At 72.3% G+C, this 55,305-nt stretch carries 53 protein-coding genes, 3 pseudogenes and 1 riboswitch (2 of these 57 only partly in view); of the genes and pseudogenes, 24 read left to right on the top strand and 32 right to left on the bottom strand.

Going from position 1 to position 55,305, the window contains the following annotated elements:
- Positions 1-84, bottom strand: partial view of a TIGR03618 family F420-dependent PPOX class oxidoreductase gene (locus tag AB0G79_RS11420; protein WP_360803856.1) — the 5' portion only. It extends 333 nt beyond the left edge of the window; the window shows 84 of its 417 coding nt (coding positions 1-84); its start codon is at positions 82-84; its stop codon lies beyond the left edge, outside the window.
- A 179-nt stretch (positions 85-263) separates the two neighbouring features.
- Positions 264-590, bottom strand: coding sequence for a DUF6087 family protein (locus AB0G79_RS11415; RefSeq protein WP_360803853.1), 327 nt, complete (start codon positions 588-590; stop codon positions 264-266).
- Positions 591-734: 144 nt separating this feature from the next.
- Between AB0G79_RS11415 and AB0G79_RS11410 the strand changes: the two genes are divergently transcribed.
- Positions 735-1,205: a hypothetical protein gene (locus AB0G79_RS11410; protein ID WP_360803850.1), complete on the top strand. Its 471-nt coding sequence runs from the start codon at positions 735-737 to the stop codon at positions 1,203-1,205.
- Positions 1,206-1,325: 120 nt separating this feature from the next.
- Here AB0G79_RS11410 and AB0G79_RS11405 read toward each other — a convergent pair.
- The 3 genes and pseudogenes from AB0G79_RS11405 to AB0G79_RS11395 form a co-directional block, all read right to left on the bottom strand.
- Positions 1,326-1,484: pseudogene (locus tag AB0G79_RS11405) on the bottom strand (dTDP-4-dehydrorhamnose reductase); the annotation flags it as partial.
- Positions 1,485-1,711: 227 nt separating this feature from the next.
- Positions 1,712-2,500, bottom strand: coding sequence for a serine protease (locus AB0G79_RS11400; protein ID WP_360803847.1), 789 nt, complete (start codon positions 2,498-2,500; stop codon positions 1,712-1,714).
- 318 nt (positions 2,501-2,818) lie between these two features.
- Positions 2,819-3,193: a tail fiber domain-containing protein gene (locus tag AB0G79_RS11395; protein ID WP_360803844.1), complete on the bottom strand. Its 375-nt coding sequence runs from the start codon at positions 3,191-3,193 to the stop codon at positions 2,819-2,821.
- 443 nt (positions 3,194-3,636) lie between these two features.
- Here AB0G79_RS11395 and AB0G79_RS11390 point away from each other — a divergent pair, with 443 nt between their 5' ends.
- Positions 3,637-4,467, top strand: coding sequence for a type II CAAX endopeptidase family protein (locus AB0G79_RS11390; protein ID WP_360803841.1), 831 nt, complete (start codon positions 3,637-3,639; stop codon positions 4,465-4,467).
- 259 nt (positions 4,468-4,726) lie between these two features.
- On the opposite strand, the gene AB0G79_RS11385 is transcribed toward AB0G79_RS11390, so the two are convergent.
- From AB0G79_RS11385 to AB0G79_RS11340, 10 genes and pseudogenes are all read right to left on the bottom strand, one after another.
- Positions 4,727-5,557 (bottom strand): IS5 family transposase, encoded by an 831-nt coding sequence (locus AB0G79_RS11385; RefSeq protein ID WP_360804296.1) that lies wholly within the window; start codon positions 5,555-5,557, stop codon positions 4,727-4,729.
- A 44-nt stretch (positions 5,558-5,601) separates the two neighbouring features.
- Positions 5,602-6,309: a sugar nucleotide-binding protein gene (locus tag AB0G79_RS11380; protein WP_360803838.1), complete on the bottom strand. Its 708-nt coding sequence runs from the start codon at positions 6,307-6,309 to the stop codon at positions 5,602-5,604.
- Between the two features lie 844 nt (positions 6,310-7,153).
- Positions 7,154-8,449 (bottom strand): DUF317 domain-containing protein, encoded by a 1,296-nt coding sequence (locus AB0G79_RS11375; protein WP_360803835.1) that lies wholly within the window; start codon positions 8,447-8,449, stop codon positions 7,154-7,156.
- A 15-nt stretch (positions 8,450-8,464) separates the two neighbouring features.
- Positions 8,465-9,589 (bottom strand): DnaB-like helicase N-terminal domain-containing protein, encoded by a 1,125-nt coding sequence (locus AB0G79_RS11370; RefSeq protein ID WP_360803832.1) that lies wholly within the window; start codon positions 9,587-9,589, stop codon positions 8,465-8,467.
- Positions 9,589-10,647: a DNA cytosine methyltransferase gene (locus tag AB0G79_RS11365; RefSeq protein ID WP_360803829.1), complete on the bottom strand. Its 1,059-nt coding sequence runs from the start codon at positions 10,645-10,647 to the stop codon at positions 9,589-9,591. Before AB0G79_RS11365 ends, AB0G79_RS11370 begins: the two co-directional genes overlap by 1 nt.
- A 28-nt stretch (positions 10,648-10,675) precedes the next feature.
- Positions 10,676-13,129 carry a tyrosine-type recombinase/integrase gene (locus tag AB0G79_RS11360; RefSeq protein WP_360803826.1) on the bottom strand — a complete coding sequence of 818 codons (2,454 nt, stop codon included), beginning with the start codon at positions 13,127-13,129 and terminating at the stop codon, positions 10,676-10,678.
- Positions 13,122-14,321: a site-specific integrase gene (locus AB0G79_RS11355; protein WP_360803823.1), complete on the bottom strand. Its 1,200-nt coding sequence runs from the start codon at positions 14,319-14,321 to the stop codon at positions 13,122-13,124. The genes AB0G79_RS11360 and AB0G79_RS11355 overlap by 8 nt, the downstream gene beginning before the upstream one ends.
- 56 nt (positions 14,322-14,377) lie before the next feature.
- A pseudogene (locus AB0G79_RS11350) lies at positions 14,378-14,479 on the bottom strand (DUF5999 family protein); the annotation flags it as partial.
- Positions 14,480-14,633: 154 nt separating this feature from the next.
- Positions 14,634-15,179 (bottom strand): hypothetical protein, encoded by a 546-nt coding sequence (locus AB0G79_RS11345; RefSeq protein ID WP_360803820.1) that lies wholly within the window; start codon positions 15,177-15,179, stop codon positions 14,634-14,636.
- Positions 15,180-15,205: 26 nt separating this feature from the next.
- Entirely contained in the window at positions 15,206-16,486 is a 1,281-nt protein-coding gene (locus tag AB0G79_RS11340) for a GAF domain-containing protein (RefSeq protein ID WP_360804293.1), read from the bottom strand.
- 170 nt (positions 16,487-16,656) lie between these two features.
- Positions 16,657-16,765, top strand: a riboswitch (ZMP/ZTP riboswitch).
- Positions 16,766-16,793: 28 nt separating this feature from the next.
- Between AB0G79_RS11340 and AB0G79_RS11335 the strand changes: the two genes are divergently transcribed.
- Both AB0G79_RS11335 and AB0G79_RS11330 read left to right on the top strand, forming a co-directional pair.
- The gene (locus AB0G79_RS11335) at positions 16,794-17,648 is read left to right on the top strand and encodes a bifunctional 5,10-methylenetetrahydrofolate dehydrogenase/5,10-methenyltetrahydrofolate cyclohydrolase (protein WP_360803817.1); all 855 of its coding nucleotides are present in this window, start codon (positions 16,794-16,796) and stop codon (positions 17,646-17,648) included.
- Positions 17,649-17,851: 203 nt separating this feature from the next.
- Positions 17,852-18,781 (top strand): hypothetical protein, encoded by a 930-nt coding sequence (locus AB0G79_RS11330; RefSeq protein WP_360803814.1) that lies wholly within the window; start codon positions 17,852-17,854, stop codon positions 18,779-18,781.
- Here AB0G79_RS11330 and AB0G79_RS11325 read toward each other — a convergent pair.
- The 3 genes from AB0G79_RS11325 to AB0G79_RS11315 form a co-directional block, all read right to left on the bottom strand.
- Complete coding sequence (locus AB0G79_RS11325) at positions 18,762-20,270, bottom strand: SWF or SNF family helicase (protein ID WP_360803811.1); 1,509 nt, start codon at positions 20,268-20,270, stop codon at positions 18,762-18,764. The two genes, AB0G79_RS11330 and AB0G79_RS11325, sit on opposite strands and share 20 nt — an antisense overlap.
- A complete protein-coding gene (locus AB0G79_RS11320) occupies positions 20,267-23,197 on the bottom strand; it encodes a DEAD/DEAH box helicase (protein ID WP_360804290.1) in 2,931 nt (976 codons plus the stop codon). Before AB0G79_RS11320 ends, AB0G79_RS11325 begins: the two co-directional genes overlap by 4 nt.
- 122 nt (positions 23,198-23,319) lie before the next feature.
- Positions 23,320-23,838, bottom strand: coding sequence for a hypothetical protein (locus AB0G79_RS11315; RefSeq protein WP_360803808.1), 519 nt, complete (start codon positions 23,836-23,838; stop codon positions 23,320-23,322).
- A gap of 216 nt (positions 23,839-24,054) precedes the next feature.
- Between AB0G79_RS11315 and AB0G79_RS11310 the strand changes: the two genes are divergently transcribed.
- Complete coding sequence (locus tag AB0G79_RS11310; RefSeq protein WP_360803805.1) at positions 24,055-25,224, top strand: acyl-CoA desaturase; 1,170 nt, start codon at positions 24,055-24,057, stop codon at positions 25,222-25,224.
- Between the two features lie 44 nt (positions 25,225-25,268).
- Positions 25,269-25,832: an MOSC domain-containing protein gene (locus tag AB0G79_RS11305; RefSeq protein ID WP_360803802.1), complete on the top strand. Its 564-nt coding sequence runs from the start codon at positions 25,269-25,271 to the stop codon at positions 25,830-25,832.
- A gap of 24 nt (positions 25,833-25,856) precedes the next feature.
- Here AB0G79_RS11305 and AB0G79_RS11300 read toward each other — a convergent pair whose 3' ends face one another.
- The 5 genes from AB0G79_RS11300 to AB0G79_RS11280 form a co-directional block, all read right to left on the bottom strand.
- A complete protein-coding gene (locus AB0G79_RS11300; RefSeq protein ID WP_360803799.1) occupies positions 25,857-27,242 on the bottom strand; it encodes a tannase/feruloyl esterase family alpha/beta hydrolase in 1,386 nt (461 codons plus the stop codon).
- Between the two features lie 180 nt (positions 27,243-27,422).
- Positions 27,423-28,265, bottom strand: coding sequence for a hypothetical protein (locus tag AB0G79_RS11295; protein WP_360803796.1), 843 nt, complete (start codon positions 28,263-28,265; stop codon positions 27,423-27,425).
- A 71-nt stretch (positions 28,266-28,336) separates the two neighbouring features.
- Positions 28,337-28,675, bottom strand: coding sequence for a hypothetical protein (locus AB0G79_RS11290; RefSeq protein WP_360803793.1), 339 nt, complete (start codon positions 28,673-28,675; stop codon positions 28,337-28,339).
- Between the two features lie 109 nt (positions 28,676-28,784).
- On the bottom strand, positions 28,785-31,076 hold the full coding sequence (locus AB0G79_RS11285; RefSeq protein ID WP_360803790.1) for a M12 family metallo-peptidase: 2,292 nt from the start codon (positions 31,074-31,076) through the stop codon (positions 28,785-28,787).
- 186 nt (positions 31,077-31,262) lie between these two features.
- Positions 31,263-31,868: a methyltransferase domain-containing protein gene (locus AB0G79_RS11280; RefSeq protein ID WP_360803787.1), complete on the bottom strand. Its 606-nt coding sequence runs from the start codon at positions 31,866-31,868 to the stop codon at positions 31,263-31,265.
- A 151-nt stretch (positions 31,869-32,019) separates the two neighbouring features.
- On the opposite strand from AB0G79_RS11280, the gene AB0G79_RS11275 reads away from it, so the two are divergent.
- The 9 genes from AB0G79_RS11275 (at position 32,020) to AB0G79_RS11235 (ending at position 41,390) form a co-directional block, all read left to right on the top strand.
- Entirely contained in the window at positions 32,020-32,847 is an 828-nt protein-coding gene (locus AB0G79_RS11275; protein ID WP_360803784.1) for an MHYT domain-containing protein, read from the top strand.
- 182 nt (positions 32,848-33,029) lie between these two features.
- Positions 33,030-36,224: a nitrate- and nitrite sensing domain-containing protein gene (locus AB0G79_RS11270; protein WP_360803781.1), complete on the top strand. Its 3,195-nt coding sequence runs from the start codon at positions 33,030-33,032 to the stop codon at positions 36,222-36,224.
- Complete coding sequence (locus AB0G79_RS11265; protein ID WP_360803778.1) at positions 36,221-36,655, top strand: roadblock/LC7 domain-containing protein; 435 nt, start codon at positions 36,221-36,223, stop codon at positions 36,653-36,655. The genes AB0G79_RS11270 and AB0G79_RS11265 overlap by 4 nt, the downstream gene beginning before the upstream one ends.
- 13 nt (positions 36,656-36,668) lie before the next feature.
- Positions 36,669-37,085 (top strand): DUF742 domain-containing protein, encoded by a 417-nt coding sequence (locus AB0G79_RS11260; RefSeq protein WP_360803775.1) that lies wholly within the window; start codon positions 36,669-36,671, stop codon positions 37,083-37,085.
- Positions 37,066-37,683 (top strand): ATP/GTP-binding protein, encoded by a 618-nt coding sequence (locus AB0G79_RS11255; protein ID WP_360803772.1) that lies wholly within the window; start codon positions 37,066-37,068, stop codon positions 37,681-37,683. The genes AB0G79_RS11260 and AB0G79_RS11255 overlap by 20 nt, the downstream gene beginning before the upstream one ends.
- Before the next feature lie 133 nt (positions 37,684-37,816).
- Positions 37,817-38,230: a roadblock/LC7 domain-containing protein gene (locus AB0G79_RS11250; RefSeq protein WP_360803769.1), complete on the top strand. Its 414-nt coding sequence runs from the start codon at positions 37,817-37,819 to the stop codon at positions 38,228-38,230.
- Positions 38,231-38,379: 149 nt separating this feature from the next.
- Positions 38,380-39,327: a DUF6397 family protein gene (locus AB0G79_RS11245; protein WP_360803766.1), complete on the top strand. Its 948-nt coding sequence runs from the start codon at positions 38,380-38,382 to the stop codon at positions 39,325-39,327.
- 66 nt (positions 39,328-39,393) lie between these two features.
- Complete coding sequence (locus AB0G79_RS11240; protein WP_360803763.1) at positions 39,394-40,944, top strand: ATP-dependent DNA ligase; 1,551 nt, start codon at positions 39,394-39,396, stop codon at positions 40,942-40,944.
- A gap of 122 nt (positions 40,945-41,066) precedes the next feature.
- Positions 41,067-41,390 carry a hypothetical protein gene (locus AB0G79_RS11235; RefSeq protein WP_360803760.1) on the top strand — a complete coding sequence of 108 codons (324 nt, stop codon included), beginning with the start codon at positions 41,067-41,069 and terminating at the stop codon, positions 41,388-41,390.
- Here AB0G79_RS11235 and AB0G79_RS11230 read toward each other — a convergent pair.
- Positions 41,382-41,984 (bottom strand): annotated as a pseudogene (locus AB0G79_RS11230) (transposase); the annotation flags it as partial. The gene AB0G79_RS11235 and the pseudogene AB0G79_RS11230 sit on opposite strands and share 9 nt — an antisense overlap.
- Before the next feature lie 212 nt (positions 41,985-42,196).
- Between AB0G79_RS11230 and AB0G79_RS11225 the strand changes: the two are divergent.
- From AB0G79_RS11225 to AB0G79_RS11210, 4 genes are all read left to right on the top strand, one after another.
- On the top strand, positions 42,197-42,601 hold the full coding sequence (locus AB0G79_RS11225) for a hypothetical protein (RefSeq protein ID WP_360803757.1): 405 nt from the start codon (positions 42,197-42,199) through the stop codon (positions 42,599-42,601).
- Between the two features lie 376 nt (positions 42,602-42,977).
- Positions 42,978-43,763 (top strand): polysaccharide deacetylase family protein, encoded by a 786-nt coding sequence (locus tag AB0G79_RS11220; protein ID WP_360803754.1) that lies wholly within the window; start codon positions 42,978-42,980, stop codon positions 43,761-43,763.
- A 399-nt stretch (positions 43,764-44,162) separates the two neighbouring features.
- A complete protein-coding gene (locus tag AB0G79_RS11215; protein WP_360803751.1) occupies positions 44,163-44,876 on the top strand; it encodes a hypothetical protein in 714 nt (237 codons plus the stop codon).
- Positions 44,873-45,244: a peptidase inhibitor family I36 protein gene (locus tag AB0G79_RS11210; protein ID WP_360803748.1), complete on the top strand. Its 372-nt coding sequence runs from the start codon at positions 44,873-44,875 to the stop codon at positions 45,242-45,244. Before AB0G79_RS11215 ends, AB0G79_RS11210 begins: the two co-directional genes overlap by 4 nt.
- 40 nt (positions 45,245-45,284) lie before the next feature.
- Here the strand turns inward: AB0G79_RS11210 and AB0G79_RS11205 are convergent, their stop codons facing one another.
- The 3 genes from AB0G79_RS11205 to AB0G79_RS11195 all read right to left on the bottom strand — a co-directional run bounded on the left by AB0G79_RS11205 (position 45,285) and on the right by AB0G79_RS11195 (position 47,501).
- The gene (locus AB0G79_RS11205) at positions 45,285-46,475 is read right to left on the bottom strand and encodes a globin domain-containing protein (protein WP_360803745.1); all 1,191 of its coding nucleotides are present in this window, start codon (positions 46,473-46,475) and stop codon (positions 45,285-45,287) included.
- Between the two features lie 90 nt (positions 46,476-46,565).
- A complete protein-coding gene (locus AB0G79_RS11200) occupies positions 46,566-47,009 on the bottom strand; it encodes an Rrf2 family transcriptional regulator (protein WP_360803742.1) in 444 nt (147 codons plus the stop codon).
- Between the two features lie 93 nt (positions 47,010-47,102).
- Entirely contained in the window at positions 47,103-47,501 is a 399-nt protein-coding gene (locus tag AB0G79_RS11195) for an SHOCT domain-containing protein (RefSeq protein WP_360803739.1), read from the bottom strand.
- A 215-nt stretch (positions 47,502-47,716) separates the two neighbouring features.
- Between AB0G79_RS11195 and AB0G79_RS11190 the strand changes: the two genes are divergently transcribed.
- Positions 47,717-48,151, top strand: a complete 435-nt coding sequence (locus tag AB0G79_RS11190; protein ID WP_360803736.1) for a DUF6325 family protein — start codon at positions 47,717-47,719, stop codon at positions 48,149-48,151.
- A 9-nt stretch (positions 48,152-48,160) separates the two neighbouring features.
- Positions 48,161-48,526, top strand: coding sequence for an SHOCT domain-containing protein (locus tag AB0G79_RS11185; RefSeq protein ID WP_360803733.1), 366 nt, complete (start codon positions 48,161-48,163; stop codon positions 48,524-48,526).
- Positions 48,527-48,589: 63 nt separating this feature from the next.
- Here AB0G79_RS11185 and AB0G79_RS11180 read toward each other — a convergent pair whose 3' ends face one another.
- Positions 48,590-49,039, bottom strand: coding sequence for a peroxiredoxin (locus AB0G79_RS11180; RefSeq protein ID WP_360803730.1), 450 nt, complete (start codon positions 49,037-49,039; stop codon positions 48,590-48,592).
- 62 nt (positions 49,040-49,101) lie between these two features.
- Positions 49,102-49,701, bottom strand: coding sequence for a PadR family transcriptional regulator (locus AB0G79_RS11175; protein ID WP_360803727.1), 600 nt, complete (start codon positions 49,699-49,701; stop codon positions 49,102-49,104).
- A 203-nt stretch (positions 49,702-49,904) separates the two neighbouring features.
- Between AB0G79_RS11175 and AB0G79_RS11170 the strand changes: the two genes are divergently transcribed.
- The 3 genes from AB0G79_RS11170 to AB0G79_RS11160 all read left to right on the top strand — a co-directional run bounded on the left by AB0G79_RS11170 (position 49,905) and on the right by AB0G79_RS11160 (position 52,352).
- Positions 49,905-50,390 (top strand): SRPBCC family protein, encoded by a 486-nt coding sequence (locus AB0G79_RS11170; protein WP_360803724.1) that lies wholly within the window; start codon positions 49,905-49,907, stop codon positions 50,388-50,390.
- A gap of 167 nt (positions 50,391-50,557) precedes the next feature.
- Positions 50,558-51,931: an Ig-like domain-containing protein gene (locus AB0G79_RS11165; RefSeq protein ID WP_360803721.1), complete on the top strand. Its 1,374-nt coding sequence runs from the start codon at positions 50,558-50,560 to the stop codon at positions 51,929-51,931.
- A 109-nt stretch (positions 51,932-52,040) separates the two neighbouring features.
- Positions 52,041-52,352, top strand: a complete 312-nt coding sequence (locus AB0G79_RS11160; RefSeq protein ID WP_360803718.1) for a CU044_2847 family protein — start codon at positions 52,041-52,043, stop codon at positions 52,350-52,352.
- Positions 52,353-52,500: 148 nt separating this feature from the next.
- Here AB0G79_RS11160 and AB0G79_RS11155 read toward each other — a convergent pair whose 3' ends face one another.
- The 3 genes in view from AB0G79_RS11155 to AB0G79_RS11145 are tightly spaced (at most 40 nt apart) and all read right to left on the bottom strand, a layout consistent with a single transcriptional unit that may run on beyond the window.
- Positions 52,501-53,901 (bottom strand): threonine/serine exporter family protein, encoded by a 1,401-nt coding sequence (locus tag AB0G79_RS11155; RefSeq protein WP_360803715.1) that lies wholly within the window; start codon positions 53,899-53,901, stop codon positions 52,501-52,503.
- A 29-nt stretch (positions 53,902-53,930) separates the two neighbouring features.
- Positions 53,931-54,746, bottom strand: coding sequence for an ABC transporter permease (locus AB0G79_RS11150; protein WP_360803712.1), 816 nt, complete (start codon positions 54,744-54,746; stop codon positions 53,931-53,933).
- Positions 54,747-54,786: 40 nt separating this feature from the next.
- On the bottom strand, positions 54,787-55,305 hold the 3' portion of the coding sequence (locus AB0G79_RS11145) for an ABC transporter permease (RefSeq protein ID WP_360803709.1). The gene runs 351 nt beyond the window's last position; 519 of the gene's 870 nt are visible here — the last part of the coding sequence; its start codon lies off the right edge, out of view — the gene reads right to left on this strand; the stop codon is at positions 54,787-54,789.

Genomic DNA, 55,305 nt, shown 5'->3' with positions numbered 1-55,305 from the left:
GTCGGGCCGGAGGGTGGTCAGGAAGCAGGTCCGGCGTTCCTGCCAGAACAGGTCCCCGTCGGTGGGCAGGGGGTCGGTGTCCAACAGTCGGTCTCCTCGGTGCGATGGCTCGGACGCCGGGACGGCGCCGTGCAGGTCGCTTCGACCGTAACGCGGAGCTATCCGCGTCAGAGGGGCAGGTGCTGCGGCCGAGCGAGGTCAGGGGAGGAATCGAAGGCAGCTTCGAGATGAGCGAGGGGCGCGAGGCCGGGACACACCTCGGCCTACTGGTCCCGATCCTCAGCCGAGGACGGCTTCCGGTGCCGGCCGCGTCCCTTGCCCATGGCAGGCCGGTCCCACTCGGCGGGCTTCTCCTGCACGGGCGGCGGCGGATACAACAGGGCTTTCGCTGCGGCCAAGTCCTCGACGACCCCGACGACCATCCACTCGGTGCCGGTCCACTCCTCGATCGCTCTCGGGGCGTCGGGGGCCACGTGGGCCCCACGATGAGGGCCGTCACCGAGCGGCACCGCGCGCCGCCTGCCCTTCGAGGCGGCCTGGCGTGCATCGCGCCGGCGAGCCCACTCCTCCAGCGGTTCGTCATCCTGCATCAGGGCATCGTGGCCGAGTCGCGGTCCGGGCCGCCACCCGTTCACCCGAGTGGATGAATGAACGGAGACCCCCAGGGCGGGTAGCAGCACACGGGCTGCTGTGACGCAGTCTTGGGGAATATCAGGGACCTCTAGGCTGTGGTCATGAGCAGCCGTATCCCGCGAGGGCGCGCGGGCAGGAAGGGCCAGCAGCACCGGGCGACTCCCGGTGACCTGCGGTCGTATGACGTGACCCCAGCCTCCGAGGTGACCGTGACCCGTGCGGACGGCACGGTCGAGGTCCAGCCTGCAAAGCCGGCGAAGAAGGAGACCCCGCAGCAGCGCCGGCGCGGTCCGGCAGTGTGCGCGATGTGCGGCGGCAAGATCACCGGCAAGGTATGGGTCAGCCGGGAGCAGGGGCCAAGCCGCGGGAAGCCGGTCCATGAGGAGTGCGAGAAGAAGGCGGCGGCCTTCACGACGAAGCGCCGGGCCGCGAAGCAGCAGACCACACAGCAGAAGCAGGACGGCGCGCTGTCCCTGAAAGAGGAGAACCGGCGGCTGCTCGCCGCGCAGGATCGAATCCGTGAACTGCGGCGTGCCCGCAGCCAGCCGAAAGCGGAGCCCGACGGGACGTGACGCCCGGTTCAGGGAGACCTCTCCGTCGCAGTGGAGCGGCTTCCACCCGGCCAGCATCGGGTGGAGCGCCCAAGCCCACAGCAGGGGGCCATGAAGCCGGTCGGATAAGACCGTCCCTCGTCAGCCGTTCCCTAGGAACTCTCGTACTCCGTGGAGCCGGGTGCTCAGCTGTCGCTGAGTGGCACGGCTGTCGAGGCGTACGTCGAGGGCGCCGGGCAGGTTGCTGTCCGCTCGGCGGCCGGTGGGGAGAAGGGCGGGGTCTAGAGCGTGTCTCCTTGAAGTTTCCCGTTTGGCGCTGCGTGCGGTGTCTGTGGACCCGTATGTTGCTTGATCGGCGGGCGGACTGCACGCAGTTCGAGCCCGAGCGTTGCGTTTGGTGACGCAGGTGCCTCGGGCACGTCCGGCTGCCGGACCGCCTCCCGCCCGGCGTAGGCCGGGCGGGCCCCGACGGCTACGACGGTCCACCGGGCACTGGTCACGCGCCTTGGGCGGCGGTCCGGTGGCGGTCAGATGCCGGTTTTGGTGGTGATCCAGGTCCGGTAGGCGCCGGTGTTGGTGTACACCGACGGCAGATTTCCGCTGCAGGTGACGCCGCCCCAGCTGACGACGCCGATGAGGCGGCCGTTCTGGGCGAGCGGGCCGCCGCTGTCGCCCGCGCAGGCGGAGATGCCGGAGCCCTTGTCGTAGGTGCAGACGTGGGTGAGGTTGATGTTCTGGCCGGGCCAGCGCAGTTGGCACTCGCCCACGGTCAGGACGGTGACGGTGGCCTGCTGGAGGGTGTTGGACGCGGTGCCGCCGCCGGTGGTGTGCCCCCAGCCGGTCACCGTGGCGGTGCCGCCGAGCAGGTCGGGGAGCAGCGGCAGGGCGATCGGCTGGATCTGCGGGGTGTAGGTGATGGGGGTGGCGAGCTGGAGTACGGCGATGTCGTTGGGGGCGCCGTTGGCGTTGCCGTTGTAGTTCTCGTGCCGGATCGCGGTCAGCACCTGGTGGGTGGTGCCGGCAGGGTTGAGGGTGTTCGCCCCGGCGACGACCCGCATAGGCTCCCCGGTGAGGCAGTGGGCGGCGGTCAGCACCCACTGCTGGCCGATGATCGACCCGCCGCAGCCCGGATACCAGCCGTTCCTGCTCTGCATCTGCAGCGACACCACGTACGGGTAGGCGCCGGCCGGGGCGTCCGTCCCGCCGACCACCGCGGCCGCCGGCGCCGCTGTGGTGCCGAGCAGCCCCGCTGCCGTCAGCGCCGCCCCGAGCATCGACCCCAGGACCCGCCGCAGCCTGTCCCGCCCTCGCACCATCTCCCCGCCCTTTCCCGTGCGGCCCCCCGTGCGGGGTGCGACCGTCCAGGAGCCTTCCGGCCGCAGGCCCGGACCCGCAAGCAGCGAACCGGCCGTTCCCGATCAACGGGGGGATCGGCCGGTTCGCCGTCTGATGGCCCATCGGGTCAGGAGCCGATGACGATGCTCAGGCGGAAGATCTCCAGGACGGAGGTCCCGAAGGTCAGCAGGGCGACCGATCCGAGCAGGGTGCGCGTCCTCATCACAACGGGGTGATGACGGGCCCGAGGGCGTTGATCAGGTCGATGATCATCTGTGTCAGGCTCACGGAGCCCTCCTTCATGGTGCGGATGTGGGTGCAGGTGTGGGCGGGTGCGCGCAGGAGCAGGGTGGTTGCGCGGCCTGTTGCTGTTCTTCGAGGTGGCGCAGGCGGCGGGAGAGTTCCTGGACGGCGGCGATCAGGACGCCGTTGGCGTCGACGACGTCGATGGTGGTCTCGCGCCGGCCGTAGCCGAAGGCGGCCCGCCAGTCCTGGGCCATGGGGCCGATGTGGAGGGTGTCGGGGTCCCAGTCGTAGCGCCATTCGCTGATGGGCAGTTCGTCCAGGAGGGCGAGGATCTGGGTGCGGGTGAGGGGCTGATCCCGTTCGGTCCGAGGTGGCCGGGGCCGCAGGAACGTCGAGGTCATCCCCTGGATCAGGGCGGCGAGGCGCACGGCTCTTCCGGTCCGTCGGGGTGGCGGGGTCAGGAGATCGGCTTGATGTCGTGCTTCACGTCACGGTTGCTGGTGAGCAGCGGCACGACGATCGGCTCCAGGGTGGTGACGACCTTCAGGATGTCGTTCAGCCAGTTCACGGGGACTCCACGGTGCGGGAAGGGCCTTGGTCGCCGGTCATTCCACCAGCTCGGCCCGCCGAGCCGCAGGCGAAGATCGAAAATGACCGCAGCCCGCCGCGCTTGATCATGACCGCGAGGGCGAGCGGCCCCGCCCGCTGTCGGCCCGCAGCCCTCCCCGGGCGGAGCAGGGCCGGGGTTCCTTCACCGACCCGTGTCCGTTTAAGAAGCTTTCCGTGCCCTTTAAGGATTTGTCTTATCTATGGGATCATTTGTTCGCCCGGCTGCTCGGGCCCCTTGTCCCTACCCCCGAGGAGTCGTCCCGTGTCCGCACAACCGTCCCCCGTCCCGGCCGGGCGCCGGCTGACCTGGCCGTGGTTCCTGGCCGTGGTGGTCGTCTACCTGGCGATCATCCAGGGGCTCGGCACTCTCATCGGCGTCGATCGGGCCGACGGCGACAGCCAGTTCCCCACCACCGAATCGATCGTCCGCAACGGCGTGATCCCCATCGGCCTGTCGGTGCTGTTCGGCGCGGCAGTGGTGACCTGGCTCGGCTGGTGGGGCAGCGTCCTCCACTACCGCGTGCCGGTGCGCCGCTGGGTGCGGTTCGTCCCGATCTCGATGCTGGTGGTCGCGGTCTTGGCGGTGAACTACCCCAACCTCGCCGACCAGCCGCTCTCCCTGGTGCTCGCCCTGATCGCCATGACCGCGCTGGTCGGCATTGGCGAGGAGCTGATGTTCCGCGGCATCGGTGTCCAGGTCTTCAAGCGCGCCGGCCTCAGCGAGGGCAAGGTCGCCCTGTGGTCCTCGGTGGTGTTCGGCCTCGTCCACGTCAGCAACGCGTTCGGCGAAGGCGGCGCGGCCGTCTTCCAGGCCGTGATCGTCTCCACGTCCGGCTACTTCTTCTACCTCTGCCTGCGCGTCGGTGGAGTGCTCCTGCTGCCGATGCTCGTGCACGGCCTGTGGGACTTCAGCCTGGTCTCCAACGGGGTCGGCGCCGACCCCAAGGCGTACCCCGGCATGATCCTGCCGATCATCCTCCAGGTCGTCCTGATCGTCGTCCTGATCGTCAAGCGCCGCACCGTCGAACCCCCCGCCCACGCCGAAGCCGGCACCCAGCCCGCCCCCGCCGACCACCGCGCCTCCGGCCGCTGACAGCGACCGCCCCCATGCGCCGGCGGCCGGAAACGGTCCATCCCGTTCCCGCCCGCCGGCATGCCGGTCCTGCCTGCGCCGGCTCGCCCACCCGGCCCGGCGCGACGGGTGACACCAGCCGGACCGGTGGATCAGGCCCAGTAGAAGTGGAAGGTGTCGCTTCGCACCCCACAGCCGGGCGCGTTGCACTTGCTGGAGACCATGGGGCACTCCACTTTCGTCTTCCGGCTCCGCACATGATCGCCCGGACGCGCTCCCGTCACCGACGGGTCCAGATCAGGACTGCCGCCACGTGGAGTGCGGCCCGGTAGGCGAGGGCGAGCTTGTCGGTGCGCAGGGCCAGGCCGCGCCACTGCTTGAGGCGGGCGATGCACCGTTCGACCGTGTTGCGGTCCTTGTACGCCTCCGGGTCGAAGCCGGGCGGCCTGCCGCCGTGCGACCCGCGTCCCAGCCGGTGACGGATCTGGTCCGCAGGCTGCGGGATGACGGCCCGGATCCGACGGGCGCTCAGGTGTGAGCGGATCGCGCGGGAGGAGTAAGCGCGGTCGGCGAGCACCACGTCCGGGCGGGTCCGCGGCCGCCCAGGCCCGGTGCGCGGAACGCGGATCGCGGCCATCACGGCGGTGAACGCCGGCGCGTCGCCGGCCTGCCCCGCCGTGACGACAACGGCGAGGGGGCGGGCACTGCCGTCGGCGGCCAGGTGGACCTTCGTGCTCAGGCCGCCACGCGATCGCCCCAAGGCATGGTCGTCGGGCTCCGGCCTCCCGGGAACCAGTGCCTTCCTGGCACCGGCGGCGTGCTGGTGGGCCCGGCAGACGGTGGAGTCCACCGACACCGCCCAACCCACCTCACCACCGGCATCGGCCGCCGCCAGCACAGTGGCGAGGATCCGCTCCCACGTCCCGTCCACCGCCCACCGCAGCAGGCGCTTGTGTGCGGTCCGGAACGACCCCAACTCCACCGGAAGGTCCCGCCACGGCGCCCCTGTCCGGTACTTCCACGCGATGGCCTCCAGCGTCCGACGGTGATCAGCCCACCGACGCCCACGCACCGGATCGGCCGGCATCAACGGACCTATCCGTGCCCACATCGCATCACTGATCACCAACCGGGCCGACACATCCGATCAACAGCTCAACCCACCAAGGAGACACGCTCTAGGCCGTCTCGGCGGGCGACGAGGACGCCGAGGGTGAAGCGGCTGACGGCGTCGGGGCCGGCCAGGTGGAAGACGCCGGTCGCGTCGCTCAGCGCAAGCTCCCACAAGGCCGCCGCCAGATCGGCGACATGGACAGGGCAGCGGATGTCGTCCGTGAACAGGACGCCTTCCCGCGTGCCGGCGGTGAGTTCGTGGACGATGCGTTCGTGTGCGGATCCGCCGTCGCCGATGATCAGCGAAGTGCGGGCGACGGCCGCGTCGGGGTGGAAGAGACGTACGGCCGTCTCGGCGGCGGCCTTTGCGGCCCCGTATGGGGTGACGGGGTCGGGGAGGGCGGTCTCGGCGTAGTGGATGTCAGCACCGGAGAAGATCGCGTCGCTGGACACGTGCACCAGGCGGATTCCCCTGCTCGCCGTCGCCATGGTGAGGCGGAGCGAGCCGTCGGCGGTGACCGCCCAGTCGGCGTCGCCGCTGGATGCGTTGATCACCGCGGTAGGGGTCACGGCGTCGAGGACTTCGTCGAGGCGACGCGCATCGCGCAGGTCTAGCTGGTGCCAGGCGGCGCTGGCCGGGTCACCGGGGTGGGAGTTGAACGTCGCGGCTGTGGCCTGGCCCGCAGCGTGGGCCTGTCGCACCAGCTCGGTTCCGAGGAACCCGCTGGCGCCGATGATCAGCACCGTCATGCCGCCACACCGTACTGCAGGACGCCCCCTGGGCACCTGCCGGTCACAGTCCCTATTGAAATCCCAATAGGCAACGCGAGCGGAAGTCGGCTGCGTTCTGGCACGTGCATACGCGTCGAGTGCACGCGCCAGGAATTTCTTTTCCAGGCGTATCCAGAAGGTCGCATGGAGGGTTCGAGAACGGCTATTGTAGGGGCCCTGTCGCCCCGCTCCTCGTGGGGGGGCTGGTTCGTGCTCCGCACGGGTGGCTCGGTATGCCGAGCCACCTGCCCGGGGCACGCAATCGGCGTGCCTCTCGCAGGAAGGTGGACCCATGTGTGGTTCAGCAGGGCGAGAGCCTGAACGCCCATCAGGAGGTAGCCCCCTGAAGGGGCTTCAGAGGGTAGAAGTCATCTGCGCCATCATGGCGTCGGTGATGTCTGCTGTGGCCAGCGCCGTGACGCTGCTGGCCTTCCTCAGGGCCTGACGCCGCCCGGGACCGGGTGGAGACCGGTCCCGGACGGCCGTCCGGGAGGGGTCGGCGTGGATGTTCTCGTCCGCGTCGGCCCCAAACTTTTGCGGCTGCGAGATTACTAATCTGCGCTGCGGGCAACATTGCTAATCTCCCGCCGCGTAAAGTTGACTTCGTAGTCTGCGCCTTTAATTTAGCGCCGACAGTGTGACCCTAATAACTTGACGCGTAATTAGTGGGTGCGTCAAGTCATAATCACCCTCCCAATCTAGCTAGCACGCTCCCTGAAAGCTAGTTCGCCGGACAGGGCCCGCCGGGTTGGAACCGCATCTGTGCAGGTCAGAGTCGGTTGGCAAGCGCTGAGCGTCGGCGGCGGTCGGGCCGGGGACTGGATTACCGGCCGCGGGCGCGCTGGGCGGGCACGGCTGCGGGAAGCCTGCGGGCGGGAGCCGGGAGCGGCCTCGGGGTCGGCCGTGTGGGTGACGGAAACAGGTCGGCGGCGGTCTGAGCCAGCTCGGCCAGGAGGGTGTGGGGAACGCCGGCGGAGAGGCGGATGGTCCACGCCGCCCGGTCGAGGTCCTCTCCGCCGTACATCGTCCATCGGTCCGCCGTGGCGTGCGGGGTGGACTCGAAGACGATGGTCCGGTCCGGCGCCGTCCAAGTGGTGCGGGCGGGGTGGCTCGCTGGCCGCCAGGCGGCGCCATGGAGGACGTCGTCCGGGTGGTCCGCAGTGCTGAGCGGCGGGGCGTCGAGGTACTGGAGGATCGTGTGGATGACGGGGACGGGGGTGCCGGCGGTGACGGTGGCGTGCCAGAGGCGCTCGCCGACGGGGCCGTCGTACTCTGCGATGGTCCAGGCGACGTCAGTGCGGTGGCGTGCTTCGTGGTCGAACTCCACTCGTACGGTGAGGGATTCGTGGGAGGCGATGGTCGTCTCGTCGAAGGGGCGGTACTTCTCCCACTGCCGGTCCTCGTCGAAGAGGGCGGCGAGGAACGCTTCGTGCTCGCCGGGCTCAGCGACCGGCGGTTCGACTGCGGGCGCGGGCGTCTCCTCGGCGGCGGACGAAGGATGGCCCGCGAGGAACTGGCGGACGGCCTGCTCCCGGCTGGTGAGCGGGGCAGGGCCGGGGCGGACTGCGACGGAGTAGAGGCGGTGGAACTCGGCCACGGCCTCCGCTTCGGTGCCGAAGGCGATGTCGGTCTCCTGGCGGAGGTGGTCCTCGCCGTGGAGGTGCACGTGCCGCCGGACGCCTTCTTTGTAGGAGCCGACGGCCACGATGGTATGCCCGTCGTGAGCGTGCAGGTGGATGACCAGGCGGCCTTCGGCGATGTCGTCGTGGATGCGCTGGGCCGCGGCGCCGACCTCGCGGATCTCCTCGCGGGTGCACCAGGGCATGGGGTAGTTCGCCCAGGTCCACTCGGTGTCGATCTCCTCCTGGAGGGCGAGGTCGATCTCGGTGGTGAAGCCGTACCGCCGGAGCTGCTCGGCGGCCTGGGCGGTGTAGTGGGGCTCTTCGCAGTCGATGCGGGCCAGCACCATCGTGGCCGGGCTGGTGCTGCGCCATCCGAGGTCGTGCAGGTGGGAGCGGGCGGCGTCGGCCGTGGGGCCCGTCGTGGTGGCGATGACGGCGGGATGGTGATCGGGGTGCAGGGCGAAGTGGACGTGGGCGTTGGCGGGGGCGTACGGCATCGGGGCCTTTCGGGGTCAGGGGGTCCGGCCGGCGGCGACGGGACGTGCCGGCGGCGAGACGGCGGGGGCGCGGCGGGCCGCGGGGCCGGCGCGTGCGGCTCGCGCCGGCGGGGGGAGGGAGCGCCCGGTGGCGTGCTGCCAGCGGGTGCGGATGGCGCCGATGTCGGCGAGGGCCCGGCGAGCACCGGCGACGAGCTGGAAAGGTGTGGTCATCGGGTCGTCGGAGTACGCCTGGATGCGCCGGCCGGCCTGGTCGGCGGCGGCCAGGAGCGAGCGCGTGAGGGCACGCTGGCCCCAGTGCCCGACGGACCCGGCGGGCTCGGCGAGGAGACGGAGTACGCCGCTCGGCTCACCTCCGTCGTGCAGCAGGCCGCGCTGCTGGGCCTCCCACAGGACGGTGACGGGGTCGACGGGCTCGTGCCGCCGGGCGAGGGCGGTGAGGCACTGCCACAGGCCGGCGTGCAGGGGGTGGGTGAAGTCCTCGGCGAGGAGCCACCGGACGGACTCGATGTCGGCGGGGCGGGCGGTGGCGGTGGCGAGCAGGAGCTGCTCCTCCTCCACCGCTTCGGTGGGGTCGGCCGCGGCGTCCGGTGGGGGTACCGGGGTGCGGGGCAGGATGCCGGCGCGGGGCGGGAAGCGTGTAGCGATGTCGTCCACGACGGCGGCGAGCGCGTCGGCCTCGGCGAGCACTGCCTGGACGGGCTCCGGCAGGGAAGCGTCGTGGACCGTTTGGACGAGGAGGCCGGTGGCGTCCCGGAGGCGGCGGCGGGCGTGCTCAGCCTCGACCATCCGCGCGTAGGCCGCCGCGTGCCGGGGCCAGGGACAGACCTGGATGAGGGTGTGCAGGTAGGAGGCGCTCAGACCGCGTGCCTCCTCCCGGGCCGCGGCGAGCACCTGGGTGAGCCACGCGGTGGTCTTCCTGTGTTCGTTGGGATCGGGCGGCGGCAGGGTGCTGATCGCGGCGAACAAACTGGCGTGCGCGGCGGTGCTCCAGGAGTCGGCGGAGATGCCGGTCACGTCGCCGACGAGGCGTGGGTCGAAGAGGAGCGCGCCGAGGAGGGCTTGCTCGGCGTGGAACACCGGGTGCGACGTCGGGATCGTGCCGAGGTCGTCCTCGTCGGGACCGGGGAGGTGGGACATCAGGCGGCCAGGGTGAAGTCGTCGGTGGTGAGGGTGCGGTCGAGGTGCGGGGCGAGGATGTGCGCCGCCAGTCTCGGGGGGACGGCGTTGCCGATCTGGGAGAACTGCTGGCCTTTGTTCCCGGCCCACGGATAGTCGGCGGGGAAGGTCTGCAGCAGGCCCGCCTCGGCGGCGGTGATCCTGATCGGCGCCGGAGTCGGCGCGTCATCGTTCCCGGCGGGGGTGGCGATCCAGGTGCACTCGTTGGCGCGGTGCCCGAAGAACAGCGTCCCGGCCGGCTCGGAGACCGTCCGGATCGTGGCGTTGGTCTGGTTGTTGCTGCGCAGGGACCACGTCCAGTGGCTGGCCCTGCCGGTGCAGGTGGGGGCCGGTCCGGTGGCGGGGTTGTCGACGCGGGCATCGTGGCGGGCGATCCGCCCCGCTTCGCGGGTCTGGGGCTTGAGGGCGACGTCCTCGACGGCCGGGGGAGCCGTCCAGGTTCCGCGCGCCCGGGCATCGGACAGCGTCTTGCGGGCTCCGGAAGGGAAGGGCTCGGGGCCGCCGCCGGGCCCGCCGCCGGCGCAGACGGTCGGGACGGGCCGGTCGGTCGCCCCCCAGCCCAGCGCCTCGGCCATCGACACCCAGCGGGTGCGGCCCAGTCCGAAGAGGCCCTCCGGCTCGGCGACCTGGGCGTGGGTCGGCGTCGGGGGTTCGGCGGTACGGACACGGGAGGCGACGAGGATCGCCCGCCGCCGGGTCTGCGGGACCCCGTAGTCCGCGGAGTTGAGGATGCCGCACCACACGGAGAAGCCCCAGGACCTCAGGATCTGCGCGTACTGCTTCCACAGCGGCAGCACGTCGGGCACCTCCTCCATCGCCACCCACTCCGGCTCGCCCACGGCGGTCAGGGCGTAGAGGTAGCGCATCGGCTCGGCCGCGAGCAGGGAGCGTTCGTCCCGGCAGGCGGCCAGGAGCTTGGAGCGGGTGTCGCGTCCAGCGGCGAGGTCGGCGACCGCCTGGTGCACGACGTCCTGGTCGAGCAGCCCGAGTCGCTTGCCCGCCCTGGACCTTCTCTGCACTTCACTCGATCGTGGTTCGTCAGGGGCGCTAGATCTCTCGGGGACGGGGGCGAGGGATGCCAAGATCGGTGGTGGTTCTCTTGGTGAGGCGGGCAACTTCGGCCTTCTTGGAGCGAAGGAAGACCAGGGTCGAGTCGATACCTTCGATCTCGCCGAGCCAGTGCTCTTCCTGTGCCCGTTTGCGGCGAAGGAGCAGGTCTTTTTCAATCTCTGAGAGGCGGGACAACATCTTGGGATTTACCTGAAGCATCGGGCAACGGATGCACGCGTGCTCGTGGTTACAAGGTGTTCCGTAGGGGCGGGCGCAATTTCCGAGTTCGACCTTGCGCTTGTCGAAGTGCTCCTCGAAGTCGGCCCATTCCTCGGGCGTTACCTCGGTGTATTCGATATCGGGGCGGAGCGAGCGGCGGTGGGTAAGGAAACGCTGGTAGTTGGCGACGACATCTTCGGCAAATACCGCGACATATCCTTGGAGGGTGCGCAGATCCAAATGCCCAAGCAGAGCGGCACCGATATGGACAGGAAGACCGCCGTTGACGAGTTCGGTCGCGAACAGCCTACGGAAGTCGTGCGGTGTGAACGTTGTGTCTGCGAACACGCGATTAGTCTCGGCCAGCTCCTTGCAACTGCGAGCGAACATATGCAGGAAGGTGGTGGAAGCGATCACCATTCTTTGAGTTCCGGCCTGCCGCTGCATGAGGTATGGCATGGGTTCTGACCAGGTCTTCTCATGGTGATCGTAGCGGTTGAGCAGTCGGACGGGCCGGCCGGCCGGGGTGAGACGACGGATGACTTGCGCGATGGCGTGGAAGAGGTCTGCAGACATCGGGATTACCCGTTCGCGTTCGCTCTTTGACGGCGCGATGACGAGAAGAGCAATGACCTCTCCATTAGGTCGCTGATATTGGCGAATACTCAGGTGGGTAAGTTCACAGAGTTCCTCGATGCGGATACCGCTGTGCCGCAAGATCTCCAGCCCGGCCCACTCCCAGAAAGCAGTTTCCTCGGTCGATGTGATGTTGTGGATCACTCCGTCCTCATCGATGACTCGGACGGGGGGTTCCTCGCCGTTCTTGGCCCAGATCTGGTCCTGGGAACTGTTAGTGCGCCGGTAGTGGTGTCCCTTGTGAACGAACGCCTCACCGAGCTGGACCGCTTGAGCGGATTGGAGCAGGGCTGAGAGGTGATCATGTCGGCCTTCGACGTGGGCGACAAGAAGAGGCAAGAGCGGCTGACGCGCCCTGACACGGTTGGCCATGCGCTGATTGATCTCACGCTTTCGTTTGGCGAACCCCTTGAGATCCCTGGTGCTGATCGGACAGGGTGCAACCCACTGCGCCCAGCGTTCGGGCTCGTTGATGGCCCAGCTGTGCAGGTCGAGATAGAGGGCTCGGACAGCCAGCAGGATTGGTGAGTCGTCGATGCGTTTGCGATTCTGGTCTCGGTCCCACACCTTGATTGCTTCACGCCACTGGTCGTAGACCTGTGGGCTCAGAACCAGATCTTGCTGACCGGGGTTGATCTTCTCGATTTTTGCCCAGAAAGTAAAGACCAGGTGCCGGGAGAGCGCGGAGATGGTCGTGTAGTCGGTTGAGGCCCTGCGGCGTGTGAGGTATTCGATCAGCAATTTGCGGACCCCCTGGTGCTCGATGGGATAGCGGTCCACTAGTTGCTCGATAGTGAGCTGTCCGCGGTAGACGTAGGTACGCAGAGTGGGCGGGGTGCCCGGCGGAAAATGTCCCATCTGGTGCAGCACCTGCCAGGCCCCATGTGCTGCGAAGCGTGTGTTTTTGAGCTTGTTTCCGTAGGTAAGACCCAGTCGTTTGGCCTCCATCGCGTAGTGCAGCAGTGCGGGCGGTGTGAGGTCCTTCAAGGCGATGCCTTGCGTGGTCAGTGCTACCGCGACGTCGAACTTCGCCCGATATCGATGGTTGTGGCTGAAGTCTCGGCGGTCGACAGCAGAGAAGAACTCATCGAGGTAGGGATCGGCCTGGAACTCACGGAAGCGGTCTGCGTAGTTGACGATCCTGTTCGCGCGAAATCCTGACAGTGAAGGGCGAATGATCCGTAGGATGAATGCCATCTTCAGACCCGCCGTCAAGTCGGCGCTTTCGTTGCGATTTCCCTCGCGGGCAAGCAAGCGGACCGGTTCGGCTCCCTCGCGGTCGAAACTGGAGTTCGTCCATTTTTCCTGCCACGTGGTTCCTGCCATCTGCTCCAGGGACGCGAAGATCAGCTCAACCGAACGGCGCCGGCGGGCGGCGTTGGGCTGGCCCTTTGTTTCCCGGTCAATGATCCTTACGATCTCGCTCACTGGCGCTCTGGACAGGTCACCGAAAGGCCCGGGCGGGATACTCGGAATCGGTGCGGGAGCAGCTTTCAGTTCTGCGTTGGCGAAACGGGTAATCGGGCTCTGGACGAATCCTTCGTCGTGATGCTCGATGCGACGGTTGCGCGCAGTGAAGGTCTGTGTGTCAGCCACCGAACACCGCCTTGAAGTCAGCCGGGTCGTAGCCGGGTGCGATGCTGAGAGGCGTTCGAGGGCGTTCATAGTGGGCCTGGAGCGCGTTGAAGAGATGCTCGACGTGGGCGTGCAAATAGCGGCTGGTAGTTGCGAGGTCAGCATGGCGGAGAATGGTACGGACCTCGACCAGTGTGAGATTAGGGTCGTTCGCCATTCTTTCCGCTGCCGTATGCCGTAGATCGTGCAGGCTCCAGTTCGTCTTCAATTGCTCATTAGCGCGCTGGATGACACGCCGCATGGCCCAGTAGGTGAGTGGCTTGTCAGGGCCCCGGCGGGTGCGGAAAACCGGTTCGTGGGGTGCTGGCATATCCATCGCGTCGAGATAGGCAGCAAGGATCGTCAAGGCCTGGGGGCTGGCAGGGATGGGCTCACGCAGCCTGCTTCCCTTAGACGTGACGTGGATGAGCATGTCCGACCAGTTGATGTCGGCTGGAGTCAAGCCGAGCAATTCTGAGGCGCGGGCACCACTGGTGACGTAGAGCAGCACTGCTGCCCGGTCACGGTTGTGATTCAGTGTGTTGAAGAACTCGTCCCACATGGCGTCCGGGATCGCCCGCGGTTGTGTGGACGGGACACGCTGGCGCAGCCGGGACCGTCGGAATACCGGCATTTCCTCTCTCGGATTCCGATGAGCCAGAGCCTGGCGGCGTGCCTCTGAGAAGGGCACCGGGTTCACCAGCGGGCCGTGCCCCAGGTCGCGCTGGAGGTCGTAGAAACCGGAGACGACGGTCAGGGCGTGATTGATCGTGGAAGGCGCGTAGCCGGCCTTGAGATACCTCTTCCCGGTGCGGGGATTGACCGACCCGGGCTCAGGCGAATCCGCTCGTGTGCGGCGACGCTGCGGATTGGGTGCCGAGCGCAGCCATCCCACCATCACCGCCACCTCTCCTTCCGTAGCCTTTTCCCAGGCCACATCCAGCAGCCACAGAAACCGGAACCATCGCAGCAGGTCGTTGGCGTAACTGCGACTAGTACTAGGGCTGTTGTCGCTCAGCGCCAGATCTCTTAGGTACATCGTCACGGGCTCCATCGGTGCACCTTCCGGACCCATGACCGTGTAGGGCGGATGTTGGGTCCTCAGCTCGACGACGGAACCGACACGGGGCAGAGCGGCTCGCCCTTCCATCAGTTCGTTACGTAGATACGACATTTCACAACGCTCCTCGGGTGGTCGGACATCGCAGTGCCCAACGACTTCGAGAAGGTGCAGTTAACACACCACCCCTGCTCGGGATGGGAGGCCATGGAACGGGCCGCCTCACGGTCGGCGGAGTCGGCGGTGGGGCAGACGGGCTGGTGCTGGCACATGTGAAGTCCTGGTTCGACAGGAGGGACAGAAAGGGTGAGAGAGCCGGGCTCGCAGGCGGGCCGACGGCGGAAAGGGGCGGTTGTCTCGTCCGGGCGGGAACGCGCTGTCTCCGGTCCGGCGGGAGCGCCGTGGGCGGCGAGGCACGTAGCGCGTTCACGCGGCACCCGCCCCGGCCCCGCCCGCGGTGACGGACTGCCGGCCGTACGCGCCCGTGCGGTGCTCGGAGTCCGGGGCCGTGCTGGTGACGACCGCCCAGCCGGCGGCGGTGACTTCCACCAGGCCGCGCGCCGCCAGGTCCGCGAGCGCCAGGTCGACGTGCTCATTTGGAACCCGAAGCCGCGTCGCCATGGAGAGCCGGCCGACCCGGACGCTCTGAGGCAGGTCGCCGCTGCGGATCCGTCGCTCGATCTCGGCGGCCACCGACCCGACCGAGGGACACTGCGGCAAGGTCTGCCGGAGTGCCAGCAGCATGTCCCGGGCGTTGCCGACCAGGACGCACAGGTCCGTGTAGTTCTTGGTGCCGGACCGCTCGGGCGGCGTCAGCACAGAGATCCAGGCGTCCCAGCGCGCTCGGTCCGCGGGGGAGTCGGTGCGGTCGCGCCGGGACCGCGCCAGTCCCAGCCACGGCCCGGTCGCCGCCCAGACGCGATGGTGCGCCCCCGCGATGGCCTCCGCGGTCCAGACGCGGCGGGCGGTCACCCGACGCAGGGAGGAGAGGTCTTTCTTCAGAATGGTCGCCGTCTGTACGACGCCGGGGTCCGCCGGCCGGCGGAGCGGGAGAAGGGACACGGTTGCCGATGAGAATGTGCAGCGCGCGCTCGACGGCGTCGGGGTATTCCGCCCACGTCCACCCGCCCCGGCGCCTCGCCAACGGGGGCGGCGAGCTCGGGGGAGGTGTTGGTCACGGCTCTGCCCGCGCTCGTCCGGCGGTACGCCCAGTCCGCGAGCAGCCCCGGGTCCCGCCGCTCCACCAGCGCCGCCCGCAGCCGGTCCGCCAGCCGGTCCCGCAACCGTACGACCCCGGGGGCGAGCGACCCCGGAAGCAGCGGACCGGTGTACTCCCGTGCCGCGGCCGACACCGCACCCGACGCCAACCGCCGGTCCACCACGGCGAAGTCCGCCTCCACCGCTCCCGCGAGCCGGTACGGACGCGAGCGCAGCACATCCGGCCCGAGCAGCGACCGCAGCCGGGACAGCTCGGCCCGCAACGTCACCGGCGCCGCCGCCTCGTCCTCGTATAGCAACGTCAGGAGCTCGTCGCCGCCCACCCCCTCCGGGCGGTGCGCCAGAACCACCAGGACCTCGCTGTGCCGACGGCTCAGCCGCGTCCGCCGCCCGTCCACGGACAGCACCGCCTCGTCCCGGCCGAGCGCCGCGAGCCGCAGCCCGGACGGGCGCGGCGCGGGTCCGAGCAGCGCGAGCTGCGACTCCGCCGCCCGCGCCACCGCCTGCACGAAACCCAGGCTGTGCGGATGCGCCAGCGGCTCACCGCCCGTGATGTCGACCGCCCCGAGCACCCGCCCGCTGTGCGGGTCGTGCACCGGCGCCGCCGCGCACGTCCACGCCCGCACCGGCCGCCGGAAGTGCTCGGCCGCCACCACCTGCACCGGCCGGTCCACGGCGAGCGCCGTCCCCGGCGCGTTCGTCCCCGCCGCCGACTCCGACCAGCGGGCCCCGGCCACGAAGTTCACCCGGCTCGCCTTCCGCAGCGTCCCCGCGTGCCCCTCCACCCACAGCATCCGCCCGGCGGCGTCGCACACCGCGAGGAGGTGCTCCCCGTCCGTCGCGTACGCCCCCATCAGCTCGCGGATCACCGGCATCGCCGCCGCCAGCGGATGACCGTCCCGGTGCCGCGCGAGCTCCTCGTCGTCCAGCTCGACCGGCGGAGCGCCCTCCCGGCTCACCCTCGCCCGTACGGAACGCCGCCACGAGGCCGCGACGAGCGGCCGCAGCGGAGGCGGGTCGTTCCTGGTGTCCGCCGTCGTCCCGCCCCGCGCGCCCGCCACCCACGCCTCGCTCAACCCGGCCTCCCCATCGAGGTGCGCCCGCACCGCGGGCCCGTCGTCCGGCACATCGTCGTGCGTGGGCCGACCCCCGACAAGCGCCCGGTCGACCCGGCATATGCGCCGTGTCCGGGACCGGCCCCCTCCGCCCTCCGGCCGCTCACGTAGAGTGGAGCCCGGGCCGTGACTGGCGCTTGAGGTGGATCACCACCGGGGAGCGGCCCGGACGGACCGCACCCGACCGGCGCGGCCGTGCCGCTGCCGTGCGCCTGGGCGAACCACCTGTCACCGACGACGCCCAGGAGACGCCATGTCCACCAGCACCGCCACCCTCATGGACGGCACCGCCCTCGCCCGCCGCACGGGCGAGGAGACCGCCGAGCGCGCCGCCGAGATCACCCGCCGCACCGGCGTCACCCCCTGTCTCGCGACCGTCCTGGTCGGCGAGGACCCGGCCTCCGTGACGTACGTGAAGATGAAGCAGAATCGCTGCGCGAAGGCCGGAATCCGCTCCAAGCACGTCGAGCTCCCCGCCTCCACCACGACCGAGGAGCTCGTCGCCGCGATCTCCGCGCTCTCCGAGGACCCCGAGGTCCACGGCATCCTGCTCCAGCACCCCGTCGGCCCCCACATCGACGAGCGCGCCGCCTTCGAGGCCATCGCGCCGGAGAAGGACGTCGACGGCGTCACCATGGCCTCCTTCGCCGCCATGGGCTTCGGCCTCCCCGGCTTCGTCTCCTGCACGCCCGGCGGCATCATGCGCCTCCTCGACGCGTACGACGTCGAGCTCAGCGGCAAGCGGGCCGTCGTCGTCGGCCGCAGCGCGATCCTCGGCAAGCCGGCCGGCCTGCTCCTCCTCGGCCGCGACGCCACCGTCACCTACTGCCACTCGCGCACCAAGGACCTCTCCTCCGTCGTCCGCGAGGCCGACATCCTCGTGGCGGCCGTCGGCAAGCCCGAGTTCATCAAGGGCGAGGACATCAAGCCCGGCGCCGTCGTCATCGACGCCGGCTACAACCCGGGCAACGTCGGCGACGTCGACTTCGCCTCCGCCGCCGAGCGCGCCTCCCTCATCACCCCCGTCCCCGGCGGCGTCGGCCCGATGACGATCGCCGTCCTCCTCGCCCAGACCGTCGAGGCCGCCGAGCGCCAGCTCGGCCTGTAGGACGCGTCGCCCCGCAGGGCCCGGCCGGGCTCGTCCCGGCCGGCCCCGCGTGCGAGCACCACGGGGAGGGGCTTCGACGCGGAGGGATCTTTTCCGGCCATGACGGACATCACCGACGCTTCATGGTCACGATTCCGTACAGGCCGCGCCCACAGCCCCCTGATCGCTCGCCTCACGGCCTCGGACAAGCAACCCTGGTGATCGTGCCGTATCAGCCGTCCGACTTTCCGCAGCAGGACCGCCGGTCGGGCGCGCCCTCTGCCGGAGGTTTTGCGCCAAAACCGACCGCGCCACAACCGGCCGAGCAGCCCGCCGCGACGGCCTGGTCACGTGTCGTACGGGTCGGGGCGCCGCGCCCGGGACCCGCGGCGCTGCGCGCGCGATGGCTCGGCGTCCCGCTCGTCCCCCTGCTCGTCGCCGCCCTCGTCGTGGGCGGTGTCACGGCCATCGGCGGAGGCGAGAACTCCGACGCGCTCGCCACCGGGCGGCCGGGAGACGAGTCGCTGACGGGACCGTCGCCGGTCGTCACGGACCACCAGCACCTCCCGGTACCGCGCGAACCGGGGGCCGCCGCGCCCGCGGAGTCCGCCGCGCCCACGGGCTCCGCCACGATCCCGACGGCCGACACGCCCACGGAGCCCGCCGCGCCGACGGACGCCCCCGAGACCGACACGCCGACGGACGCCCGTACCGCGCCGTCCAGGCCCCCCGCCCCGCCCGCCACGGCGACGACCCGAACGCCCCGTCCCACCCGAACCCCCGCTCCGGGCCTCGCCGGAGAGCGGCCCGTCTCCTTCGAGGCGCTGAGGGTCGGCCAGTGCTTCGACATCGACCGCGCCGCGCCGGGTACGGCACTCCGGCGCGCCTGCGACACGCCGCACCAGGCCGAGATGGTCGCCCGGCCGCGCCTGACGGGCGAGTACCCCGACGACCGGACGATCCAGGCGGCGGCCACGGCGCTCTGCCGCGTGCCGCTCCGGGAGAAGGCCGCCCAGCAGCCCGCCGGCACCCACTGGACGACCTTCGTGCAGTTCCCCTACCGCACCAGCTATCTCCTCGGAGCGGACACCGTGGCCTGCAGCCTGGTCGCCCCCGCCGCCGAAGGCGGCACACTCACCGGCCGCCTCCGCTAGGGACGTCGGCACTCGCCGTACGGTCCGCGTCTGCCGTACGGTCCGCGTCTGCCGTACGGGTCGCGCCCGCCGTACCGTAGGCACGTGCCCCGCTACCCGCCTCCGCCGGCCCGGCCGCCGGCGCCAGGGCCACAGCCAGGGCCGCCGCCGGATCGCGGTCCGCCGGACCCGCGGGCGACCAGCGGGCACCCGCCTTGCGGTACGGCCACCAGCGGCCGTCCGCGCCGAGCCGCAGCTGCGCCTCCGCGCCCACCACCGTCCACCGGGCCCCGGCGCCGCGCCGCAGCACCGGCCGTTCGCCGTCCTCCCAGGCCTCCGCGAGCCGCGCCGCCGCACGGGCGAGCGCCTCGGCGTCCGGCGTCCACTCCTCCTCCAGTACGGCGAGGGCCTCGGCGCCACCCACGCGCCACGCGCGCGTGGCGAGGTCCAGCTCCGCCCGAGACCTGCCCGACCCGGTCGCGAGCCGCGTCGCGATCCAGGACTCGGGGAAGCCCGCCGCGAGCCGCACCGCGTCCTGAGCGCGCGTCAGCGGGCCCACCCCCAGGACGGCACGCGCGTCTCCGCCCGCCGCCGCGCCGCCCGCCGCCGCGCCGAGCATCCGCCGCGCCCGTACCGCCGCGTCCCGCGCCAGGAACTCCAGCGCCGTCGGATCGACCCCCGGTTCCGGATCCGTCTCCGTGTCCAGGGACGGCGGCTCGCCCGGCACGGCCGGAGCCACCGGGGGAGCGGGCAGCGGCGGCAGGATGTCCCGCGCCGCGTACGCCTCCGCCGCCGACACGCCCGGGAACCCGTCGGCGCCCACCGCGTCGGCCGCCTCCGGCACGCCGCCCTGCGACGGCGCGGACGCCCGGCGCGCGCTGCGCGCCTGGAGCTCGTCGAGCACGGCCCGCTCGCCCCGCCCCCGCATCAGGAGCAGCACGAACGGGTCCTCGTCGAGGAGCCGCGCCACCTGGTAGCAGAGCGCCGAGGTGTGCGGGCAGTGGTCCCACGCCTCGCACGTGCACTCCGGCTCCAGGTCGCCGATCCCCGGCAGCAGGTCGAGCCCCGCCTCCGCCGCGTCCTCCACCAGGTGCGGCGGCATCTCCCGGTCCAGGAGCGCCGCGATGTGCCCCGCGCTGTCGACGGCCAGGTCGAGCAGCCGCTCCCACTCCTCCTCCGCGAACTCCCGCACCAGCACGTCCGCGCGGTACGCCGTCCCGTCCCGGTCCTTGACGAGCGCCGTGATCCGGCCCGGGCGCACCGACACGGCTCCCACGGCCCCCGCGCGCGCGTGCCGCCGACCGGCCTTCAGCTGCTGGCCGTCGAGCGCCGAGTCCTCGAGGGCCTTGAGCCAGGCCCGGCCCCACCAGGTCCTGGCGAAGGCCGAGCCCTGCGTCGGCGGCAGCGCCGCGAACGTCCGCTCCTCGCTCCCGTACGCGCCCGCCTCAGCGCCTCCGTACCCGTCCACGGCCTCGCCCCCGCCCTCGTATGCCTCGTCGTCGCCGCTCATCGTCCGTCCCCTCGCAGCCGTACGAGCTCCGCCAGCTCGGCGTCCGTCAGTTCGGTCAGCTCCGGCGGGGTGTCCCCGCCCGTCCCGAGCACCGCGTCGGCCAGCTCCCGCTTGCGGTCGAGCATGGCCGCGATCCGGTCCTCGATCGTGCCCTCCGCGATCAGCCGGTGCACCTGGACCGGCCGGTCCTGCCCGATCCGGTACGCCCGGTCGGTGGCCTGTGCCTCCACGGCCGGGTTCCACCACCGGTCGTAGTGCACGACGTGCTCGGCGCGGGTGAGGTTGAGCCCCGTCCCCGCCGCCTTCAGCGACAGCAGGAAGACGGGCACCTCGCCGTCCTGGAAACGCGCCACCATCGCCTCGCGTTCGGCGACGGGCGTGCCGCCGTGCAGGAACTGCGCCCGGATGCCGCGCGCCGCGAGATGCGTCTCCAGGAGCCGCGCCATGCCCACGTACTGGGTGAAGACCAGGGTGCTCGCGCCCTCGGCGAGGATCGTGTCGAGGAGCTCGTCGAGCAGCTCCAGCTTGCCCGAGCGACCCTCGATCCTCGGACGGTCCTCCTTGAGGTACTGGGCGGGATGGTTGCAGATCTGCTTGAGCGCGGTGAGGAGCTTGACGACGAGCCCGCGCCGCTCCATGCCGTCGGCGTCGGCGATCGCCTCCATGATCTCTCGCACCACGGCCTCGTAGAGCCCGGCCTGTTCCGGCGTCAGCGAGACCGTCCGGTCGGTCTCGGTCTTGGGCGGCAGCTCGGGCGCGATGCCCGGGTCCGACTTGCGCCGCCGCAGCAGGAACGGGCGGACCAGCGCCCCGAGCCGCTCGGCCGCGGCCGGGTCCGTCCGGCCCTCGGCGGCGGAGGCGTACCGCCTGCGGAAGGCGCCGAGGGTGCCGAGCAGACCCGGCGTCGTCCAGTCCAGGATCGCCCACAGCTCGGACAGGTTGTTCTCCACCGGCGTGCCGGACAGCGCCACGCGCGCGCGTGCCCCGATCGTCCGCAGCGCACGCGCCGTCGCCGAGTACGGGTTCTTCACGTGCTGCGCCTCGTCGGCGACGAGCAGGCCCCAGTCCCGGGCGGCGAGCCGCTCGGCGTCGAGGCGCATGGTGCCGTACGTGGTGAGGACGACGCCGCCGTCGACGAGGTCGTCGAGTTCGCGCGTGGCGCCGTGGAAGCGGCGCACCGGGGTGCCGGGCGCGAACTTCTCGATCTCCCGCTGCCAGTTGCCCATGAGCGAGGTCGGGCAGACGACGAGCGTCGGCCCGGCCGTCGCCGGCTCGGTCTGCCGGTGCAGGTGCAGGGCGATGACGGTGATCGTCTTGCCGAGGCCCATGTCGTCGGCGAGGCAGCCGCCGAGACCGAGCGAGGTCATCCGGTGCAGCCAGTCGAGCCCGCGCAGCTGGTAGTCGCGCAGGGTCGCGGCGAGCGCGGCGGGCTGCGCGATCTCGGGGCGGCCGCCCTCGGGGTCGGCGATCCGCTCCCGGATCCGCTCCAGGGGACCGGCCGCCGTCACCTCGACCGCGGCCCCGTCGGCCTCCACCGTGCCGGTGAGGACGGCGGACAGCGCGTCGACGGGGGTGACCTTGGTGTCCTGCCGGGCACGCGCCCTCATCACCTCGGCCGGATCGACGAGCACCCAGCGGTCGCGCAGCCGGACGAGCGGCCGCCCGGCCTCCGCGAGCCGGTCGAGCTCGGCCCGCGTCAGCTCGTGGTCGCCCACCGCGAAACGCCAGTTGAACGCCAGGAGGGAGTCGGCGGAGAGGAAGGAAGGACCGGAGGAACGCCCGTCTCCGGCGGACTCCTCCCCCTCTCGCTCGTCCGCCGCGGAGAGGACGCGACCCTCCGCAGGTACGGGACCCTCCGTCGGTACGGGACCGATCACCGCGCGCGTGGTCAGCCGGTCGGCGAGCTCGCGGGGCCAGTGGACCTGCACGCCGGTCGCCGCGAGCGCGCGGGTCGCGGACCCCAGGAGTTCGGCGACCTCCTCGTCGGCGAGCTCCACGGTGTCGGGAACGGCCGCCGCGAGCAGCGGGGTCAGCGGCGGCCACGCGCGGGCGGCGCGCCGGAGGGCGAGAAGCGCGTCCATGCGCGCGCGGGGGCCGAAGGCCCCGGCCGTTGCCCCCGAACCCGCCCACACCTCGGCGGCATCGGCGACGAGCGTAGGGTCGGCGACGGAGTGGATCTGCAGAACGGCACGGAATCCGGGCTGTCCGGGGGAGCCGGGTTCGCCGGAGGATCCGGGCTCCCCTGCGGAGTCGTCACCCGTTTCGCCGGTAAGTCCCGTGACCTCGATGCGCAGCGACAGCCGTACGCCCGCGTCGTGCCCCGCCGCCACGTCGGCGGCCCACTCGCGCAGCTCCGGGATCGCCTGCGGCTCCTCGGCGGCGAACGCGGGCCCGCCGGCCGCCAGAGGCGCGGCGGGGGTACGGGGAAGGGTGTCCGCGACCGCGTCGGCGAACGCGCGCAGCAGCGCCTCGGGTTGCGGCAGCAGGGGAGACGACTCCCCCGCGGGAGAGGGCAGCGGTACGGCGTGCGCGCTCGGCGGCATCGATGCCGCCAGGGTCCGCAGCCGCTCCAGCTCCTCGGCCCCGAGCGGCCCGACCCGCCATGCGTCGAACTCCCCGGCGGTGAGTCCGGGCAGCAGCAGGCCCCGCGCGACGAAGTCGAGGGCGAGGAGGGACGCGGCGCCCCAGAAGGCGGTGGCCGGTGCGGCGGACGCGTCGAATCGCGCCCGCGCGAGCAGCGGCAGCGCCTCCCGTAGGGGAAGGGCGTGCGCGGGTACGGTCACGGGCTCGGGACTGTCCCCGTCGACGACGGTGAGCTCGCCGTTCGCGGGGGCGTCGGCCGGCAGGTCCTCGTCCCGCGGGGACCAGAAGGCGATCCGCCCCGCGCGCGGCGGATCGGAGGGAAGGAAGACGGCGGAGTGGAAGATGAGGTCGGGGGCGGGGGTTTGGGCGGGTTCGAGGGCCGAATCATGGGGTCCGTGCGACAGCGACAACGCATTCCTCAAACTTGACTACCTGGGGACCGAGTCGCCGAGAGTACCCCACGAGATCACGCCACGCGTTCGATTTCCGCGTGAGCCACGCCACTCCGCCGAGGGGCGCCCCCCGTCCCCCGGCACCCCAGATGGCGGGCGAAGAAGGACCCCACCCGTCGCCGTACCTCGGCGAGCCCCACGGCGGCGCCTCCGGAGCCGACCAGCGCGGCCCGCGCCGCCGCCGTCACGAGGCCGGCGGACCGGAGCTGCGGAACGAGCGTGCCGTAGTCGGTGAACGTCCAGTGGTTCGCGCCCGCGAGCAGCGCGCGCCGTCCCGGAACGCCCGCCCAGGAGGCCTCGATGCGGGCGGCACCCTCGAACCCGTCCGTACGGAACAGCAGAAGCGGCGTCCCGGAACCGACCGGCGCCGGGTACGGGTCGAGATCGAGATACCCCTCCAGATTCGCCACCGCCCCGACCCGGCGGCAGGCACCGGCCGCGTACACGACGGCCTCCGCACACGCGGCCGCGCTCCGGTCGGCGGGCATGGCGACGACGACCCGGACGGGCCGCTCGGTCACCCACCGGCGCACGGCCCTCGGCACCCTCGTCGTCGGCGCCGGGCATGGGCGCCGCACGGGGGTGGGCATGGGCACCGCACGGGGGTGGGGCTGTCCCCACCCCCGTCCCCCCGAACACCCCCAGGTCAGGACGGGTGGTGACGCCATGGCCCCGGTCGGTCACGGATCCGTAGGTTCTTCCCCAGGCGCCCACCGATCCCACCCGCCCGACAGAACCCGGAGCCCGCCATGTCCCAGGCCACCGTCCTGCCCCCGGCAGCCGTCCCCGCCGAGGCGCCTCCGCGACGCCGCGGCGGCAGCGAGTTCGCACCGCTCCTGCGGTCGGTACGGGACCAGGGGCTGCTCGAACACCGACCCGGCTGGTACGCCCGGGGCATCGTCGTCAACCTCCTCGGCATCGCCGCCGTCGTGGCGGGACTGGCCCTCGTCGGCCCCTCCTGGTGGGCGCTCCTCCTCGCCTTCCCGCTCGCGCTGCTCTCCGCCCGCGCCGCCTTCGTCGGCCACGACGCCGGGCACGCCCAGATCACCGCCGACCGCAGGGCGAGCCGTATCATCCAGCTCGTCCACGCCAACCTGCTCCTCGGCATGAGCCGCGAGTGGTGGAACGACAAGCACAACCGCCACCACGCCAACCCCAACCACCTGGACAAGGACCCGGACGTCGCCGCCGACATCCTCGTCTTCGCCGAGCACCAGACCGCCGGCCGCAAGGGCCTGCACGCCTTCCTCACCCGCCACCAGGCCTGGCTGTTCTTCCCGCTGACGACCCTCGAAGGCATCGCGCTCAAGGTGTACGGAGTCCGGTCGCTGCTCGCCCAGGACGGCCCCTTCCGCACCCGGCGCGAGCGCCTCGTCGAAGGCGCCCTGCTCCTGACCCACTTCGCCGGTTACGCGGCACTGCTCCTCACCCTCCTGAACCCGCTCCAGGCCCTCGTCTTCGCCCTGATCCACCAGATGGTCCTCGGCGTCCACCTCGGCATGGCCTTCGCCCCCAACCACAAGGGCATGGAGCGCCCCGACGAGCACGCCGACGGCGACAGCTGGGGCCACCTCCGCCGTCAGGTGCTCACCTCGCGGAACATCCGGGGCGGCGCCCTGACCGACTGGTTCCTCGGCGGCCTCAACTACCAGGTCGAGCACCACCTCTTCCCGAGCATGCCCCGCCCCCACCTGCGCCTCGCCCAGCCCGCCGTACGCGCGCACTGCGCGGCGCTCGGCATCACGTACACCGAGACCGGCTTCGTGGAGTCGTACCGCCAGGCCCTCGGGCACCTCCACGAGGTGGGCGAGCCCCTGCGCGCCGAGCACGCGCAGCACTCCGGGCCGGCGCAGCACGCCGAGCGCCCGCAGCACTCCGGGCACGCCGGGCACGTCGAGCGCGGGGAGCGTGCCGAGTAGGGTCGTGGACGATCACGCCCACCGGAAAAGGGGAGTTCCACGGCATGAGCGGCGAAGCCACGGCCCGGACGGCCACCGTCCAGACAGTCAGCAGCAACGGCACCTACAGCTTCACCAAGCCCAACCGCGAGACCATCACCCTCCTCGCGGGGCTCGGCGTCGAGGGCGACGTCCACGCGGGCGTCACGGTCAGGCACCGCTCCCGCGTCGCGGCGGACCCGACCCAGCCGAACCTGCGGCAGGTCCACCTCATCCACGCCGAGCTGTTCGACGAGGTCGCCGAAGCCGGATTCGACGTCCGCCCCGGCGACCTGGGCGAGAACGTCACCACCCGCGGCATCGACCTCCTCGGCCTGCCCACCGGCACCCTCCTCCACCTGGGGGCCGAGGCCGTCGTCGAGGTCACCGGGCTGCGCAACCCGTGCGCCCAGATCGACGGCTTCCGCCACGGCCTCCTGAAGCAGGTCGTCGGCCGCGACGAGCAGGGCGGGATCGTCCGCAAGGCGGGGATCATGGGCATCGTCCTCACCGGCGGCGAGGTCCGCCCCGGCGACACGATCAGGGCCGAACTGCCGGAAGGGCCGCACCGACCCCTCGAACGGGTCTGAGCACGGCCCTTCCACCGCTGCGGACTACTCCGCCAGGTCGCAGGAGTTGGCGAGGTCACCCTCCGCCGGCCGCGCGACGGTGCGGTCGGCGGGCGGACGCGTTCCGTCCTCGACCCAGCCGGTCAGCGCGTCGAACGCGGAGCGGTAGCAGGGCAGGATCGGCCGCAGCTCGTCCGGGTAGGAGTCGTACAGCCCGTCGGTGTGGGTCCCGTCCTGCACGGTGTAGTACCGGTGCAGCCCGCCCCGGCCCCGCGCGTCGATCATCCGGGCGTACACGTCGGAGTCGGTCGAGATCGGCAGCAGCGTGTCCAGGTCGCCGTGGAGCGTGATCAGCGGCTTCCCGATCCGCCCCGTCAGCGCGACCTTCGCGACCGCGCGGTGCACGGACGCCGGCCTGGACGCGTAGTCGTACGTGGCGTCCGAGGCGCACGCGGCGAAGATCTCCTCGACCGTGCGACCGGCCGTCGCACCCGGGCAGGCCGGGTCGTACCCCGGGTCGAACTCGGCCCGGAAGAGCTTCTGCGTCAGCCCCCAGTACGCCTTCTCGTGGTACGCCCAGAGGAAGCGCGAGCCCGGCGCGAATCCGGCCGCGATCAGGTCGTCGTCCGTGGCGAGACCGCGCGAGCGCGCCACCGTCACCGGCAGGCTCGTCAGCAGGTTGGGACCGTCCGTCGTCCACAGGACGCCCTCCCAGTCGACCCCGCCGTCGTACAGCTCCGGCCGGTTCTCCAGCTGCCAGCGCGTCAGGTAGCCGCCGTTGGAGATGCCGGTCATGTACGTCCGCTCGGGGGCGCTGCCGTACCGCTGCCGCACCGCCTTCTTCGCGGCGCGCGTCAGCTCGGTGACCCGGCGGTTCCACTCGGCGACCGCGTCGCCGGGCTCCTCGCCGTCGGTGAAGAAGTCGGGACCCGTGTTGCCCTTGTCCGTGGCGGCGTACGCGTACCCCTGGGCGAGGACCTGGTCGGAGATGAGCGTGTCCGTGGAGTACTGGCGCCGCGAGCCGGGGGCGCCGGTGACGACGAGCCCGCCGTTCCAGTCGTCGGGGAGCCGGATGACGAACTGGGCGTCGTGGGCCCAGCCGCGGGTGGCGTTGGACGTCGAGGTGTCGGGGAAGTAGCCGTCGATCTGGACGCCCGGCACGCCCGAGGGGTTGCGGGTCGCCTTCGACGACAGACCCGCCTGGTCGGCCATGTCGGTGTACGGGGTACCGGCGAGGCCCCTGGTGGTGAGGTCCGCCAGGCAGGCGGACTCCTGGTGCTCGGCGCCGGGAACGTGCAGCCGGTCCTGGCGCGCGCAGTGCGCCGGGAAGGGACCGGCGTCCGAGGCGGCCCCGGCGGTGCTCGCGGGAGCGAGGACGGTGACCCCGGTGAGGAGCGCGGTGATCAGGGGAACGCCTGGGAACAGGCGCATGTGGGCCTCCGGAGGGACGACGGATGGGGGTGCGGCGCCACATACTGCGGCGCACGGCCACCGCCGGACCATGGTGCGGAGCCACACCACGGACCTTCGTCCCATGTGGGAGACGTACGGGTTCGGTGGATGGGCGGCAGGGCGGCCCCGTCGGCCGCGGCAGCCAGGCGGACCCGTCGGTCAGGACGGGCGTACGGCCATGGCGTCGAGCGCTTCGAGCAGCGCGGGCAGCCGCGGGCCGGGGGCCACGGGCAGGACCTCGCGCGGCACGGCGTCGAGGAGGACGAAGGCCATGTCACCGGCCTTGGCCACGAGCGACCATCCGGGCCCGTCGGCCCGCAGGATCCCCGACCCGCCCTCCCCGCCGTTGTCGGCCCGCACCCGACCGACCGGCGGTGGCTCCTCCAGATAGGCGTGGAGTTCGTCGAGGACCTTGCGGACCCCGTCGTACGGATCCGATTCCGGTCCGGCGGGGGACTCGGGAGCGGGCCCCGAGGGCTCCACGGTCCGCCCGTCGTCGCTCACCTGCGCACGCCACGCGGCCCACTGGAGGCCCACCTCGTCCGCGCCGAGCCGCCGTTGGGCCGCTCCCCAGACGTCCCCGGTCGGCGGGGTGAGGGGTTCGGGATCGCCCTCCTCGGGCTCCGGGTCGTGCGGGGCGGGGACGCCGGGCGCCGAGGTGGCCACGGGCAGCGGCCAGCCCGGGAGCCCGGCCACGACCGTGCGCTCGTCGGGGGAGAGGTCGTAGGCCATCCCGCAGTCCCAGGAGGCGATCGCGACGGCGACGAGCGACACGTCGTCGGTGACGACGGTCCACCGCGCGCCGAGCCCGTCCTGACCGAAGAGCAGCCCGTACCCCGCCGCGGAGGGCAGCAGCCCGAGCGCTGCACAGGCCTCCGGGTAGTCGTCGCCGAGCACGCTCGGGAAGCGGGCGGGCGTCAACAGCGCCGCGGTGAGCACGAACAGCGCGTCGGCGGCCTCCTCGCCGCCCACGGCTTCGGCGATCGGTTCCGTCCCAGCCACGGCGGCCTCCCCATCTGGTAGTCGGCGCACCTTAACCAGTGAGTAACCTCCCCGTCGAGGGGGTCGGCGCCTCACCCCACGGGACCGTCACGGCGCTCCGCCCCGCCTCCCTCCTCCCGGAGGCCGAGCAGCGACCGGGCCACGGTGCCGGGGGACTCGCCGCGCTCGCGCGCGAGGGCGATGACGGCCCGGCAGGCCAGTTCGTTGATGCCGAAGGTGAGCTGGCCGGGGGAGACCCGGGTGACCGCCTCGTCGATGCGGTCCTGGTCGTCCTCGATGCAGGCGGTGACGTACGTCGCCGCCGCCTCGAAGAGGTTGTGCCCCTGCCGAGGACGGGGGCGTGCGTCGGGGTCGGCCGCCCTGCGGGCGGAGGGGAGGAGTCTGCGCAGCCGTTCCCGTACCTGTGCCATGGTCCGCCGCCTTTCCCGGGCACGACTGCCCGGCACTTCCACCGTAGACAGTGAAGTGCCGGGACAGAAGGGGGCGTTGGGGCCCCGGCCGCTACGACCGGCTACCCGCTCACGCGCGTGCGAAGACCGCCGTCAGGGTGTGGCCCTCCTCCTCGAAGGTGACGGCCGTCTCGCCCTGGGCACGCTCCTCGTCGCCGCCGTACGGTTCCCCGTCGAGCAGCCAGTCCACGAACACGTACCCCGGGTCCGGGGTCGCCGTCGCGATGACGGTGTCGCCGTCCGAGTAGGGGCCGTCCTGGGAGAGGGTGACGTTGCCGCTGCCGCCTTCGCACGCCAGCTCCAGGAGGTGGCGCTTCTGCTCGAAGACGGCCGTGAGCTCCATGTCCTCGGTGCCGACGTCGATGGCGACGGTGTCGTCGCCGCCGGCGTGCGAGCCGTCGACCTCCCAGCCCGCGAAGTCCCAGCCGGCGGCGGGAGTGGCCTGGTAGAGGAGGTCGGCGCCCTCCAGCTCGGCCCGCTTGGCGGGTGACTTCGTCACCTTTCCGCTGCCGCTCGTCTTCGTGGTGACGGTCGACGTCGGGGTCGTGCCCTTCTTGAAGAGGGCCACGAGGGTGTGGTCGCCGGCCGGGACGCGGAAGTTCGCCGCCCCGCCGCTGACGGCCTTGCCGTCGAGCTTCCAGCCGCTGAAGACGTACCCCTTCGCCGCGGTGGCCGAGTGGACGGTGCTCGTGCCCGGCACGTACGGCCCCGCGACGGCGGCCTGGACGGTGCCGGAGCCCGCCGGCGAGACCGAGGAGGTGACGGAGCACATCGCGTCGGAGGTCTTCGCCGCCCGGTAGCCCGCCACGGCCTTGCCCGTCTTGCTCAGGACGTCGGACGTGTCGGACTGGTCGGGCTTGCCGAGCGGGATGCCGATCGTCTCGCCGCGGTACTTCTGCTTCGGGTTGGTGAAACGGTTGATCCGGCTGCACACGCCCTTGGTCGCCTTGCGGCAGCTGGACTCGTACGCCATGAGCGAGGACCAGTCGCCCTTGGCGGGGAAGTAGCCGGTGGCGCCGTTCTCGGGCTGGACCGGCTGGGTGACGCGGTCGTGGTCGGCGCTCATGTTGTGGCCGATCTCGTGCCCCATCGAGTAGTTCGAGATCGCGCCCCGCCCGACGACGTTGTAGCCCCAGGAGGCCGTGGTGGGGCCGGGGTTCTCCGGGGTGTAGCCGAGGCCGCCGGCCGCCCGCCCGGCGGCGATGACCGAGACGACGTCGGCGCCCAGCCGGTCGCGGAGCGTCGGGACGTCGTCGGCGACGCCGTCGGTGGGCCGGGCGAGCGCGCTCAGCAGGGTGTTCGTCACGGCGTCGAGCGTGGCCGGTACGGTCACGAGCGTCGTGCCCACGAGGCGCAGCCGCACCTTGGTGCCGCTCGCGGCGAAGGCGTCGTTGGCGAGGGAGACGCCCTGCGCGGCGAGGGCCTTGATCTGGGTGTCGCCGCCCGCCTCGGTGCGGGCGCCCGGCGTGTACCCGACCAGGGTGTCGATGAGCGCGTACCCGGCGCCGCCCTTGCAGGCCGCCGCGGCCTTGGAGGCCGCCGCGACGAAGGCGGCGTCGGCCGCGGCCTGGTGGCCGGCCTGCAGGTCAGTTCGGTCGCCGGCCCGGTGGTCGGCCGAGGGGTCGGCGCTGTGGTCGGCCGGGTGGTCGGCACTGTGGTCGGCCCGCCGGGCCGCCTCCGCCGCGAGCGCGGCCTCGGGGGGCGCGCCGACCTCTTCCTCGTCCTCGTCGGTGAGGGGGGTGTGCTGAGCGATCGTCACGCGGCCCGGCCCGAGCGGCTCGATGGCGTAGAGGTCGCCGCCGAGCATGAACTGGGCGCTCAGGACCTCGTTGCCGGGCGTCTTGTCGCAGCCGCCGTCCAGGGTCAGGATCACGTGCTGGTCGCTGGTCTCGGCGACCGCACCGTGCCAGATGAGGGTCGTGCCGACGGTGGTCCGGGCCTGCTCGACGGCCTGGACGGTGAGGTCGCCGAACAGGGGAAACGTCACTTCACGCCCGTACTCGCTGCCGCAGACCGGCCCGAGCGCCGCGGGCAGGATCCGGGCCACGCGCGCGCGTACGTGCTGCGCGCCGAAGTCCTCGCCCTCGTCCGCCTTCGGGGCCCGGTCACGCGCGCGCGTACCGCCGTCCAGACCGGCGGCCCGAGCGCCCGCGCGCGGGTCGTTCCGCGCGGTGATCCGCTCGCCCGTGTCCGGGCTCAGCGCCCCCGCGGCCACGGCCGCGCGCACGCCCCGCTCCTGCGCGGCCGTCCCGGACGCGCCCGCTCCACCGCCGTCACGCGCCGGGGCGAAGCCGGTCACGGTCGTGACCCCCAGCACCACCGCGCCGAGGGCCACACCGCCCGTCCATCTGTAGCGGGCCATCTCTCTCCTCCTGTTTCCCGGGGCACTGGTTGCCGTGCGCCTGGTTCACCTGGTTCACCTGCAGGAACTGGAGGGAGAGTTCCTTGTGGGGATGATGTGATCACCCGATCGTCGAGAGAATCACTCTCGGCGACGGGGTGTCGGCGACGACTTTCCGCCGCATGGCGGTGTGCGGGGGTTCCGCGCTCACGCCTCGCGGACGGCGAGAGCCAGGTAGCGCGTGTCCTCGTCCACGTAACGGACGAGCCGCCAACCGCTCTCGGCGAGCACCGGCCGCAGGTTCGGCTCGGCACGCAGGTCGTCCGGGGTGATCCGACGGCCGTGACGGGCGGCCAGGGCGGCGCGGCCGATCGGGTGGAAGAGCGCGAGCCGGCCGCCCGGCCGGACGACCCGGGCGAGTTCGCGCAGATCGGCCACGGGGTCGGCGAGATGGGAGACGAGCCCCGCCCCGAAGACGGCGTCGAGCGCGCTGTCGCCCACCGGCAGCGCGCCGACGTCGGCGAGGAGAAGCGTCCCGCCGTCACGGCCCTGGCGTCCCGCCCGTACGGCCTCCGCCAGCATCTCCGGGGTGAGGTCCGCGCCGAGCACGGTGCCGGACGGGCCGACGGCGGCGCGGAGCGGCGGAAGGGCGCGCCCGGTGCCGCAGCCCGCGTCGAGCACCGCGTCGCCGGGACGCAGCCCGAGTTCGCTCACGGCGGCGGCGTACGCGGGTCCGTCGTCGGGGAACCTGCTGTCCCAGCCGGCCGCCCGGGCGCCGAAGAACTCTCGTACGTGTGTGGGGTCATCGCTCATGTGCCCATGATTCCGCACCCGATGGCGTGAACGTTGTGTGCCCACGTTCGAACTCGGTGTGATCGTTCGGGATCATCTCTCTGTCATATTCCATCAGCTTTCGAAATGCGCCCCGGGTGCGCCCCCCGATGCGCACTAGCGTCCCTGAGCCATGGGACACCTGGACCACGCCACCTTCGGCTGGCTGACACCCGCGCTGTCGTACGCGATGGCCTGCATCGGCGCCGCCCTCGGCCTGCGCTGCACCGTACGGGCGCTCGACGCCACCGGCCGGTCACGGCGGAACTGGCTGCTCACCGCCGCCTCCGCGATCGGAACCGGCATCTGGACGATGCACTTCGTGGCGATGCTCGGCTTCGGCGTGACCGGAACCGACATCCGCTACGACGTGCCGCTCACCATCCTCAGCCTCGTCGTCGCCATGGCCGTCGTCGGCATCGGCGTGTTCGCCGTCGGCTACGGCCGTGACCGGGTCCGTTCGCTCCTGGTCGGCGGACTGACCACGGGCGTCGGCGTCGCGAGCATGCACTACATGGGCATGGCGGCCCTCCGCCTGCACGGCGAGGTGCGGTACGACCCCCTGCTCGTCGCGCTGTCGGTCCTGATCGCCGTCGTCGCCGCGACCGCCGCCCTCTGGGCGGCCCTCAACATCCACGCCCCCGCCGCCGTCGCCTTCGCCTCGCTCGTCATGGGCGGGGCCGTCAGCAGCATGCACTACACCGGGATGCTCGCCGTCAGCGTCGACGTCGCACCCTCCGCCGCCGCCCTCCCGGGCGCCACCGTCATGCAGTTCATCTTCCCGCTCGCCGTCGGCCTCGGCTCCTACCTCTTCATCACCTCCGCCTTCGTCGCCCTCTCCCCGACGGCCGGCGAACGAGCCGCCTACGCCTCCGCCGAACGCCTCACCGAACCCGACGAACGCGCCGTGGACGTCGCACCGCCCGGCTTCCGCACCACCGAGACGGCCCGCCACTCCTGACCCGTACGCACCACCCGCACCACCCATCTGCCCCACGCACCGACCCGCACCCCCCCACCTGCCGCACGCACCACCCGCACCACCCATCTGCCCCACGCACCGACCCGCCCCCCCCCACCTGCCGCACGGCACCTACCGCACCCACCGCACCAGACGACAGACGCAGCCGGAACGAGGACGCCATGCGAACTCCCCGCAAGACCAAGGGCGCCGAGACGGCGGAACCGCCGCCGGCCGCCGCGCGCGGGCGACGCGCACACGCCGGTCCGCCCGCCGAGGAACCGGGCGCCCACGCCCCCGGGGACGCTCCGGCCACCGACCCCGACACCGAGATACCCACCCCGGCCGCACCCGGGACACCGGCCCGCGACACACGGCGGACATCCATCCGGGACACCCGGCGCGCCCCTGCCCACGACGCCCCCGGAGGATCCGTCCGGACGGCCGCCCCCGCACGCGCCGCCCGACTGCCGCGCCTCGGCCTGCGCCCCCGTACCGTCCGAGCCAAGATCGTCTCGCTCCTCATGGTCCCCGTCGTGTCGCTCCTCGCCCTGTGGGGATTCGCCACCGTCACCACCGCGCAGGACGTCGCGCGGCTCCGCCAGCTCCAGCGCGTCGACGCCGAGATCCGCGAACCGGTCACGGCCGCGATCACCGCCCTCCAGGCCGAACGCCGCGCCGCCGTACGCCAGGCCGCCGCCCCCGGCACCGCCCGCGCCGCCGAGCTCAAGGAGCGCATCCGGCGCACGGACACCGCCCTCGACCGCCTCCGCCTCGACGACCGGCACACCGTCGGCGACACCGGGGACCTGCCCGGCGAAGTCCCCGCCCGGGTCGGCGCCTTCCTCGACAAGGCCGAGAGCCTCGCCAAACTCCGTACCGCCGCCGTCGACGGCAGCGCCGACGGCGACCAGCTCTACGACGAGTACACCGCCGCCGTCTCCGCCGGATTCACCGTCGGGGGCGCCCTCACCGGCATCCAGGACAGCGAACTGGGCGCCGACGCGCGCGTGCTCCTCGAATTCGGCCGCGCGGTCGAGATGCTCTCCCGCGAGGACGCCCTCCTCGGCGCCGCCCACCTCACCGGAACCCTCCCCACCGAACGCGTCCGCGCCTTCTCCGGCGCCGTCGAGACCCGCCGCACGCTCATGGCCTCCGCCGTCGCCGACCTCCCGCCCGACGCGCGCGCCGCGTGGAACCGGCTCGCCGCCGGACGCGACCACGCCCGACTCGTGCGCGCCGAGGACGCCGTCCTCGCCGCCGCCTCCGGCCGCCCCGCCGCCCAGGCGGTGCCCTCCGCCGACTGGGAGGAGACCCTGACCGCCGTACGGGGCGGACTCACCGCCGTGGAGACCGAAGCCCGCACCGTCGCGGCCGACCGCGCCGATCCCTTCGCCGGCGGAGTGCTCAGCGTCGGCGGCGCCGCGGTCCTCCTCGGCCTCGCCGCCGTCGCCGCCTCCCTCGTCATCTCCGTCCGCATCGGCCGCGGCCTCGTCGTCGAACTCGTCAGCCTGCGCAACACCGCCCTCGGCATCGCCCGCCGCAAACTCCCCTCCGCCATGCGCAGGCTCCGCGCGGGCGAGGAGATCGACGTCCAGGCCGAGGCGCCCCCCGAGCCCGCCTCGCAGGACGAGATCGGCCAGGTCGGCGAAGCCCTCACGACCGTGCACCGCGCGGCCCTCTCCGCGGCCGTCGAACGCGCCGAACTCGCCTCCGGCATCTCCGGCGTCTTCGTCAACCTCGCCCGCCGCAGCCAGGTCCTCGTCCACCGCCAGCTCAACCTCCTCGACAGCATGGAGCGACGAGCCGACGACCCCAACGAACTCGGCGACCTCTTCCGCCTCGACCACCTCACCACCCGCATGCGACGACACGCCGAGAGCCTGATCATCCTCTCCGGCGCCGCCCCCGGCCGCGCCTGGCGCATGCCCGTCCCCCTCACCAACGTCGTCCGCGCCGCCGTCTCCGAAATCGAGGACTACGCGCGCGTGGAGGTGCGCCGGCTCCCGGAGACGGCCGTCGTCGGCGGCGCCGTCGCCGACCTCACCCACCTCCTCGCCGAACTCATCGAGAACGCCGCCCAGTTCTCCCCGCCCCACACCAAGGTCCGCGTCAGCGGCGAACCCGTCGGCAACGGATACGCCCTGGAGATCGAGGACCGCGGACTCGGCATGGGCAAGGAGTCCCTCGCCGAGGCCAACGCCCGCATCGAGCAGTCCGAGGCCCTCGACCTCTTCGACAGCGACCGGCTCGGCCTCTTCGTCGTCAGCCGCCTCTCCTCCCGCCACGACATCAAGGTCCACCTGCGGACCTCCCCGTACGGCGGAACGACGGCCGTCGTCCTCCTCCCGACCGACCTCCTCCAGGGCGCCCTGCCCCCCGGCCGCGGCGAGGGCCCCGAGGGCGCCCGGCCCGGCACACCGGCCGGGGCCACCACTCCGCAGCGGGACCCGGCTGCCCCCGGCCAGGCCCGTGACCCCCGCACGGGCGGCGGGCACACCGGCGACGGACGCCCCAGCGGTACGGCGGCAGCCGCCGCACGTGCCGCGCGCGAACACGAGGAGGCGCAGCGCGCCGAGGCCCGCCGCTTCGGCCGCCCCCAGGGACCGCGCAAGACGCCGTCGACGCCCACCCTCCCCCTCGGACCGGCCCCGGCCGGCCGCGGTACCCCACCACGACAGCCCGGCCGGCCGCAGCCCGTGAGCGGACCCCCGCCCGCGGACCGCGCGCACCGCCCCGCCGCGCCGCAGCCCCTGACGCGGCCGACGCCGGTCCCCGCCCTCGCGTCGCGCCCGGAACCGGGCCCTCCGCCCGCCGAGGTCACGGCCATACGGCAACGCGGCCCCGTACCGCCGGCCCCGACCCCGGCCTCGACGCCGACCCCGGCCCCCGCACCGGTCGCGGGCCCCGCACCCGTACCCGTACCCGTACCCGTACAGGCTCCGCCCCCGGCCGGACCGCCCGCACGGAGTCCGTACGGAGACGGCCCCGGAGCACCGGGCGGGGACGGACTCGGCGACCTCGACGGCGACCTCCCGCGCCGCGTACGGCAGGCGAGCCTCGTGCCACAGCTGCGCGAAGCACCCGCCCCGGCACCCGCGCCCGCTCCCACGACGCTCGGCACGGACGCGCGTACCCCGGAACGGGTACGCGACCGGATGGCGGCGTACCGCGACGGCTGGCAGCGCGGCGGCGGTCCCGCCCCCGGCAGCAGACGCCCCCTCGGCACCGGCTTCGACACCGACCCCCGACAGACACCCCACCAGACCCAGGTCCAGGCCCCGTTCCAGACCCCGCCCCCGCACACGACGCCCCCGCACGCGCCCGTGCACCCCGACCCGTACCCCGCCCCGCACCTCGAAGGAGACGACGCATGATCGACCACGAGAGGCTCACCCCCCACCGCTCCGGCGAACTCGACTGGCTCCTCGACGACCTCGTCATGCGCGTCCGCGAGGTCCGGCACACCGTGGTGCTCTCCAACGACGGACTCGCCGTCGGCTCCTCCAGCGGACTCAGCCGCGAGGACGCCGAACACCTCGCCGCCATCGCCTCCGGATTCCACAGCCTCGCCAAGGGCGCCGGACGCCAGTTCCAGACCGGGGGCGTCCGCCAGACGATGGTCGAGATGGACGACGGCTTCCTCTTCGTCGCCGCGGCGGGCGACGGCTCCTGCCTCGCCGTCCTCAGCTCGGTCAGCGCCGACATCGGCCTCATCGCCTACGAGATGGCCCGCCTCGTCAAGCGCGTCGGCGAGCACCTCCACACCCCGCCGCGGCTCACCGTCACACCGCCTGCCGCCGGCTGACCCGGAGACCCCCATGAACGAGGACAGCACCGGCGGCGGCCCGCCCGCACCGGGCAGTCACTGGTACGACGCCGAAGCCGGCCCGCTCGTACGGCCCTACGCGATGACCGGCGGCCGGACCCGGCCCGGCCCCAGCAACGTACGGTTCGACCTCATCGCCCTCGTCGTCGTCGACGACGACCCGCCGGGGCCCGCCGAGGAATCCCTCCTCGGCCCCGAACACCGCTCCCTGCTCGCCCTCTGCCGCGCCGAGACGCAGTCGGTGGCCGAACTCGCCGCCGACGCCGACCTGCCCGTCGGAGTCGTCCGGGTCCTCCTCGGCGACCTCCTCGAATCGGGCTTCGTGCGCGTCAGCAGGCCCGTACCCCCCGCACAACTCCCCGACGAAAGAATCCTGAGGGAAGTCATCGATGGCCTACGAGCGCTCTGAGAACACCGGCGCACGCGAGGGAGCGGAACCCGCCGCCCTCGCCCTGAAGATCCTGGTCGCCGGAGGCTTCGGCGTCGGCAAGACCACGCTGGTCGGCGCCGTCAGCGAGATCCGGCCCCTGCGCACCGAGGAGCAGCTCAGCCGCGCCGGCGAACTCGTCGACGACACCGGCGGGGTCGCCCAGAAGACCACCACGACCGTCGCCATGGACTTCGGACGCATCACGATCCGCTCCGGACTCTCGCTCTACCTCTTCGGCACACCGGGGCAGGATCGTTTCTGGTTCCTCTGGGACGAGCTGTCGCAGGGGGCGCTCGGGGCCGTCGTACTCGCCGACACCCGCCGCCTGGAGGACTGCTTCCCGGCCGTCGACTACTTCGAACACCGCAAGATCCCCTTCGTCGTCGCCGTCAACTGCTTCACGGGCGCACGTACCTACGGCGCCGCCGACGTCTCGCGCGCCCTCGACCTCGACCGCGGCACACCCGTGGTGCTGTGCGACGCGCGCGACCGCGACTCCGGCAAGGAGGTCCTCATCCGGCTCGTCGAGTACGCCGGACGGATGCACACCGCCCGGCTCCTCGACAGCGTCGGCTGACCGGCCGCCGCCGACGTCACGACCGCCCGGGGAACGGACCGTACGGGCGCGCTGTCCCCGTGAGGTCCTTGCCCTGCCCACGACAGTGCGTAAGGCTTGCGCGGACACGTACGACCAAGGGGGAGGACCGCACATGGCGTTGGACAAGGAACTGGACTGGCTTCTCGACGACCTGACCCAGCGGGTCGGGTACATACGGCACGCGCTGGTGCTGTCGAACGACGGTCTGGTGACGGGCGCGAGCAGCGGCCTCGCCCGCGAGGACGCCGAGCACCTCGCCGCGGTCTCCTCGGGACTGCACAGCCTCGCCCGCGGCTCCGGGCGCCACTTCCGGGCCGGCAGGGCGCGGCAGACGATGGTCGAGTTCGACGAGGCGCTGCTCTTCGTGACGGCGGCGGGCGAAGGCAGCTGCCTCTGCGTTCTCAGCGCGGCCGAGGCGGACGTCGGCCAGGTCGCGTACGAGATGACGCTCCTGGTCAACCGGGTCGGCGAGCACCTCGGGGTGGCGGCCCGACTGCCCGGACAGGCGGGCGGCGACACGCTCTGACGGCGCGCCCGACCGGCGTCCGCGAGGGTCGTCCACAGGGCGTTGTCCACAACCTCCCCCGATGTCGTCACTCTGCGTTACGGTCTTTCTCGTCGGGTACATCACGTACGAGAGAACACGCGGGACGGACGGACGGGGAGGGCCGTGTCATGACGGTCGACGACAGCACGCGCACGGTGACGGCCACACGGGCGGCGGAGGAACTGCGCCTGCGGCGCGGAGAGTTCCGACTCGCCGTGCGCATGGGCTTCGTGAGGACGGTGCCGACAGGAGCCGGCGCGGGAGGGCCCAGGGGACCGGGGGAACGGCGGCGGGTCGAACGGGCGGAGATCGCACGCCTCACCTCCGCCCCCGACTTCCCGTCGGGACTGCGCGAGCGGGTCCGCGAGGTCGGTACGAGGGAGGCGGCCGCGCTGCTCGGAGTGGCCCCCGACCGGTTCACGCGACTCGCCAGGACAGGCCACCTCGCGCCGGTGCGGTTCTACCTGAACCGCTACCGGGCCGTCGTGTGGACCTACCTGGCTGCGGAGATCGGCGAGTTCGCCCTGACGCGACCGGCGCTGCTCGCCGGACACCTCCCGCTGGACGTGAGGGAGCGGCTGGCGGCCCAGGAGGACACGCGCGCCAGGAACTGGCGCATGCGCCGACTCGGCCTGCTGCTCCGGGCGGCCGAGGACGATCCCTGGTCGAGAGCGGCCGCCCTCGCCTCGATGCTGGACCCCGCCCACCTGGCCGAGCTCGTGCCCGACGCGTACGAACGGGCCCGTCTGGACCACCTGCGACCACCCCCCGAACCGGGCCTCCCGCTGTCGGGCGCCGCGAAGGAGATCGCCGACCGGCTCGCACGGGCGGAGGAGCCGGACGAGATCGCCTGGTACCGGTCGACCCTGACCCAGACCCTCGAAGAAGCGCGCACGACCGGGCAGGCCCCACACCCTGCCGCACCCTCACGCCCCACCACCCCGGACCCGACCCCAAGCCCGCCCCTCACACCCGCGGCCCCACGCCGCCCCCGCCTGCTCGACCGCATCCTGCGGCGAAAGACCCTGGGATCCCCTCGCGCAAGGAGAGGCCAACGGGCCGCGGCCTGGCCGTGACAGGGATGAGCTCGCGGACCAGCTCGTCGGCGTGCGACAAGCCCAGGCTCTGGGGAGGATGGCCCCATGCTGCTCGCCCGTGTCGCGGAGGTGTCCCGCGAGGTCGCCGCCACCTCGGCCCGCTCCCGCAAGACCGGCCTGCTGGCGGAGCTCTTCGCGGAGGCGGAGCCCGAGGAGAGCCCGCTCGTCATCGCCTATCTCTCGGGACGGCTCCCGCAGGGCCGCATCGGCGTCGGCTGGAGCGTCCTGAAGAACGTCGTGCCACCCGCCGTCCCCTCCGCCGAGGCACCGGGTCTCACCCTCGCGGACGTGGACACCGCCCTCTCGGGACTCGCGGCCGTCTCAGGCGCGGGATCGAGGGCGGAGCGGGACCGCAGGATCCGCGAGCTGTTCACGGCCGCCACCCGTGACGAGCAGGAGCTCCTGGTGCGACTGCTGTCGGGGGAGGTGCGACAGGGGGCACTCGACGCCGTCGCGCTGGAAGCCGTCGCGAAGGCGGCGGCCGTGCCCGCCACCGAGCTCCGGCGGGCGGTCATGCTCGAAGGATCCCTGCCTCCCGTCGCCCAGGCCGTACTGGCCCGGGGCGCCGCGGCGCTCGAGGCGTTCACCCTGCGGGTGGGCGGCCCGGTGCAGCCGATGCTGGCCCACACCGCGGCCTCCGTCACCGAGGCGATCGAGGCCCTCGGGCCCTGCGTCGTCGAGGAGAAGCTCGACGGCATCCGCATCCAGGTCCACCGCCTCGGCGACGAGATCCGGGTGTACACCCGGTCCCTCGACGACATCACCGACCGTCTCCCCGAGGTCGTCGCCACCGCCCGGGCGGTGCCCGCCGACGGATTCATCCTCGACGGCGAGGTGATCGCCCTCGACCCGGGGACGGGCCGGCCCGTCCCCTTCCAGTCCATCGCCGCCCGCGTCGGCTCCCGCACCGACGTCACCGGCGCCCGAGCCGCCCTGCCCCTGACCCCCGTCTTCTTCGACGTCCTCGCCGCCGACGGAGAGGAACTGATCGACCGGCCGGGACAGGACCGCCACACGGTCCTCGCCCGACTGCTCCCCGAACCCCAACGGGTCCGCCGCCACGTCGTCGCGGACCCGACCGACCCCACGAGCAGAGAGGAGGCAGAACGCTTCTTCACGGAGACGCTGGCCCGCGGCCACGAAGGCGTCCTGGTCAAGGCCCTGGACGCGCCCTACGTGGCCGGCCGCAGGGGACGCTCCTGGCTGAAGGTGAAGCCGGTCCACACCGTCGACCTCGTCGTCCTCGCCGTGGAACGCGGCCACGGACGCAGAACCGGCCTCCTCTCCAACCTCCACCTCGGCGCCCGATCCGCCGACGGCGGGTTCGTGATGGTGGGCAAGACGTTCAAGGGCCTGACGGACGAGGTCCTGCGCTGGCAGACCGAGCACCTCGGAGCCCTGGCGGTGTCGGACGACGGCTTCACCGTGCACGTACGTCCGGAGCTCGTCGTGGAGATCGCCTACGACGGCCTCCAACGCTCGACCCGCTACCCCGGCGGCATCACCCTGCGCTTCGCCCGCGTCCTCCGCTACCGCCCCGACAAGACGCCGGCACAAGCGGACACCCTCGATGCACTCAGAGGCGACGACGCCTGACACGGAACGGCGGGGAAGCGGCGGAGATCGGCGGGGAGCGGCGGCGCGCCACGGGGCGTGAGGCAACGAAGAAGGAGGGGGCCCTCTCTCTTCGGTCAAGGTCGTGGGTCAGGATTTGCGGCATGACGACCTGGTTCCGGACCTACTACGAGGACGAAGATCTGTGGCTGTACTTCGAGGCCGATGACGAAGGCTGGGCAGCGCGACAGGTCGAGGTCCGAGGGCAGGACTCGCGGCCAGTGACGGCGGTCTCTCTGGAAGAAGTCCTGCACTTGCGTGATCGAGACGATCTCGCGGCGATGTCCCGCTATGAACGGCAGTTCGGCGTTCTCGCTGAAGGCCCCATGGACGGCTGGCAGGACCACCCGCAGGCGGCCGAGATCTCCGCAGAAGAGTTCGAGCGGCTGTGGGCTGAAGCAAGGCGGACGCTTGGCTATTCAGCCTGACCTGGCGGGCTGGGGTTCGTAGAAGGTGCCGTCGCGGAGCATGGGGAACAGGACGTCGGTCCGGCGTCGGGCGAGGCAGAGCAGGGCCTGGGTGTGGTGCTCGCCCTGGGCGATCTTCTTGTCGTACTGGGCCCGCGAGGCCGGGTCACCCAGGGCGGCGAACGCGGAGAGGAAGAAAGCCGGCGGTCGGGAAAGTGCTGCCGTCACCGACCTCGATCAGGATCGTGGCCCCGGTCCTGACGCCAATGCCCGGCATCGACATCAGGACCTTGGAAAGAGGCTGGTCCTCCAGCAGTTCCTCGATCCGCCCGGCCAACGGCTTGCGTTGGTCGAGCACGGCGGCGAGCGATCCGGCCAGGCTCGGGACGATCAACGAGGCCGCCTCCGTCCCCGGGACCGTCACGGTCTGCTCGTCCAGCGCGGCGAAGATCCCCTCGACCAGCCGCTCGGCCATCCTCGGCGCTTTCGGCCGCAGCAGCGTGACCAGCCGCCGACGGCCGGCCTTGCGTATCTGGGCCGGTGACCGAACCGTTCCAGCAGGGTGAGGACGGCCGGGTGCTGCAGCCGCGGCCCCAGCACCCGTTCCAGCGACGGAGCGGTCCGTCGATGCCGCCGGGCCCGGTGACACCCCCCCGGATCATCAACAACAAGGGGGGAAGTCATGCCGGACCCGAAGCCCGGAGGCCCCATTGCGGAGCCACGAAAAAGGTAGCGGGGGGGGAGGGGGGGGAGGGGCCCCTCGCGGTGGTCGGGGTTGAGGGGGATGCTGGAGAAGTGACACGAGGTCGCGTGGGAGGGCGCGTGGCGTGGTGAGCGTCGCGGCCCGCGAGGAGATGAGCGACGTGTACGACATGCACATCGACACCGACGTCACGGTCCAGCTGTGTGACTGCGGCCGGGAGGACGCCCAGGCCGTCTTCGACGTCCTCGAAGGCGTCTACCAACTGGAGGAGTCGCCGACGCCGAGCCCGCAGAGGGCGGCGGGGCCCGCCCCGACCGTCTGGGTCGCCACCTTCGACACCGCCGCCGGACGGCACGAGGACGTGCGTCCCACCCACCTCTCCGCGCCGGTCGGCGCCACCCTCACGGGCGGCTACCACGCCGTCGACGAGGTCGAGCGGGTGCTCGCCGCGGGCTTCGACATCCAGTCCTTGCAGTCCGTATCGGGCGACCAGGAGACCGAGGCCCGCCTGCTGCTCGCCTCCCGCTGACGGGCGCGGCCACTGACACCCGGGCGGGGCGGACGGGCGCCGCCCGGGACGGGCGCCGCATACGGCGCCCGCACCACGCTGGTGCGACTGGTCGGCTGTTGCGCCATCGACAGGAACATCCTGGTGGCCGGGGTGTGCTTGCGGCTCATCCGCACCGTGTCCGTCGTGGTCACCGACCGCCTCGCCTCGTCGACCGGCGGCTGACCCGGCTGACCCGACGCGGGCTCGCGCGCGATGCGTGAGGCGAGTGAGACCCCCGCTGTGATTATCGGTATACACCGTGTGTAGAGTCCTGCACCTGACGTCGCGCGACCCGTCCTGACCAGGCGGCGGACGCGGCGGTACCGAGACGTCACAGGGGAAAGCGGGTTTCAGCATGTTCCGATCCGGTTCGGGCGGACGCAGGGGAACGGCGGCGGCAGTGCTCGCCGCCGTGTCGTTGGCGCTCACGCTCGCGGGCTGCGGGGTCGACCGGGTCACGCCGCAGGAGGCGCGGGGCGCGAAGGGGGCGCAGGCCGACTCGGGCAAGGGCTCCGGGCGGGTCGACTGCACGAAGGTGAAGTGCATAGCCCTGACCTTCGACGCGGGGCCGGGCAAGGACACGCCCCGACTCCTGAACATCCTCAAGGAGAAGCAGGTTCCGGCGACGTTCTTCCTGCTCGGGGAGAACCACGTCGTCCGCTATCCCGAGGTGGTCAAGCGCATGGCCGCCGAAGGCCACGAGATCGCCAACCACACCTGGACCCACCGGATCCTCACCGAGCTCGACAAGGACCAGGTCCGCGAGGAGCTCTCGCGCACGCAGGACGCGATCGAGAAGCTCACCGGCCGCAAGCCGACCCTGATGCGTCCGCCGCAGGGTCGTACCGACGACTCGGTCTCCGAGGTCAGCAAGGAACTCGGCCTCGCGCAGATCCTGTGGACCGTCACCGCCAAGGACTACTCGACGACCGACTCCGCGCTCATACGGCAGCGGGTGCTCGACCAGGCGAGCGGCGACGGCATCATCCTGCTCCACGACATCTACGACGGCACCGTCCCCGCCGTCCCGTCGATCATCGACGAGCTCAAACGCCGGGGCTTCACGTTCGTGACGGTCCCCGAGCTCCTCGCCCCCGGCAAGGCCGAACCGGGCGTGCTCTACGGCCCCGAGAAGGACTGAAAGCGGCCGCCGGCGGCTGGACACGACTGACAGGAAGCGGCGGAAACGGGGTGAGCTGACTCACGCCGCCCAAGTCGCCACGCACGGAACATTCGGGGACGGCGGCCCGTTGCACCGTATGTGACCGCGAAGAGGTCCGGTCCCCATGGTCCCCCCAGAGGTGACCGCTCTTCGCCAGGTCACGGCGATCGGCCCCGGTTGGAATCCCCCGTCCAACCGGGGCTTTGTCGTTCCCTGACGGCGGTGAAACAGCGCCCGAGGGGCGCGCACACCGGCGCGTTCGACTCGTTCGAGTGAGCGTCGGCATGGCCCCGACGGCGCCGGGCAGTGATCTTCCAGGGTCCTCCGGAAGATCACCCGGAACCCCGCCGACCTGGGCCGATCGAAGGGGGACCCCCCATGCTCCGCAAGACCGCGCGCGCCCGACGCGCCCTGATGGCCGCCGCCGCCCCGCTGCTCCTCACGGCCTGCGCGGTCGTCGGATCCGACGAGCCCCGTGGGCCCGCCGTGCCGGTCGGGCGCGCCGAGCAGGACGCCGTCCTGAAGGCGGCCGAACAGAGGCTGGTCACCGACTGCCTGGCGGACCGGGGCCTCACTCTCACGGCCAGGGCCCGGGCCCCGGACGAGGACCGGACCGTTCAGGCCGCGCTCTTCGGGGCGGGGCCTCGCGAGCTCTCCGTCACGCTCGCCACCGGCGCCACCGTCACCGCCCACAGCGACGGCTGCCTCGCCACCGCCCGCGCCCGGCTCTACGGAGACCAGCGCCGCTGGTTCCGGGCCCAGGTAATCGTCGACAACCTCCGCGCCGAGGCCCAGGCCCGTATGCGCGACGACCCCGCCCATCAGGAGGCACTCGCCCGCTGGACCAGCTGTGCGACCCCGCCCGGCCGTCCTCGGCCCGAGCGCCCCGACCCGGCCGTCGCCGCCCGCTGCGCGCGCGAGACCGGACTCGACGGCGTGCGGGCCCGGCTGGAAGCGGTCGAGTTGGCCGTGGTGCGGGCCCTGCACCGCGACGACCTCACCACCTACCGGCAGTTGCGCGACCGCGCGCTGCTGCGGGCGGCCGAACCGTCCGCGAAAACGCCACCACAGAAAGGCCACGACCACTCGTGAAGCGCATCCTCGCCGTCTCCGCGGCTGCCCTGCTCGCCGTCACCGCCGGCCTCGCCCTTTCCACCGCGGCCCGGGCCGCCGACTGCCCCAGCGGTGAGTTCTGCGTCTGGGAGCACGCGAACTTCGGCGGTCAGCGGGCCAACTGGAGCGGTGACGACGGCTGGTGGGAGAGCTGGATCTCCGACGGCGACTCGTCCTGGGCCAACCACGGCATCTCCGGCCCGGGAATCAAGGACCACGTCAAGGTCTACGACAGCGCCTGGCAGGGCGGCAGCATGACCATCTGTCTCTCGCCCGGTCAGGAGGTGGGTTACAGCGGGGCCGCCAACGACCGCGGCGACTCCCATATCTGGTCGACCGGCTGCTGACGCGGGCAGCCGGCCGACCGGCGGTCGCACCCCAGGGGTGTCAGGCCTCGGCGCCCAGCCAGAGGTCGGGGCCGAACACCTCGTAGTGGATGTCGGAGGCCGCGGTGCCGCGCGAGAGGAGGTCGCCGCGCACGGTCCGGAGGAAGGGCAGCGGGCCGCAGAGGTACGCGGTCGTGCCCTCCGGCAGGTCGAGCGCGGTGACGTCGGCGCGGCCCCGGAGGGCCGACGGGTCCTCGCCCGGCTCCTCGTACCAGACGTGCAGCGTGCCCTGCGGAAGCGCCTCGACGAGGCGGCGCAGCTCGGCGGCGTGGGCGTGGGTCTCGGGGGAGCGGTCCGCGTGCGCGACGACGACCGGGCGGGTCTCACCGGTGGACACGAGGTGGTCGAGCATGGCCAGCATCGGGGTGCTGCCGATGCCGGCGGAGGCGAGCAGCAGCGGGCCGTCGCCCTCGGGCAGCACCAGGTCGCCGAACGGCGCCGACACGTCCACGGTGTCGCCGACGCTCGCGTGGGCGTGGAGCCAGGAGGAGACCTCGCCGGCCGGGTCGCCGTCGACGCGCTTGACGGTGATCCGCCACTGCGGTCGGCCGGGGGCGGCGGAGAGGCTGTACTGGCGGATCTGCCGGGCGCCGTCGGGCAGGGTGACCTGGACGCTCACGTACTGGCCGGGCCGGAACGCGGGGGTGGGCGTGCCGTCGGCGTTGCGCAGGACGAAGGAGACCGTGTCGGCCGTCTCCTCGTGGCGCTCGGCGATCTCCATCGGGCGCCAGATGGCGCCCTCGGGGACGCCGGCCTCCTGGTAGAGGCGGGCCTCGACGGCGATGAGCGCGTTGGCCATCAGCCAGTAGACCTCGTCCCAGGCCTGGGCGACCTCGGGGGTGACGGCGTCGCCGAGGACCTCGACGATCGCGCCGAAGAGGTGCTGGTGCACGACCTTGTACTGCTCGGCGGTGACGCCGAGGGAGGCGTGCTTGTGCGCGATCCGGGACAGCATGACGTCGGGGCGGCTGCCGGGGTTCTCGAGCAGGGCGACCGCGAAGGCGGCTATGGATCCGGCGAGGGCCTGCCGCTGTTCCCCGTTGGCCTGGTTACCCCGGTTGAACAGGTCGCGGAGCAGCTCGGGGTGGGCCTCGAAGAGCCGCCCGTAGAAGCGCTCGGTGATCTGGTCGAGCGCTCCGCCGACGGCGGGCAGCGTGGCGCGGACGACCGGGATGGACTGCTCGGACAGCATGAGAACCCTGCTTTCTGGTAGATGATCTGCGTATTTAAAGGCATGCGCGTGCTGGATGCCGCATGTGCGGACAAGCGTGGTGTGCGCGGGTCAGGGGGACGGGCGGGGGCTGAGGGAGAGGAGCAGGGGGCCGGTCGGCGACTCGACGAGCTCCGCCACCGTCAGCGGGTCGAGCGTCCGGTAGAAGGCCTCCTGCGCCTCGCGCAGCAGGCCCCGCAGCCGGCAGGCCGTGCGCAGCGGGCAGGGCGGGTCGCCCTCGCAGCCGACGACCTCCTCGTCGCCCTCCAGGGTGCGGGCCAGCCAGCCCACCGAGGAGTGTCGACCGGTCTCCGTCAGGGCCAGTCCGCCGCCGCGTCCCCGGCGCGCCTCGACCACTCCGAGGTGCTGGAGTCGGGTGACGACCTTCGCCATGTGCGCGTAGGGGACGTCCATCGACTCCGCCACCTCGCGCGTGGTGACGGACTCCTCCGGGGCCGTGACCGCCAGGCGCATCACGGCGCGGAGCGCCAGGTCCGTGAACTTCGTCAGCCTCACGGCCTGACCGTATCAAAGGGGTATCTCGTATACGTATTAAGGGGCCCCCGAAAGGGCCCCTTCGGTGCGGCGGCTCGCGCAGCCGCCCGGTGCTCAGGCCAGAACCTTGGCCTTCGCCTTCTGGAACTCCTCGTCCGTGATGGCGCCCTTCTCCTTCAGGTCCGCGAGCCGGGCCAGCTCGTCGGAGGCGCCGCCGCCCGCCGGAGCGGAGCCGGCCGTCTTGCGGATGTAGTCCTGGAACGCCGCCTCGGAGGCCTTGGCCTGCTTGATGTCGCGCTGCCCCATGCTCTTGCCCCGGGCGATGACGTACACGAGCACGCCGAGGTACGGCAGCAGGATGCAGAAGATCAGCCAGCCCGCCTTGCCCCAGCCGCTGAGCTCGTGGTCACGGAAGATGTCCGAGATCACCTTGAACAGCAGGAAGAGCCACATGACCCAGAGGAAGAACCACAGCATGGTCCAGAAGAGGTTGAGAAGGGGGTAGTCGTCCATTGCTGCACACTCCGTTCCCGCGCAGGCCGGAGAGGCCTGGCGTCGGAGTGAAGTGTCATGCACAGCGTGAGCTCTGTCCTGTAAAGGCGCTTCGTCTGGCGTGTCGTGAAAAATGCCGATTTGGCCGTATTGGATCGGTCGGGCGCGCTGGAGATGCGGAGGGTCGTCCACCGTGTTCGGATGGTCACCGAGGACCGTACGAGGAACGGAGCAACATGGGGCCGGTGGAATGTGTCGTGCTCGCCTTCCCGGGGGAACGGCTGCAAGTGGCGGCGGTGACGGCCATCGCCGAACTGCGCAGGGCGGGGCAGATGCGGCTGATCGACTCGCTCGTCGTCGTCAAGTCCGTCACGGGTGAGGTCTCGACCTCGGAACTCGTCGAGTACGAGGAGTACGACGAGGCGACCGCCGAGATCGGGCCCGAGGCGAACCTGCTCGGCCCCGAGGACGCGGCCGAGGCGGCCGAGACCCTCGAACCGGGGTCCTGCGCGCTCATGCTGCTCGTGGAACACGTCTGGGCCGGGCGCGCCGCCGACGCCGTCCGCGAGGCGGGCGGCCGGGTCTCCGGCACCGTCCGCATCCCCTCCGACCACGTCGAACAGGCCCGCGCGGCCTACCGTGACGCCGTCAGCGTCGCCGGAAGGAACTGACCCGTGTTCATGCGACGCCGTCCCCTCCTCCGCCCGGTCGTCCGGCCCGCCGGAGCCCCGCTCCTGCGCGGCGCCCTCGTCGGAGGCGCGGCCTACGCCGCAGGCCGCAGCGCCGCCCGCTCGCAGCGCCGCGAACAGGACCAGGAGGCGGCCATCGCCGACCTCCAGGCGCAGCAGCAACAGCAGCGGACACAGCAGCAGTACCAACAGCAGCCCCCTCCTCCGCCGCAGGCCGCTCCGGTGTCCGTGGCCGCCGCCCCGCAGGGCGCGCCCTCGGTGACCGACCAGCTGCTCCGGCTCGGCGAGCTCGCCCAGCAAGGCCTGCTCACCCCCGAGGAGTTCGCCGCCGCGAAGGCGAAGCTGCTCGGCACCTGAGCGGCGGGGCACCAGGGGAGCAAGCGAGCGCGCCGGCCGGGCGCCGGCCCGCCCCCGTATCCCTCAGGGGCGGCGCAGGGCCGCCAGCGCCCGGTCCGCGTGCGCGCTCATCCGCAACTCGCTGCGGACGACCTCCCGCACGCGCAGGTCCTGGCCGATGACGAACGTGACCCGCTTCGTCGGCGCCAGGGAGAACCCGCGCCTGACGCCGAACCGGTCCCGTATGGTCCCGTCCGCGTCCGAGAGGAGCGGGTAGCCGAGCGAGTGACGCTCGGTGAACTCCCGCTGGCGGTCCACCTCGTCGGTGCTGATGCCCACGGGCAGCGCCCCGACCGCGCGGAACTCGCCCACCAGGTCGCGGAAGTGACAGGCCTCGGCGGTGCAGCCGGGCGTCAGCGCCGCCGGGTAGAAGAAGAGGACCACGGGCCCCTCCGAGAGCAGTCCGCTCAGCGAACGCGGGGTTCCCGTCTCGTCCGGAAGGGTGAAGTCCTCGACAAGGTCACCGACGTTCATTGAGGGCCGTCCCCGATCCGCGTCCGTCCGTCACCGGCGCCTCCGGTGGCCGGCCGGTGACGTTACCGCACGGTAGGCGCGCCCGTCACCCCGGCCGAGTCGGCGCGCGCTGCCGCACGCTGTTCGAGCACCGCGAGGGTCTTCTCGCCCCAGCGGAGGTTCTCCTCCTCCAGGGACCGTCCCCGCATGAGCGTGAGGTACGGGCCGATCCGCTCGGCCTCCCGCAGGTACGTCTCCTCGTCGCGGCCGTTCAGCAGCCATTCCCGCAGCCGGTCGTAGCGGGCGAGCTTCGCCCGCGCTGTGTCCATCCGGTCCGCCACGAAGCCCCGTACCGCGTCCGTGTCCCCCTCGTCGCAGGCCTGTACCTGGACCATGAGCGAGTCGCGGATGGCGCTCGGCTTCGGCGGCCGGGAGGTGTACGCGTGCAGGTCCTGCCGTCCCGCCTCAGTGAGGCTGAACATCCTCTTGTTGGGGCGCCGTTCCTGCTCGACCGTCCGGGCCGTGATGAGGCCGGCCTCGTCGAGCCGGTCCAGCTCGCGGTAGAGCTGCTGCGGCGTGGAGGCCCAGAAGTTGGCGACGGACACGTCGAAGATCTTGGCGAGGTCGTACCCGGAGGCCTCGCCCTCCAGAAGAGCGGCGAGAACGGCGTGCTTGAGGGACATCCGGACACGCTAGCAGCCCGTTGAATAGTTCCCTCCACACCTATTCAACCCGACGGCAACCCGGGGAAACACGGGGAAACACGGGGAAACAAGGGGAAACCCGAGGGAACCCGGGGGGACCCCAGCGGTGGCAGGCCCCTGCGGCGCCTGCCTAGGGTGGAGGGGAGCGACACGGCACGGGTGTGACCAGAGGGGCCAGCACGATGGACAGCGACGCGTTCGTCTACACCAGCTACATCCGGACGACCCCCGACGACCTCTGGAAGGCGCTCACGGAACCGGAGTCGACCCGCCGCTACTGGGGCGTGGCCTTTGCCGCGGAGTGGACGCCGGGCGCTCCCATGGTGTGGGACGAGAACGGGCGCAAGACCGAGGATCCCGAGCAGGTCGTCCTCGCGGCCGAGCCCGGCCGCCTCCTCTCGTACACCTGGCACACCTTCACCCCCGACTGGGCGGAGGCCGTACGGCTCGACCGGGAGGTGTACGAGCGGCTGGTCGGCGAGCGCAGGTCGCGGGTGTCCTTCGCGATCGAACCCTCGGGCGACACGGTGAAACTGACGGTCACCCACGACGACCTGGAGACCGACGGCCTGATGAAGGGGATGATCGCCGAGGGCTGGCCCGCGCTGATCTCCAGCCTCAAGTCCCTCCTCGAAACGGGTGAGGAACTCCCCGAGCCGCCCCGCTGACGTCCCGTCGGCCCCACCGCCTCCCCGCTGGACCATTCGAGTCGTCTCGTTCGTCCCTCCGCCGTCATGCCCGGTGTCTTGATCATCTTTTCTTTCCGTCATCCGTTTTGATGCTGCCGTCGGCCACGTCCGCCGACGCAGTCGTCCGGAAGGGGAGGGTGTTTGCCGTGCCGTCACGCAGATACGTACGAGGGTGGGGAGCGCTGTCCGTCGGGATCGGGGCCGTACTGGTCACGACCGCGGCCCAGCCCCCGGCGGCCCCCGAGCGCGGGCTCGCCCGGACCTCCACCGCCGTCGTCGAGGTCGACGGCTGCCCGCCCGGCGGCGGGATGTGCGCCGTGCCCCGCCGCACCGTGGCCCTGAGCGGCGGTCACGACCTCGCCGGCACCCCCTTCATGCTCGACGACCGCGCCACCGGTCCCGTACGGCTCGTGCTCCGCACCCCCGGACAGCTCGCCGACGTCACCGTGACCGACGCGCGCGGCCGTCGCGTCGCCGGAACTCCGGGCCCGGACGGCACCCACTGGACGAGCGCCGCCGCGCTCCCGGCCGGCGGCCGGTACACCGCCCGCCTCGTCGTCGAGGACCCGGGCGCGGACTCCGGGCCGTACGGCCCGGGCGGAGGGTCGGAGCCGTACCGCCGGATCGCCCGCATGCAGTTCCGTACGCCCGCGGCCCCCGCCGGGGAGCGGCTCACCGTTGCCTTCGGGCCGGAGAACGGCCGGACGTACGGCGTCGGGCAGCCGGTGACCGCCGAGCTGAGCCAACCCGTTCCCGAGAGCGATCCCGACGCGCGCCGTCGCGTCGAGCGCGCCCTGCACGTGCGCAGTTCACCGCGGGTCGAAGGGGCTTGGCACTGGGTGGACTCCGTGACCCTGCACTACCGGCCGCGCACGTACTGGCCGGCTCGCGCCACCGTGCACGTGCGCGGCGGTCTCGACGGCGTCCGCGTGCGCGCCGGTGTCCAGGGCGGACCCTCGCGCCCCCTCGCCTTCACCACCGGCGACCGCGTCGAGGCCGTCACCGACGTCGCCGCGCTCCACATGACCGTGTACCGCGACGGGCGCGCGATCCGCACGATCCCGGTGACGACCGGCAAGCCGGGGTTCCGCACACGGGGCGGCACCAAGGTCGTCCTCGGCAAGGAACCGCTCGTCCGGATGCGGGGCGACTCGATCGGCATCCCCAAGGGCAGCCGCGACTTCTACGACCTCAAGGTCCGCTGGGCCACCCGTGTCACGTGGAGCGGCGAGTACCTCCACGCGGCGCCCTGGTCCGTCGACGCGCAGGGCAGTGAGAACGTCAGCCACGGGTGTACGGGCATGAGCACCGAGGACGCCGCCTGGCTGTTCCGGACCGTCCGCGAGGGCGACGTCGTCCGGGTCGTCAACGGGTACGGGAAGCCGATGGCGCCCTTCGGCAACGGCTTCGGGGACTGGAACCTGAGCTGGTCCGAATGGCTGCGGGGGAGCGCCCTGGCGGGCCACGCGGGCACGGAGCCGGCCGAACCGGCGGGCGGTGCGCTGCGCCCGGCGCTCTGAGTCCGTCCGGGGTTCCCGCGTCTTCCGTTCGGACGCGACCGGCGGGCCCGTCGGGCCCTGGGGTGTCACGGTGGGGGCGCGGACCCGTACGGAATCCAGGAGGCGCGCGATGGCGGAGGTCGTCACCCAGGTCGAGGTCGGGAACGCGACCCTCTTCGTCGAGGCGCGCGAACTCGCTCCGGAGAGCGAACTCGAGGGGATCGGCGGCCGGATGCCCGACCTCTCCGCCGTCACCGAGGCGCTGTCGTCCTTCGCCGGCCAGATCGGCGAGGCCCTCGACCGGGCCGCTCCGGACCGGGCCACCGTCGAGTTCGGGTGTCAGCTGGGGCTCGACGCGGGCCGGCTCACCGCGCTCGTCGTCCAGGGCTCCGCCAACGCCAGCCTGCGGGTCACCCTGGAGTGGGCGAAGTCCACCGGCTGATCGGACCGAGGGGCAGACGCCGGCCGAACCGGCCGACGCGCCTTGCTCCGTTCGGGTGAGCCAGGGCCTGTTGGGCGGATCATGGCCGGGGTCCCTGATCCTCCGCCGGTTGCCGGACAGGCCTAGGGCCTGTCCGGCGGACCAGGGCCTAGTCGTGTCGGGACCCCGTGTCGGGCTCGGCCGTTCCCACGGGTCCCGTGGGCGTGGGCGCGGCGGGCGCGCCGAGCTGGAGCTTGGGGCGGCGCTGCATGCCGGCGCCCACGAGGACGCCCATGGCGATGGCGGCGACCGTGATCACCATGCTGACGAGGCTGTCCAGGCCGCCGTTGGTGTCGCCCGCCACGATGATCTCGGAGACGCTGGTCAGGCCGACCGCGCCGGGCACGAGGAGCCAGAAGCAGGGCAGGAAGACCACCTGGTCGGGGGTCTTCGAGCGGCGGGCGATCCACTTCGCCATCGGCGGCAGCAGCACCCCGGCCGCGAACGCGCCGAACGTCGCCCCGGCGAACTCCGTGGCCACCGACTGGGCGAGCCGCTCCGCGAGCAGCGCGGCCAGGAGCCAGACGGTGACCCTCGGGGGAGCGGAGAAGTACAGCAGGAAGCCGAAGCCGAGGAAGAGGACGCCGACCCAGGGCGCCCACAGGCCGAGCGGCTCGGCGGCGTGCCCGTGCGACGGCCGCGCGTCCACGAGCTCGGTGCCGACCAGGATGCCCAGGGAGAGGAGGAGCAGCACGCTGAGGGCGCCCGCGAGCCGCGCCATGCCCGAGAGCGCCGCCCCGGTGGCGAGTTCGATCGCGCCCAGGGTGAGCGCTGCACCGGGCAGGAAGGCGATGAGGGGCGGGATGTACAGGACCGTCGGCGCCTCGTGGAGCAGCGGGCCCGCCCACTGCTGCGCGGACGCCGTGACGAGGATCGCCGCCGTCACCGGCAGGGCGGTGCGGGTGAAGGGGAGCCGGTCGCCGAAGAGCCTCAGCAGACCGACGGCCGCGCCGAGCACCGCGTACCCGATGACGGCGGGGACGGTCGCGTGCCGCATCGAACCGAGGCCGACGGTGAGCAGGATGTAGCCGAAGACGGTGGCGGTGGGGCTGAACCGCTCGGGACGCGCGCGGAGTTCCCGCAGGCAGGCGCGGACCTCGTCGAACGGTACGGCCTGCCGGCGCATCCGGTCGACGAGGGACTGGAGCGTCTCCACCTGGTCGAGCCGCAGGTCGGGTCCCTCGACCGGCGAGAAGTCCAGTTCGCCGCCCCGGCCGTCGAGGCCTCCGCCGACACGGACGAAGAGGCCCGTGGGGACGACGAAGCCGCGGACGCGCATGCCGTAGCGGGCGGCGACGTCGTGCAGCGCGGCCTCGACCTCGGCGGTGCGCTCCCCGGCCCGCAGGAGCTCCGAGCCGAGCTCGCAGAGGAGGGCGGCGAGGTCGCGCAGCCACTCGCGGCCGGCGCTCTCGGCCTCCGGCACGGTGACGGTGTCCCGCTGGCGCCGGGGGCGCAGAGCGGAGGCAGCGCGGGCGAGGCCGCGCACGTCAAGACGGGACAAAAGGCGCATTCGCGCACGTTAGCAGCGTGTTGACGAGCTCACACCCGACCGCCTCCCGCCGTGTCAGAGGAGAGGCGCTGCGCCGCGTAGATGGGGATCACCGAGAGCAGGACGAGCGCCGCCGCCACCACACTGACCACCGGTGCCTGTTGAGGACGCGTCATGTTCTCGAAGATCCACACGGGGAGGGTCTTCACCCCGGGCCCCGCCGTGAACGTCGTCACCACGATCTCGTCGAAGGAGAGCGCGAAGGCGAGCAGTCCGCCCGCGAGCAACGCCGGGCGCAGCAGCGGGAAGGTGACGTCCCAGAAGGCGCGGAAGGTGTGCGCCCCCAGGTCCATCGCCGCCTCCTCGTACGAGCCGGGGAGCCGGCGCATCCGGGCGGCCACGTTGTTGAAGACGACCACGATGCAGAAGGTCGCGTGGCCCACGACCACCGTGAACATGCCGAGACCCACCCCGAGCGGCGCGAGGACCGTGCCGAAGGCCGAGTTGAGGGCGATGCCGGTGACGATGCCGGGCAGCGCGATCGGCAGCACCACCGCGAAGGACACGGCCTCGCGGCCGAAGAAGGCGTGCCGCTGCACCGCGAACGCGATGAGCGTGCCGAGGACGAGCGCGATCGCCGTCGCCGCGAGCCCCGCCTTCACCGAGGTCCACAGCGCCTCGCGGGCGCCCTCGTTCTCCCAGGCCGCCGACCACCAGTCGAGGGTGAGCCCGGGCGGCGGCCAGCTCGCCGAGCGGTCCGGGTTGAGGGAGCCGAGCAGTACGAGCAGCAGCGGCAGGTAGATCGCCGCGAAGCCGAGGGCCGCCGCGGTGCGCAGCGCGATCCGCGCGGGACGGGAGAGGTTCATCGGTCGCGGTCCTTCCGGTTCCGGTGTGCGGTTCCGCCGGTCACAGGCTGCGCAGTGCGCCGGAGCGCCGGACCGCGAGCAGGTACAGGACGATCACGGCGACCGGCACGGTGCCCAGCGCCGCCGCCAGCGGCAGGTTGAGGGTGACGTTCGAGTAGACGAGGTTGCCGAGGAGCTGCGTCTTGCCGCCGACGATCTGCACCGTGATGTAGTCGCCGAGACTCAGCGAGAACGTGAAGACCGAGCCGGCGGCGACCGCCGGCCACACCATCGGCAGGACCACCGAGACGAAGGTCCGACCCGGCCGCGCGCCGAGGTCGGCCGAGGCGTGCAGCAGGCTGTCGGGGAGCTGGACGAGCGCGGTGTGGATCGGCAGCGCCATGTACGGCAGCCAGAGGTACGTCAGGACGATCACCGTCGCCGTCAGGCCGTACCCGGGACCGCTCAGGCCCAGCGGACGGAGCGCCCAGTCGAGTGGCCCGCCCTCGGAGAGGATCAGGCGCCACGCGTACACCTTCACCAGGTAGCCCGCCCACAGCGGGGTGAGGAGCGCGACCAC

This window comes from Streptomyces sp. NPDC020807, assembly GCF_040641575.1.
Lineage (GTDB): Bacteria > Actinomycetota > Actinomycetes > Streptomycetales > Streptomycetaceae > Streptomyces.
The sequence above is the reverse complement of the archived record's forward strand: the minus strand, read 5'-3'. Positions and strand labels throughout refer to the sequence as shown.

What these genes read in the sequence shown, in the direction of transcription:
- AB0G79_RS11265 (WP_360803778.1), top strand. Translation starts at nt 36,221, where the DNA reads ATGATCGACCACGAGAGGCTCACCCCCCACCGCTCCGGCGAACTCGAC.
- AB0G79_RS11235 (WP_360803760.1), top strand. Translation starts at nt 41,067, where the DNA reads ATGACGACCTGGTTCCGGACCTACTACGAGGACGAAGATCTGTGGCTG.
- AB0G79_RS11300 (WP_360803799.1), bottom strand. Translation starts at nt 27,242, where the DNA reads ATGCGCCTGTTCCCAGGCGTTCCCCTGATCACCGCGCTCCTCACCGGG.
- AB0G79_RS11305 (WP_360803802.1), top strand. Translation starts at nt 25,269, where the DNA reads ATGAGCGGCGAAGCCACGGCCCGGACGGCCACCGTCCAGACAGTCAGC.
- AB0G79_RS11415 (WP_360803853.1), bottom strand. Translation starts at nt 590, where the DNA reads ATGCAGGATGACGAACCGCTGGAGGAGTGGGCTCGCCGGCGCGATGCA.
- AB0G79_RS11180 (WP_360803730.1), bottom strand. Translation starts at nt 49,039, where the DNA reads ATGAACGTCGGTGACCTTGTCGAGGACTTCACCCTTCCGGACGAGACG.
- AB0G79_RS11270 (WP_360803781.1), top strand. Translation starts at nt 33,030, where the DNA reads ATGCGAACTCCCCGCAAGACCAAGGGCGCCGAGACGGCGGAACCGCCG.
- AB0G79_RS11195 (WP_360803739.1), bottom strand. Translation starts at nt 47,501, where the DNA reads ATGGACGACTACCCCCTTCTCAACCTCTTCTGGACCATGCTGTGGTTC.
- AB0G79_RS11150 (WP_360803712.1), bottom strand. Translation starts at nt 54,746, where the DNA reads ATGAACCTCTCCCGTCCCGCGCGGATCGCGCTGCGCACCGCGGCGGCC.
- AB0G79_RS11275 (WP_360803784.1), top strand. Translation starts at nt 32,020, where the DNA reads ATGGGACACCTGGACCACGCCACCTTCGGCTGGCTGACACCCGCGCTG.
- AB0G79_RS11190 (WP_360803736.1), top strand. Translation starts at nt 47,717, where the DNA reads ATGGGGCCGGTGGAATGTGTCGTGCTCGCCTTCCCGGGGGAACGGCTG.
- AB0G79_RS11400 (WP_360803847.1), bottom strand. Translation starts at nt 2,500, where the DNA reads ATGGTGCGAGGGCGGGACAGGCTGCGGCGGGTCCTGGGGTCGATGCTC.
- AB0G79_RS11310 (WP_360803805.1), top strand. Translation starts at nt 24,055, where the DNA reads ATGTCCCAGGCCACCGTCCTGCCCCCGGCAGCCGTCCCCGCCGAGGCG.
- AB0G79_RS11245 (WP_360803766.1), top strand. Translation starts at nt 38,380, where the DNA reads ATGACGGTCGACGACAGCACGCGCACGGTGACGGCCACACGGGCGGCG.
- AB0G79_RS11385 (WP_360804296.1), bottom strand. Translation starts at nt 5,557, where the DNA reads ATGTGGGCACGGATAGGTCCGTTGATGCCGGCCGATCCGGTGCGTGGG.
- AB0G79_RS11375 (WP_360803835.1), bottom strand. Translation starts at nt 8,449, where the DNA reads ATGCCGTACGCCCCCGCCAACGCCCACGTCCACTTCGCCCTGCACCCC.
- AB0G79_RS11215 (WP_360803751.1), top strand. Translation starts at nt 44,163, where the DNA reads ATGCTCCGCAAGACCGCGCGCGCCCGACGCGCCCTGATGGCCGCCGCC.
- AB0G79_RS11280 (WP_360803787.1), bottom strand. Translation starts at nt 31,868, where the DNA reads ATGAGCGATGACCCCACACACGTACGAGAGTTCTTCGGCGCCCGGGCG.
- AB0G79_RS11335 (WP_360803817.1), top strand. Translation starts at nt 16,794, where the DNA reads ATGTCCACCAGCACCGCCACCCTCATGGACGGCACCGCCCTCGCCCGC.
- AB0G79_RS11185 (WP_360803733.1), top strand. Translation starts at nt 48,161, where the DNA reads ATGCGACGCCGTCCCCTCCTCCGCCCGGTCGTCCGGCCCGCCGGAGCC.
- AB0G79_RS11285 (WP_360803790.1), bottom strand. Translation starts at nt 31,076, where the DNA reads ATGGCCCGCTACAGATGGACGGGCGGTGTGGCCCTCGGCGCGGTGGTG.
- AB0G79_RS11410 (WP_360803850.1), top strand. Translation starts at nt 735, where the DNA reads ATGAGCAGCCGTATCCCGCGAGGGCGCGCGGGCAGGAAGGGCCAGCAG.
- AB0G79_RS11175 (WP_360803727.1), bottom strand. Translation starts at nt 49,701, where the DNA reads ATGTCCCTCAAGCACGCCGTTCTCGCCGCTCTTCTGGAGGGCGAGGCC.
- AB0G79_RS11380 (WP_360803838.1), bottom strand. Translation starts at nt 6,309, where the DNA reads ATGACGGTGCTGATCATCGGCGCCAGCGGGTTCCTCGGAACCGAGCTG.
- AB0G79_RS11255 (WP_360803772.1), top strand. Translation starts at nt 37,066, where the DNA reads ATGGCCTACGAGCGCTCTGAGAACACCGGCGCACGCGAGGGAGCGGAA.
- AB0G79_RS11290 (WP_360803793.1), bottom strand. Translation starts at nt 28,675, where the DNA reads ATGGCACAGGTACGGGAACGGCTGCGCAGACTCCTCCCCTCCGCCCGC.
- AB0G79_RS11260 (WP_360803775.1), top strand. Translation starts at nt 36,669, where the DNA reads ATGAACGAGGACAGCACCGGCGGCGGCCCGCCCGCACCGGGCAGTCAC.
- AB0G79_RS11170 (WP_360803724.1), top strand. Translation starts at nt 49,905, where the DNA reads ATGGACAGCGACGCGTTCGTCTACACCAGCTACATCCGGACGACCCCC.
- AB0G79_RS11250 (WP_360803769.1), top strand. Translation starts at nt 37,817, where the DNA reads ATGGCGTTGGACAAGGAACTGGACTGGCTTCTCGACGACCTGACCCAG.
- AB0G79_RS11240 (WP_360803763.1), top strand. Translation starts at nt 39,394, where the DNA reads ATGCTGCTCGCCCGTGTCGCGGAGGTGTCCCGCGAGGTCGCCGCCACC.
- AB0G79_RS11205 (WP_360803745.1), bottom strand. Translation starts at nt 46,475, where the DNA reads ATGCTGTCCGAGCAGTCCATCCCGGTCGTCCGCGCCACGCTGCCCGCC.
- AB0G79_RS11220 (WP_360803754.1), top strand. Translation starts at nt 42,978, where the DNA reads ATGTTCCGATCCGGTTCGGGCGGACGCAGGGGAACGGCGGCGGCAGTG.
- AB0G79_RS11325 (WP_360803811.1), bottom strand. Translation starts at nt 20,270, where the DNA reads ATGAGCGGCGACGACGAGGCATACGAGGGCGGGGGCGAGGCCGTGGAC.
- AB0G79_RS11355 (WP_360803823.1), bottom strand. Translation starts at nt 14,321, where the DNA reads ATGTCGTATCTACGTAACGAACTGATGGAAGGGCGAGCCGCTCTGCCC.
- AB0G79_RS11370 (WP_360803832.1), bottom strand. Translation starts at nt 9,589, where the DNA reads ATGTCCCACCTCCCCGGTCCCGACGAGGACGACCTCGGCACGATCCCG.
- AB0G79_RS11155 (WP_360803715.1), bottom strand. Translation starts at nt 53,901, where the DNA reads ATGCGCCTTTTGTCCCGTCTTGACGTGCGCGGCCTCGCCCGCGCTGCC.
- AB0G79_RS11160 (WP_360803718.1), top strand. Translation starts at nt 52,041, where the DNA reads ATGGCGGAGGTCGTCACCCAGGTCGAGGTCGGGAACGCGACCCTCTTC.